Genomic DNA, 49,529 nt, shown 5'->3' with positions numbered 1-49,529 from the left:
ACTTCGCTTCGCTCCGTTCAGGATGACAATTCCAGGTTTTTGCCTATTCTGCAACAGCCTGCTATCAAGCGTAAGTTTGTGAATTATCCAGGTTAACTGAGATTTGGAACGTTTATTGCCTTTTGATTTCGGGAGATTAAACAAAAGCCAGGAGAAAAACAATGAAATCACAGTACCTTATATTCTTAGTGTTAGCAGCCATTTCGGGGTCATGCAATACGAATAAGACTCCACTTCAATTTGAAACTGACAACATGCAAGAAACTCCACTGCAATATGAAATAATTGGGTCAGATGGTTTCCATGTGGATAGCTCCGGGACTCAAATTTATAGAGATCAAGGAGAATGGACCCTACTTTGGGAAAAAAATTGGAGTATTTTCAATAGTTCGGGAGAAAAAACATCACCGCCATCAATAGATTTTTCCGAGAATATGGTGATAGCCATATTCTATGGGAAACAGTCCTCTGCCTGCCAGAATCTTGATGACATTATTAGATCAGTTAGCAAAAAGTCAGATCGATTAGAGGTTGAACTCGGTGTAGTTAATCTTGAAGGACCCTGTGATGCTATTTCCTGGCCGTCGATCATGCTGAAAGTGGAAAAATCGGATTTGCCTGTTATGTTTATAGGAGATGTTCCGGATTAATGAATGCCGGATTGAAGTGATTAACCTGAATAATTCATAGCCACAAAGCCACAAAGGCACAAAGTATTGAAAAAAAGAAGAAAATAAGTTTTATAAAATGAATCGTGTAGAAACTCAGTTTTTAATCGTAGTTCTTCTAAGTTATATAATCTTAGTGTCTTAGAGCCTTGGAGGCGGAATTTATGCTATTACGTTGTAAAACTTTGTTTGAACAAACTTATGAATAGCCGATTTTTCTTTTTTGACAGGATTAACAAGATATGCTGGATTTTTATCCTGATAATCCTGTTTATCCTGTCTAAAAATGAACATCTAAAATCAAGAGAATCATGGTTCAGACCACGCTCACTTCAAAAGAACCATCTTCTTCGTAGTCTTAAAATCACCCATTTGAATTTTGTAGAAGTAAAGTCCCGAAGCAAATCTATCGGCATCGAACACCACATCGTATTGGCCCGGATCATGATCCTCGTCCACAAGGATCAGAACTTCGCGGCCGGATAAATCATAGATACGGAGGGATCGGCATTGTTGATTCCAAATGTTTCGTTGCCGAAGATATTATTTCCGGAGATAACGGCATTGGAGCCTTCCTCTAAATGAATACCCACTCCTTTGTTACTGGGCGGGATTATCGGGAATCTTGTTACACAGGCCCACAGACCCCCGATAAACTTGTGCCCTTACGTTTTTAACGGGTAAGCACTTGGGCATGACATTTTTGGGTAGCACTCGGACACCCTGAAAGCATTCGGGAACTACACTCTGCAGCATCCTGCGCGACGGGATGACAAAATTGGAAGTTTTAAGCTTAAAAACCTGATCCATGAATTATCCAAGTTAAATAATAATTTTTACTTAAAAAAAATCTTGCATTTATTTAATATAATTAATAAAATGTGGTGTTCTGCGTAAGATATATCTTATATATACTAACCCTGGAGATTAGATTATATCAAATTTGTTACTAGAATCCATTAGATTATTCCAAAAAATATATCTCTCTACACTTCATTTTCTCATGATTATGCTATGCAAAATAGGTAATGAGAAAAATCTATGCCATTGCATGTGAGGCTTTGTCTACTCATGGATTAAATTAGAAATTTCAGCAATGCAAATCTATAAGAAACTAAATAAACTATTAAAACTAATCCTAGCAAAGGAGGTGAGGAAAGATTTAGTGTGCTACAATGTTAGTTAATTAAGTAACTGTTCATAATAATAAGGAGAATGGATAATGCGAATAAAAAACTATTTAGCATTTTTTCTTTGTCTGGTGCTTCTTCCGGGCGCAGTTTTGGCCCAAGGAGAGGCTGTAATCTCTGGTAAGATAACAGACGAAACCGGAGAAGCATTACCGGGCGCAAATATTTTCATCCAGTTAACCAACCTGGGTACAGCAGCCGATGTTAATGGTGAATACAGCTTTACGGTACCTGCTCGCGGAGTTCGAAGCCAGGAGGTGCGGTTAGAAGTCAGGTTCATAGGCTACCGAACTAAAGTAGAAAAGTTCACATTATCACCCGGAACCCACAATATTGACTTTTCACTGGTTATCGATGCACTGAATATGGATGCGATAATCGTCACCGGCCTGGTAGATGAAACTCCGAAAACAAAACTAGCCTTTTCGGTTGGACGAATCGACCGGGAGCTTCTGGAGCATGTTTCTGCCTCCTCTCCGGAACATGCACTTCGGGGAAAGATTGCCGGAGTAAAAGTTATTCAAGGCAGTGGTGAACCCGGAGTGGACGCGTCGGTTATGCTAAGAGCCCCAACCAGCATCAATTCCGAAGGCAGGTCTCAGGATCCTCTTTACATTATAGATGGTGTAATAATTGACCCTTCGATTTCCGGCAGCCCGCTTTCCGATATTAACGCAGATGACATTGCCAGTATCGAAGTGATCAAGGGCGCAGCCGGGGCTTCCCTTTACGGATCACGGGCAGCCAACGGCGTAGTCAACATTACCATGAACCGAGGCAAAAACCTGGCTTTAAATCAAACCAGAATTAGAATACGGAACGAGTTCGGCTTTAACTTTCTCCAGAAAGAATACCCTTTGAACAGGAGCCACTGGTTCCGCATCCATGAAGGAACAAATAACTATACTGACGCAAATGGCATCAAAGTTACTCCAGGTGACTTTATCGATAACGAGGGTGACTTTGTCGATCCCAGGAGAGGCGGCCTTCGTGTTGGAGATAGGTATGATGGTAACTACGATAAGGATAATCCGAGCGATGATAGAATAGGCCAGATATTTTTCTCTGACAATCCCTATAAGTGGGTTTCCACGGGAGATGTCGTCTTCAATGAAATGCTTAGTTCCGTACTGGATCCGGCAACAGGTCAGCCTGTGGGTCTGCAAAGGATAAGCGGTGGCGCCAACTTCGTCGATAACTTTAACCAGTTTTTCGAGCCCGGCACATTCGTCAGCAATTCAGTGTCCATTAGTCGCAACATGGGAGATACCAATTTCAGCATTTCTCTTGGCAATCTAGGGCAACAAGGCCTGATCGAAGGGCTGGACGGCTATAAACGTCAAACAGTGCGTCTCGGCGTGGATCACCGGTTTCGCAATAATCTGAACATCTCGATCAGTGCCTTCTTCGCCAATGTCGATCGAGACGACATTACAACCGGCCCCGGTTCCGCCTTCTTCGGCATAGCCTTTATCTCCGCAGATGCCGACCTGACGGCAAGGCATCTGGAAGTGGGGACGCTAACATCTGTATACAATGCACAAAATAATTTCCCAGATGGCATTCCGCTGGATGTGGCTGGTGAACTCTTCATTCAACCGGACCCCTATGCCGCCAGGGATAATCCTCTTTATGAGCCCGCGACAGCGAGTCGGAAAAATTCACAAACTCGTGTTATGGGCGGTGGGACCCTGACCTATGAACCATTTGATTGGCTTGAAATAGACGGCAATTTCAGTTATGATCGTTCCAACAGGGAGCGAAACCGTTTCTTCCGGATAGGTTACCAAGACGGTTTTGATTTGGATGTCGGCCAGGGCCGTTTTCAGAAGTTCCCGGCATTTGATGAGGCCCTTAACGGCAGCGCTACAGCCTTTATGCATTATTCTTTCCTCAATGACAATCTCCGGATCAGATCGAAAGTAACAGGGCTATTCGAGAGGACGGAATTCCAGGACACCTTTGTAGAGGGTAACGATTTTGTTGTCAGAGGTGTGATTGATCTGGCCGCGGCGGATCCACTGAAGTCCAATATCAATTCCCAGATACGGGAAGTTCGATCTCAAGGTTACTCCAATATCACTAGCTTTGACTATAAGGATCGCTATATCGGGGATTTTCTTGTTCGTCGTGACGGCAGTTCACTGTTCGGTCCGGATGAAAGATGGCATACATACTATCGTGCTAGTGGAGCTTATCGTCTATCTCAAGAAGGATGGTGGCCATTTTCCGGTATCCAGGAATTCAAAATACGTGGCTCCTATGGCACCGCCGGCGGACGGCCTAATTTCTTCGCAAGGTTTGAAACCTGGACAATAAGCGGAGGCAATGTCGTAAAAAACACCCTTGGCAATTCGAATCTGAAGCCGGAGTTTGCAAAAGAGCTGGAGCTTGGCGTGGATCTGGCATTTCTGGATAGGTTCTCCCTGGAGTTAACCCGCGCGGAAACCACCATCGAGAACCAGTTGTTAGATGTGCCGTTAGCCTCCTACGTGGGCTATACCACTCAATGGCAAAATGCCGGCACCCTGGAAACAAGCACTTGGGAAGTGAGCTTGCAAGGCGTGCTTATTCAGAAGAAAAACATGGGCTTAACTTTTGGCATTAACTTCGATCGCACGCGTCAAATAATTTCCAAACTGGATGTCGCCCCCTACATCTATAACCCGCCTTTTCAAAGCGTATCCGTATTTCGTATCGAAGAAGGAGAAGATTTTGGCGCGCTTTTCGGAGAAACTATGACTCGTAACGTACAGGATTTGCTTCCACGAGGCCTCAACGAATCTGAGCTCTCCCAGTTTGATGTCAATGACGAAGGCTATGCCGTCTGGGTGGGTGATGGCAACACCTTCAGGGACGGCATCAGTAAGACCCTGTGGGGTACCTCGACTACCCTTTCAGACGGTGACGTCTACGAGTGGGGTATGCCGGTTTTATTCGAAGATGCGGAGGGTACAAAGCAATTTCTTATGGGCAGCACCGTGCCAGACTTCAACTGGAGCTTTTACTCCAACTTTAAATGGAAAGGATTCTCCATTTATGGTCTGCTGGAATCACAAGTGGGCGGTGACGTCTGGAGTCTGACTGAACAGTGGGGCTATGGCATAGAACAAAGGTCGGCTAACGTCGATCAAACCGGCAAATCGGATGAGCTCAAAAAACCCACACGCTACTACGATTGGGTGCAAGATGCTGAAGACTCCTTTGTATTTGACGGCAGCTTCATTAAGCTGCGAGAGCTATCCGTTAAATACACCTTTAAACGAAATCAGTTGAGCGGTATTTTCGGCGGACTTTTGGATAAGCTCTCTATAGGCGTTGTGGGCCGCAACTTGTTCTCAATTGATAACTACGATAGGGGCACTGATCCAGAAGTTGGTGTCAGTTCAAGTAACGACCAAGGAGGCTCGGCCGTTGTAACAAGATACGATGCCTTTAATTATCCAAATTTTAGAACCTTAACCGGATTTATTGAGATTGTACTTTAAAGGAAGCGCGCTATCTTGTTCCCAAGTTAAACTTGGGAACAAGGTGGGCGAGGCGAAAAAATCTCGACTTTTTCGGTATCAACCCCATGGAGGAATTATGAAAAAGTTAATTTCAAGCAGTATGATCGCACTGCTTACTGTAACTGTACTACTTTCAAGCTGCCAGAGTCTTGATGTGGTAAACCAAAATAATCCTGACGAGGCAAGGGCTCTGGCCACACCAAGCGATATCGAATCGCTGATCGCGGGCTCGTTTCTATCCTGGTTCGACGCTATTCAAAGTTCAACGCCGAACATGTCACTGGCCATGCCTGCCGATGTTTATACTTGTGGTTGGGGGAACTTCGGTATGGGTGTGATGTCTGAGGAGCCGCGTATAGAGTTCAACAATACATCAACTTCGAGCACCAGGGGCGTTGTAGAACAACCCTGGTTCGATTTGTATGGCGCTATATCGGCCGCCAGTGACGGCATTCGCAATATTCAGGCTGGGAATGTAACTCTTGGCGCCGACAAAGACACACGCGCTATAGGGTTCGGGAAATTTGTACAGGGACTGGCGCACGGCTGGTTAGCCCTCATGTTCGACCAGGGATTCATTCTGGATGAAAATGTTGATCTCAATACTGACGAACTGGTGCTGCAACCTTACACTGAAGTCATGGCTGCAGCAATCGAACAGCTAGAGGCAGCCATTGTCATTTTTAGGGCAAACCCTGCTTTCACACTGCCGGATACCTGGATCAATAAGAAAGCGTGGACCTTCGCGGAATTAGCGCAAGTCGCGCATTCCTTTATTGCACGTTATATGGTTCTGGTGGCACGCGATAGAACCGAACGCTCAAACGTGGCCTGGAACACGGTTATGACGCACTTAGACATGGGAATAACCGAGGACTTCTCAATCCTTGGCGATGGTGCCGGTCGCAGTTCGACCTGGTATAGCGGCACGCATTGGTATTCCGGCCCTATCAATTGGGGCACCTGGCAACGCGTCGACTATAAACTCATCGGACCGTCGGATACGGGGACTGACTACGATGACTGGATTAACTTAAACATCAACGATCGAGATGAGTTTATCTTTCAAAGCTCCGACAAGCGCATTTGGGATGGTACCCTTTCTCCTGATGGTACACAAAATCCCGGTACACAGTTCGGGCAGACCGGTAATACCACATTCATTCGTGAACGTTATGGGTTTTCACGCTATGGACATACCCGTTTTGACCATATCAGCGCAAGTAACAATGCATCGGACATCGTTCTTTTCCGCCCGAGCGAGCTCGATTTTATACGAGCCGAGGCACTACTAAATACAGGAGGCAGTACGGCCGAGATAGCCGCACTTTTGGATAGGACGCATGTTATCGATGGCGGCTATGACTCTGCTGCATCCTTAGCAGCAGGCAGCATAAGTGATCCACTGCAGCCACAGCACGATAAGGGTGCGACGCTGTGGTCGGTCCTAAAATACGAAAAGCTGGTAGATTTATTAGGCACCTTTTCCGGCCGGGAATACTGGGAAAAAAGAGGCTGGGGCGAGCTGACACCCGGAAATCCGATCCAGTTTCCGGTTCCGGCCAAGGATTTGGAAACACTGCAGCTAATGCTTTACAGCTTCGGTGGTGTTGGACAGACCGGCGGGGCTCCGAAGATCGCCGTTCGTCCGGCTGGCGAAGACCCGAAAGAATGGAGGCTGAGGCGCTAAAAAAGTGCTTCAACAGTTCATAAGTGTAACAGAAAGGCCATCATATTCATGGTGGCCTTTCTTGTTTTCAACTTTACGTTTTCAGTATTTTTTGTTAAATTTGCTCAACCGTATAACTCATGGGATAAAACGATGAGTAAATCCATAATTTGTCGATGGTCTTTTTTATTTTTAATCGTGTTGTCTACCGGGTGTGCCGGTTCAGGTCCCGGAAAAAGCAGCTCGGGTACAAAGAGTTATTCCGCCCAAATAGGCATTTCGTATCGCGCCGAAATTTTTGGGGTCACCGAACATATTCTGCTTAATAAATATCGATACCAGGTGAGTCGCCAAGAAGAGAGTCCCCGGCAGATTTACTTCGAAACGGCATGGAAAGAACGGTCACTGTTTGCCGATGAAGTTGAGATGCGAATCATGGCGGCCCAAACGCGAATTATTCTGCGAGCCACCGCCCGCCATATCGGCCAGTACAAAATTCACCTTTATGCAGAAAATGAGTTTCAATATGAAGAAAGTGAGGGATGGCGTCCTGGCCTTATGAGTAAAGAGCTAAAGCAATATTTTGACCGGATTGCCGGCGACCTAAGGCATGAGTTCAGATTACTGTACTGACGGACCTCGCACTGCTCCCACATCCGTCACAAAAGCCACCGACCTCCAGACAAAACAGATTATGAAGAAGTTCTCAGTTGTTGCGATTTTGGTATTGGCAGTGCTGGTTGTCATTTATTTTTGGCCCACGCAAAAAATCACATGGCATGAAGAAGACGGATTCCGATGGGCTGAGCTTTCTATTCCATGGTTTGGCCGAGACGGCTTCAAGCAGCTAACACCCTCAGAAACAGGAATCAACTTTGCCAACAATCTGACCAAGGAACAAATCACTGATAACCAGCATCTCCTGAATGGCTCCGGAGTTGCGGTTGGAGACGTGGATGGTGATGGTTTGGCAGATATTTACCTATGCCGACTCAACGGTCCCAACGCCTTATATAAGAATCTCGGAAACTGGAAGTTTGAAGATATCGCAATAGTATCCGGTGTTGCGTGTCCAGGGCAGTTTTCAACCGGCACGGCGCTTGCCGACATTGACGGTGACGGAGATCTTGATCTCCTGGTAACGACTTTGGGCGGACCGAACAGCTGCTTTTTAAACGATGGTCAAGGCAATTTTACAGACGTTACCAAGACGGCCGGACTGATAGGCAATTCCGGCGCTACCACACTTGCACTTGCCGACATAGATGGCGACAACGATCTTGATCTGTACATCACCAACTACAAGAAAAGCACGATTACCGATGAGTACCTTCCCCAAGACCTCCAATTCGATCGAATTGTAAAAAAGGTAGGCAACGATTATGAAATCGTGCCGGAATTTCGGGAGCACTATGCTCTCAGTTTTTTGAATAATAATATTCTTACTCGTTTCGAAACCGGCGAGCCCGATAGACTTTATCTCAATGATGGGAGCGGGAATTTTAGCGCCGTTTCCTTCACAGATGGAAGGTTCTTGAATGAAAAAGGTAAACCAATATCGGAGCCGAAAGATTGGGGCTTAACGGTTCGTTTCCAAGACATTGACGAAGACGGCGACCCGGACATTTATGTTTGCAATGATTTTAAGAGTCCGGACCGAATCTGGATGAATGACGGAAGCGGAAATTTTCAAGCCATTGCTAGGCTAGCGATTCGAAACACTAGTTGGTCAACCATGGGTGTTGACTTTGCTGATGGTGACCGCGATGGCGATCTGGATTTCTTGCTTTTGGATATGCTTAGCCGGGATCATCAACGACGTCAAACACAGATGGTCAACAGAGAGCCCATACCGCATCCCATCGGTTCAATAGACAATCGTCCCCAGTACTCACGTAACACCCTGTTTATGAATAGAGGAGATGGTACGTATGCGGAAATAGCCCAGTTCAGCGGCATTGAGGCTTCGGAGTGGTCTTGGTCGCCACTATTCCTCGACGTTGATCTTGATGGCTACGAAGACGTCCTCATTACAACCGGCCATTATTATGACGCCCTTGACGGTGACACCCTAGATCGAATAAGATTAACAAGATATCTCAGCTTAGATACGTGGCGCAGAAAAATCTTCACGTTCCCCAGTCTTAAAGTTCCAAATGTAGCCTTTCGCAATCGTGGAGATCTAACCTTCGAAGAGGTTGGTGAGAAATGGGGATTTTCTTCTATAGATATCAGCCATGGAATGGCGACCGGAGATTTTGACAACGACGGTGATCTGGATGTTGTTATCAACAGATTGGATGCCCCGGCGGGTGTGTACCGCAATGAATCTGTTGCGCCACGCCTGGCAGTACGTTTGCGCGGTCTTCCCCCAAATACACAGGGTATCGGCGCCAAGATCAGGGTTTTAGGTGGACCGGTTCCCCAGAGCAAAGAAGTCATCTGTGCTGGTAGATATCTTTCAAGCTCCGATCCTTTATCCATGTTTGCAACTGGTGGAACTGAAAATAGCTTGTCTATTGAGGTGAAATGGCGCAGTGGTAAACTCAGTGTGATAGACCATGTTAAAGCTAACCGAATCTATGAAATATTCGAATACAGCACCCATCTAACTGACAGTACAAAGGCGACTCTAGTGCCTTCAAAACCATTCTTTGAAGATGTAAGTCATTTGATCGATCACGTGCACCATGAGGACGAGTATGATGATTTTCGTCAACAACCATTGTTGCCGAATAAATTAAGCCGGTTAGGGCCCGGAGTTACATGGTTTGACTTCGACCAAGATGGTGATGATGATTTATTGATAGGTACTGGCAAAGGGGGCAATATGGCCTATTTCCGGAATAATGGGAAAGGCGGATTTGATAGAATAGAAGACCCGTCTTTACGCGGGAAAAGTCAAGATGATCAAAGCACTTTGCTGGTTTGGTCCGGTGCAGATGGTAAGAATCACCTGTTTGTGGGTCATTCAAATTTGGAACAACTCAGGGTGAGTAACTCCTATGTTTCTCAGCATAATTCTATTAGCATGCGAATGGAGAATAGTAATCAATTAAAAGGGGATATTTCTAGTACGGGTCCAATGTCAATGGCAGATTATGATTTGGATGGTGACCTGGATCTATTTGTTGGCGGAAGAGTTATACCTGGACGTTATCCGGAACCGGCTTCATCAAGGTTATATCTAAATGAGAACGGTGAGTTTAAATTAGATACAACAAATAATTCACTATTCAAGGAACTTGGTTTGGTATCGGGAAGTATATTTAGTGATTTTGATGGAGATGGAGACGCGGACCTTATTTTAGCGGTTGAATGGGGTCCTGTGATGATTTTTCGTAATGAGAATGGGCTCTTCTCAGATGCAACAGAAGAGCTAGGATTAAGTGAATTGCTTGGGTGGTGGCATGGTGTAACCACCGGAGATCTTAATGAAGATGGCAAACTGGATATTATCGCGACGAATTGGGGCTTAAATAGTAGGTATCAAAATCGATATAATGATACCTACCCTTTGCAGATTTTCTACCGTGACTTTGAAAATAATGGAACACTGGATATCGTGGAAGCTTACTTTGCTCCAGACATGCAAAAACTGGTTCCTGAACGCAATTTATTTTGGATGCAAAGAACCATGCCAATAGCCCGCAGACGGAGGTTGAATCATGAGATGTACAGCCGCTTAAGTGTCAAGGAAATATTTGGTCCTAGACTTAAGCTAGCTGGCAACCTTAGCGCAAATACACTTGCTCACACTGTTTTTATGAATCGAGGCGATCGATTTGAAGCATTTGAAATGCCGAGAGAAGCTCAATTTTCGCCGGCGTTTTACGTTGGTGTATCAGATTTCGATGGTGACGGCCATGAGGATGTTTTCATAAGTCAGAATTTTTTTTCAACACATGTAGAGACTTCACGTTCTGATGCAGGCTTGGGACTCTGGTTGAAAGGTGATGGCAGTGGCGCGTTGGAACCAATTGCTGGTCAAGTTTCCGGAATTAAAATATATGGAGAACAACGCGGCGCCGGACTTTCTGATTATGATGGCGATGGCCGGGTTGATTTGGTGGTTTCGCAAAATGGCGCGCCCACGAAACTATATCATAATATTGGCGCTAAGCCAGGATTACGTGTTCGACTAGCTGGGCCAAAGGGGAATCGTAATGGCGTAGGCGCAACGATCCGATTAGTCTACGAGGATGGCTTCGGTCCTGCACGGGAGGTTCACCTAGGTTCCGGATACTGGTCGCAAGATTCGATGGTTCAAGTCATGGGACGATTTGATCAAGTTAAGGGAGTCTGGGTGCGCTGGCCTGGTGGAAAGATTACAATCCTTTCCATCAATAACAAAGTAAATGAAATAACAGTTGATTATCATGGTAAATTAAAAGTAAATTATTTAAAAGAATCTCAGAATAGTGTTGATGAAAAGGAGTAAGCTTCATGATTAAAATTAATAAATTGAAAAAACTTAAATGGCTATTGGTATTAGGACTCACACTCCTTTTGCTCACCACTTTCATTTCGTGTGGCGGTGATCTTGTTGACCCTAAACTCCGAGATAAGGAAAATCCCGACGAAAGACCTGAAGAAGTGGATCCAGTTGAAGGTAGTGGCTCTAACACTAGCCACATGATGATTAAGAGTGAGGTAGCAATCGTATAACTGCTAAGTCAAGTATAAGGTTGTATCGACCATCGGTCACATTCTTCTCTTATAGTAGAATAATTGTAATAAGGTTGCGGATTTCGGATTAATGGTAAATTTTCTCCCAATATCTAAAATCTTCTGGAAGCTCGCCATACAACACGTTACATAATATCCATTTATATAGCTTTTAAAGAGGCGTAATTAATAAATCTTGGATTGCGAGAATGTAACCATACTCCCCACTTAGAACCATGACGGAGGCAGAATGCTTAAGAAAATCTCTAGCACAGGTAGATTGTTAACACTATTGTTGGTGTTGACCCAGCATTGTACTATAGATAATACAATCATATGGAATGATGGAGAAGGGCATAGGTGGGCAAAACTCTCTGTGCCACGCTCTGGCAAGGTTGGATTTAAGCTGCTTTCAGAAGCTGATCATGGAATTACATTTAGCAATCGTTTGACAAAGGATCAGATTATTAACAATCGAATTTTGTTAAATGGATCTGGAGTAGCTATAGGAGATGTAAATGGGGATGGATTAGCCGACATTTATTTTTGTCGTCTCGATGGCCCCAATGCCCTGTTTAAAAACCTTGGAAATTGGAAATTCGAAGATATCACTGCTTATGCTGGAGTTGCCTGCCCCGGGCAATTTTCAGGCGGTACGGCGTTCGCTGATATTGATGGCGATAATGATCTCGATCTTTTGGTAATTTCAATAGAAGGCCCAAATGCTTGTTTTCTCAACGATGGGACAGGCAAGTTTACTGAGATTAAGGACGCCGCAGGGTTTTCTTCGGAAACAGGCGCCTCAACTATGGCGCTCGCCGATATTGACGGAGATGGTGATTTAGACTTATATATAGCGAATTATAAAAGGAAAAGCGCTAAAGATATCTGGGACCCAGGTGAATTGGTCTTTAATTTCGTCGTGGAAAAGATAGGAGATTCTCATCGAATCGCTTCAAAATACCAGGAACATTTTGTGCTGGAGGTTCGAGATCCATGGGTCTTTTATTTTGAGACCGGCGAGCCGGATATGTTATTCTTGAATGATGGCAAAGGCAATTTTGAAAAGACTTCCCTCTCAGATGGAAGATTTTTAGATGAAAATGGTAATCCCGTCAAACAATTAAAAGACTGGGGATTGATGGCACGATTTCAAGATATGGATAATGATGGAGACCCTGATATTTATATTTGTAACGATTTTGAAAGCCCCGACCGAATATGGATCAATGATGGCAAAGGATATTTCCAGGCGATACCTAAACTTGCCATTCGTAACACCAGCAATTCATCGATGTCAATTGATTTTTCAGATGTCGATAGAGATGGTGATTTAGATTTTATAGTCACCGATATGTTGAGCTTACGCCATAGGTGGCGTATGACCCAAAAGAACACCGAAGTACCGTTGCCTCACCCTATCGGGTTAATAGAGAACCGCCCGCAATATATGAAGAACACACTTTTTTTGAACAGGGGTGATAATACCTATGCAGAAATCGCTCAGTTCAGCGGTATTCAGGCATCTGAATGGTCGTGGTCAAATATCTTTCTCGATGTAGACCTCGATGGTTATGAAGATATGCTTGTTGCAACAGGCCATTATTATGATGCCCAGGATATGGATACGATAATGAAAGCCAGCTCTCGCATCAGGATGGGTTCAATGGCTGCAACAATAGCTTCGAAAACTGGCGAAAAGACACGAGAGAATGATAGACTAAACACCATTTTTATGTTTCCCGAACTAAAATTGCGAAATATTGCTTTTCGTAATCGCGGTGATTTAACGTTTGAAGAAGTCGGAAAGGAGTGGGGCTTCACCGACAAAGATATTAGCCATGGGATGGCGCTTGGTGATCTGGATAATGATGGTGATTTGGATATGGTCAATAACCGGTTAAACTTTCCGGCGGCCATTTATCGTAACGAGACAACCGCGCCTAGAATCGCCGTTCGCCTGAAAGGATCTCCTCCCAATACCCAGGGGATTGGAGCTAAGGTTCAGCTTATTGGCGGAAAAGTGCCTCAAAGCAAAGAAGTCATCTCTGGCGGCAGCTATCTCTCTAGCTCAGATCCGTTGGTAGTATTTGCGGCTAATGACGAAAACCTTACTATCAAAGTCAAATGGCGGAACGGTAAGATTAGTATAATCAATGATGTAAAACCCAACCGAATATATGAAATTTATGAATCAGAATCACATTCAAGCGATAACTTAGAGGTAAACTCTGGTTCTAATCTGCAACCTCTTTTTGAAGATGTGAGCCATTTAATCAATCACAAACATCATGAAGATCCATTTGACGACTTCCAACGACAACCTCTATTGCCCTATCGCCTTAGCAGTCTCGGTCCAGGTGTTGCCTGGTTTGATTTCGATGGCGATGGTGATGACGATCTAATCATTGGCAGTGGCAAAGGTGGACATTTAGCTACATTTCGTAATGATCAAAAAGATGGATTTCACCAAATGAAAAATTCGGTATTGCCAAAACAAAGTCAATTCGATCAGACCACTGTTCTGGGCTGGACGAAAGAAAATGGCTCAACCTCCTTTCTCGTGGGAAATTCCAACTATGAAAATACTGAACCTGGGAACTCATTTGTTTTACAATATGATTTCATAAATGGCCAGGTAGATTCAGGTAAAGAAATAATGAGCGATGAATCCAGTAACGGCCCCATGACCATGGCAGATTATGACAACGATGGCGACCTGGATCTCTTTGTTGGAGGAAGGAGCATACCTGCCCGCTATCCTGAGCCGGCTTCTTCAAGGTTATACCGAAATCAGGGCGATAAATTTGTACTTGATTCTTTAAATACCGCTCAGTTTAAGGAGCTCGGATTGGTGTCCGGAGCTGTTTTTAGTGATTTTGATGGGGATGGTGATCCAGATTTAATTTTAGCGATCGAATGGGGACCGGTTACCGTTTTTAGAAATGACAAAGGTCGCTTCAGTGATGCTACAGAAGAACTTGGATTGACTAAATACAATGGTTGGTGGCATGGTGTGACGACAGGCGACCTCAACGAAGACGGGAAACTTGACATTATCGCTACCAATTGGGGCTTGAATAACAAGTATCAGAATCGATTTGATGATGAACATCCTTTACAGCTTTTCTATTATGACTTTGACAACAATGGTACGCTAGATATTCTTGAAACGTATTTTGATAGTCCTACCCAAAGACTTTTTCCAGTACGTTCTCGTAACTGGGTAATCCCAGCCATACCCTACCTACGCATGCGGATGCCAAATAACAGAAAATATAGTTACTCCACGATCCAAGAAATTATCGGGCCTAAACTCAAACAAGCCGGAAAATTACAAGCCAACACTCTTTCTCATATGGTATTTCTTAACCAGGGGAATCGATTTAAAGCAATCGAATTACCTGTGGAAGCACAATATGCACCTGCTTTTCATGCCAGTGTCGCAGATTTTGACGGGGACGGTCATGAAGATATTTTCATCAGTCAGAACTTTTTTGCTTCTCCTGTTGAAACTGCTCGCTCCGATGCTGGACGTGGTCTTTGGTTGAAGGGAAATGGTAACGGTAGTGTGACGCCGGTCTCCGGTCAGGAGTCAGGCATCAAAGTATATGGAGAACAGCGTGGCGCCGCCCTGGGAGATTATGATCGCGATGGTCGTATAGACCTGGTTGTAACACAAAATGGAGCAGAAACGAAACTTTATCATAATGTAGGAGCAAAGCCTGGTCTACGAATAAAATTGGCTGGACCAAAAGGTAATCCATCTGCAGTTGGAGCTACAATTCGGCTGATTTACAAAGACGGTTACGGTCCTGCACGGGAGATTCATTCAGGTTCCGGCTACTGGTCGCAAGATTCGATGATTCAGGTTATGGGTTATCGTGATGTTGTGAAGGGAATCTGGGTACGTTGGCCAGGAGGTCATGTCACAGAATCAGAAATTTCTGATGGCGCTAGCGAAATCACTGTCAAGTTGGACGGTAAGATTTTAGTTGAATAAAGTCTTTTCCAATCTGACAAAATGGATGGTCTAAGAACAGGAAGGTGGTTAAATATTAAACTCATAAATTTAAATTCCATATCTAAAATTGCTATTATTGCTGGTTTGGTTGCTGCTCTTTGCCTAATAGTACTAATCTGGCCAGATAAATCCATAGAATGGCACGAAGGCGCTGGATATCGTTGGTCAGAACTTCCGAGCCTTGAGTCGGGCCAACCTGGGTTTGAATTATTACCATCATCCAAAACAGAAATCACTTTTTCAAACAAGCTAACTCCTGAACAAATTGCAGATAATCGGTTTCTCCTGGGTGGATCTGGTGTGGCCACTGGAGATGTCGATGGTGATGGTTTGATAGATGTGTATTTTAATTGTCTCGATTGTCCAAACGTTTTGTATAAAAATCTTGGTGATTGGAAGTTTAAAGATATTACAAAGCAAGCCGGAGTTGCTTGTCCAGATCGTTTTTCAACTGGTGTCGCACTTGTAGATATAGATGGAGACTTTGACCTCGATCTAATCGTCACATCACTTGGAGGGCCAAATGCCTGTTATGTAAATGATGGTTTTGGAAATTTCACCGAGGTAACCGATGCTGCAGGATTGAAATCGAGCGGTGGTAGTACTTCAATGGCTTATGCAGACATTGATGGTGATGGAGATATTGACCTTTATATGACCAACTTCAAAAAGAAATCTGTAGAAAATCTTTATTCACCCCAGGAAAGAACCCAAAACCTGGTTGCTAAAAAAGTGGGCGGTACATATGAGATCACACCAAAGTTTAAAGAGCATTATCGCGTCGAAACAAATGGGGACCGGCACATACTTATTGAGAACGCCGAGCCTGATTTCTTATATCTCAACGATGGTAAAGGCCACTTTGAAAAAGCTTCATTTACGGATGGACGATTTCTCGACGAATCTGGAAATCCCATATCTGAGCTGAAAGATTGGGGACTTTTGCCGAGATTCCAAGATATGGATAATGATGGAGATCCAGACATCTATGTCTGTAACGACTACTCCAGCCCTGACCGAATTTGGATTAATGATGGAACTGGACGTTTTCAAGCTATCGAAAAGCTAGCAATTCGCCACACCAGTAAATTTACCATGGCTATGAATTTTTCTGACATCGATAGGGATGGAGATTTAGATTTTATACTAATAGATATGTTAGCAAGGAATTATCAACGGCGAATGCAACAAACAAATACTACTAAAACACCTCCTACAGCAATTGGACAAATCAATAATAGACCGCAGATAAAGCGGAATACCTTGTTTGTAAATCGGGGGGATAATACTTATGCAGAAATTGGTCAGTTGAGCGGCGTTCAAGCTTCCGAGTGGACATGGTCTGTTATTTTTGTTGATGTCGACCTTGATGGGTATGAGGATATTATTACAACAAATGGTCAGTTGTATGACTTCGAAGATACAGACACAAATAATCGAGTTCAGGGACTTTCTGCATTCGGTTATGATTATCGCCAGATGACAGCATTATACCCAAGTTATCTAACTCCCAATGTTGCTTTTCGAAATAAAGGCGATTTAACCTTTGAAGATGTGAGCTCAAGTTGGGGTTTTACAAATCCTGATTTAACCTGGGGTATGGCCCTTGCTGATTTTGATAATGATGGAGATTTGGATTTAGCCACAAACAGACTAAATGAAGTCGCAGGTATTTATCGAAACAAGTCTGGTGCGCCGCGAATTGCTGTACGCCTGAGAGGCTTGAGCCCAAACACACAGGGCATCGGTGCAAAAATTCGAGTCTTGGGCGGTCCTGTTCCCCAGGCTAAAGAAGTTACCTGTGGTGGAATCTATCTCTCTAGTTCAGATCCAATGGTTACATTTGCTGCAGGTAGCGCTGAAAATTTGCTCACAATCGAGGTAGTCTGGCGGAGTGGTAAAGTAAGTGAGATTAAGAACGTCAAGCCAAACTGCATTTATGAAATCTTTGAGGCATATGCCAAAATAGATGATTCGTCAAGCCCGGATTCATCAATTGCACCTTCCTTTTATTTTGAAGACGTCAGCAATCTAATTAATCATAAGCATCACGAAGATACTTTTGATGACTTTTCCCGCCAACCATTACTTCCTAAAAGACTCAGCCAGGTCGGACCGGGTGTCGCCTGGTACGATATCGATGGAGATAAAGATGACGATTTAATCATCTCTAGTGGAAAAGGCGGTCAGCTTGCTTTTTATCGTAACGATGGTAAACAAGGATTTACTCGGATTCAAGATACTCGTTTGGTTCAAAAGACTCAATTTGATCAAACCTCCGTTCTCGGTTGGACAAAGGATAATAGTTCGACATTCGTGTTAGTTGGTTTCTCAAACTATGAGAGTTTACAGCCCGCCAACTCATTTATTATGTCGTACGATTTTGAGCGTAAAACATTTGCAAACTCAACAAAAGTAATAGGAAATGGTTCTAGCCTGGGCCCCATGGCCATGGCCGATTATGATGATGATGGAGATCTGGATTTATTTGTCGGAGGACGAACAGTACCAGGGCGCTATCCTGAACCAGCCTCCTCCATATTGTATAAAAATGACAATGGCCGCTTTACAATCGATGAAAAAAATTCAAAACAATTTAAGTTTTTAGGTATGGTTTCTGGCGCCGTTTTTAGTGATATTGATGGCAACGGCAGCTCAGATTTGATTTTGGCTGTTGAATGGGGGTCAGTTATGGTTTTTCGTAACCAAAATGGTCATTTCACGAACGCGACAAATGATTTAGGATTGGATCGATATAAGGGGTGGTGGAATGGTGTTACGACAGGTGATTTGGATGAGGATGGTTACCTGGATATTATCGCTACAAATTGGGGCTTAAACAATGAATATTCTGCTAGCTTTGAACATCCATTGCGAATTTACTATGACGATTTCGACGGCAATGGCACTCTTGATATCATCGAGGCGCATTTTGATCCAGTGATGAATCAGGTGATTCCCAGGCGAGACTTAACAACGCTTTCTCAAGCTATCCCTTATGTTCGTCCACGAACACCAAATTACAAGCGTTTTTCTGCAGCCAGTGTGGATGATATCATAGGTGAATCTTTAAAACAAGCACATCAACTAATCGCCAGTGAACTGCGACATATGGTCTTTTTAAATCGAAAAGATCACTTCGAAGCAGTGGCATTACCCATTGAGGCGCAGTTTACGCCAGCTTTTTATGTAGGGGTTGCAGATTTTAATGGAGACGGCCATGATGATGTTTTTATAAGCCAAAACTTCTTTCCAACGATATTAGAAAAAGACAGGGGCGATGCTGGGCGAGGACTGTGGCTAAAAGGCGATGGTACTGGAAAACTCGAAGTGGTTCCAGGCCAGGTTTCCGGCATTAAGGTTTATGGCGAACAAAGGGGCGCTGCATTAGGTGATTTTAATCACGATGGTCGTGTAGATCTGGTTATAACACAGAATGGCGCTGAAACAAAACTATACCGAAACATTGGAGCAAAACCGGGATTGCGAGTGAGGTTAAATGGTCCGAAAGGAAATCCCTATGGTATTGGGTCTATTATCCGAATGGAATATATTAATGGTTTTGGTCCTGCAAGAGAGATTCACGCAGGCTCGGGTTATCTTTCTCAAAATTCTGTTGTTCAGGTTATGGGCTTGCGTGATAATCCTAAAGGTGTGTGGGTACGCTGGCCGAATGGGAAAATAACACAAACTCCATTAATAGGAAATCCGACTGAGATTTTAATTAGTTATAAATTATAATAAAATTTAAATGGCTCGTAAAAAGAAGAAAAGACAATTTCTACCGTCTATATTGACGGTTAACTTAAAAAACACTCTGGTGATCAGCCTGGTTCTGGCAGGTTTTATTATAGCCAATACGTCCTACTTGCTTATCAACCGAATCGCCGATTCTCTCAATTGGCGTTTCTTTTCAGCAGGAAAAACCTCCCTTCCGCAATTATTCCAAATTATGGTATTGACTCACACTGGCGTAGGACTACTCTTGATTACCCTGATGGCGGGTTTCGCAATTGCCCATTTACGCAAAGTTTGGCGCCGACGCCATAATGCCAGCATTTTTTCCGGGATTTCTTTTGTTGCCACAGGTATAGTTCTGGCTGTGACCGGACTATTCATTCTGACTGAATCAGCCAGTCGGGATAACCAATGGGCATGGTGGGCTCACGTTGTTTGTGGTACACTTGCCATAGCCGGTTATATTACCCATCGATTTGTGAGTTATACACGACCGACTGGAATAAAATATAAGAGATTCTTCTTAACCGTAGTTGCTCTCGTTTTGGTTTTAGTAACCTGGCACGGGTTTACTAACCGTGGGATTATCAGAACCCAGGAAGCTCAAATTGCCCTTGATAAGGGATTGTATGATGGACCGGGTGCAAAAAACCGCGATGTGACCAAATTCTCCGAATCGCCGTTTGTTCCCACCGGATTTGTTCCTCCGGGTAGTCCTTTCTTCCCATCTGCAGCAACTACAACTTCGGGCGGTTATTTACCTTCGAGAATTATCACCCGGGACGATTTGGGGTCGATGACAATACATGAGGATGAAATAAAAGAATTCGGTTTTGTCAAAGACACCCGGATAGGAGCAGAAACATGCAACCGTTGTCATGCAGATATTGTAGACCAATGGGCTACATCTGCACATCGATTTGCATCTTTTAATAATCCTTTTTATGAAGCAACAATTGAAGATTTGCGAAGAAATGCGACTCAGCCAAATGTCTGGGTAGAAAAACATATCAAAAGTTTTCCCGAGACTAAAGACAGAGTCGGGATGGTTAAAAGTAAGTGGTGCAGCGGTTGCCATGATCCAGCCCTTATGCTGGCCGGAGCTATGGATAAACCGATCAACCGTAATTCACCGGAAGCTCAAGCAGGATTAACCTGTTTGGCTTGTCATGCTATCGATCAAATCCACAATCAAACGGGAAATGGCAATTATAACATCGCCGATGAGCAAGAGGACCCTTACCTATTTGCAAATGCCAAAGAAGGAAGTATGGGAGCTTTTATTCATGATGCTATTATCAAAGCCAAACCTACTGTCCATAAACGTCAGATGCTGAAACCGTTTTTTAAGAAAAGTGAATATTGTGCGACCTGTCATAAGGTCAGTTTGACTGAACCTGTCAATAATTACCGATGGCTCCGTGGGCAGGATGAATTCGACAATTGGCATGACAGTGGAGTTGCGCTTAATGCTTCCAGGACTTTTTACCTGCCTGCCCAAAAACGTCTGTGCCAGGATTGCCACATGCCACCGGAACCTGCGATTCTCGGTGATGTTGCCGCGAAAAACGGCTTTGTCCGTTCACATCGTTTCCTGGCAGTAAACACTGCTCTGCCATTTTTACGAGGTGACACAGAGACCATCAACAAGATAGAATCGTTCTTACAAGACGAAAAATTAAGCGTCGATATTTTTGCTTTAAAGACAGAAAGTATGAAAAAACCAGTAATGGCCATCAATCGGAAAAAACCGGTTTTGAGTGCAGGGGAGAATGTCACCTTTGATGTTGTCGTTCGCAATAAAGGTGTCGGCCACACTTTCCCAGGCGGCACCAACGATTCCAACGAGGCGTGGCTTGAGGTTAGTGTCTTAGATGAAAATGGCAATCTGTTGGCAAAAAGCGGAGAGTTAAATAAAGATGGCCATGTTGATCCAATGGCACACGTTTATAAAGCTTTGATCGTTGACAAAGACGGTAATCCAATTCACCGTCGTAATGCACAGGATATTCATGTTACGGTTTTTGCCAACGTTATTGGCCCTGGAACTGCGGATATTGCTCATTACGAATTTACGATGCCAAACGGATTAACCGGAGGTTCGATTAAAGTTAAAGCACGTTTATTGTGGCGAAAGTTTGATCGTAAGTATACTGAATTTGCTTTCTATGCAAATCGTGAAGGGTTTAAACAATATGACACTGTACCGGATTTACCCGTTACTGTAATTGCTTCTGATGAGATTAGCCTGGAAATTAGTAAAACACGGAAAGCTATTGTGACTAATATTTTAGCAGATGAAAAATCGGACTGGATGCGTTACAATGATTATGGTATCGGACTATTGCTGGAAGAAGATACCAGGGGAGCATCAATTGCTTTTCAACAAGTTGCAAAACTCAGACCCGATCTGTTACACGGATCACTGAATCTGGCGAAAGTAGCCGTAAGGGATGGGAACATCGATAAAGCTTATCAGTATCTCAAAAAATGTGAGAAGATTAAACCCGGTGATGCGCAAGTCGCATGGGTTTGGGGGGTTGTATTACAGGAGGATGGCCTTTATGAAAACGCTGCTGCTGCTTATCGAAGAGTACTGGAACAATTCCCCGAAGACAGGGCGACATGGCGCAATTTAGGACGAACGCTATACCTAAATCAACAATATGAAGAAGCTTTGCAGGCTTTCGAACAGGTGTTGACGATTGATCCTGAGGACGCAATTGCACACTATCACCGTATGCTATGCTTCCGGGCCATTGGAAAAGAAGAAATGGCAAAGATCGCTGAAGCAGCCTACAAATTCTACCAAATTGATGAATCAGCCAAAGAAATAACTCGAGCATACCGTCTAAAAGACGAAGGTGCAAACTTAATGGCGCAGAAGATTCGGATACATGTTTTGCGTCTACAGAATTAAAGTTGCCTCGTTTTATATGAACCTCCAACATAGCCGGATTTGTATTTGTTAAAGCAATCGATTTGATATATTTGGATGATCGAGATCGCGATTCTGCTTAAGTTTAGTTTGGATATTTCTATTCATGCGAAGATTTGTTTTTCTAATATCAATGATACTAAGCCTTATCTTTTTTGCCTGTAATTCTAAAAAATCCAAGAAAGAAACAGAAACTGGTAAATTTAGTTTTCATGAAGTCTCGAATCTGGTAAACCTTAACTTTTTGCACGAGCCCGGAGTGGACAGCAGCTATTATATGCCGGAAAGTATTGGCTCCGGATGTGCGTTTTTAAACTATGACAACGACGGAGATCTCGACATCTATATGGTAAATGGCAACCAACACAATGCAAAAAGCCCGACTGATACATTCACAACGAATCGTCTATTTCTCCAGAATGATTACGGAAAGTTTTCAGACGTTACTGAAACCTCAGGACTTGGCGATTCCGGTTACGGGATGGGCGTGGCAGTTGGCGACATAAATAACGACGGTTATGTTGATGTCTATATCACCAATTATGGATTCGATGCTCTATATCGTAACAATGGCGACGGAACCTTTAGAGATGGTGCTGAGGCCCTTCGCTTGGCTAAGTAAGCTTATGAACAGACTGACCATTCAGACATAGGAACTCTGGATGTCCTGGCCGCCGCATATGCTGAAAACAGGGAACTTAGCAAAACTGTGTCACTTGCCCGCTAAGCATATCAATTGGCGCTCTCAAACCAGCAGAAATAGCGAGTCAAATTCAAAGCCGACTCAATCTATACCTTGCTCGCAAACCATATTATAGACGAGAGTGGTGACTTCCCAAAACAATTGCTTTCAGTACTATTGTAAAAATAAATCTATTAGAGAATGCCCCTTAAAAAAAATCCATTACTGATTTCACTATTAAAGTGGAAAGAAGTTATGTTTGTTAGTAAACTTAAATTTATGGTTGTTTACCCATTACCAAATAATATTTCGTTATGGAGAAATTTGGCTAGACAAAAGAACAATAATGCACCATAATCCGGCTTCCTATCATCAAGTCGTGTTGCACGATACAGCCAGGGGGTGTTGGCTTCATTTTGAACATCCTCGAGAGATCATCGAGACAAGTCGAGTTGAAGATGTGTTGGATTCGCTCGGTTATGTAAAAAAAGCTATAGCAGAACGAGGATTGTACGCTGCTGGATTGGTTGCCTACGAGGCAGCACCTGCCTTTGACCCTGCTCTTACCGTGAAAAGAGATGAGGAATTTCCATTGGTCTGGTTTGGCCTATACGACAAGCCACGCGAGACAGAAATTCTAACATCGTGTACGAAACCATCTTCAATTCAAAAATTTCGATGGTTCCCTTCGGTAACCTCCCATGAGTATCGAGATGCCTTTAAGCGGATCAAGGAGTACATACTATGCGGAGATACATATCAAGTTAACTATACCCACCGTCTTAACGCATCGTTTTCATCGGATCCATGGGTACTCTTTCTTGAGTTGCTAAATGCACAAGATCCTGAATTCGGTGCATTTGTCAACACAGACAATTGGGTTGTATGCTGTGTATCACCTGAGCTTTTCTTTCAAATTGATGGTGATCGAATCACATCCCGTCCAATGAAAGGGACTGCAGAACGCGGGCTAACCTACGAAGAAGATATCAAACAAGGGAATCTATTGCATAAATCCGAGAAGGATCGAGCTGAGAATATAATGATCGTGGATATGGTGCGAAACGACATCGGACGAATTGCTGAAACTGGTAGCGTGAATGTCACTAATTTATGGGAAGTCGAAAGATACCCGACCTTGTGGCAAATGGTATCTACAGTTCGAGCAAAAACTGAAGCTGATTTTGTCAAAATCTTTCAAGCAATGTTCCCTCCTGCTTCGATCACTGGGGCTCCGAAGTCACGCACCATGGAGATTATCGCCGAACTTGAATCCAGTCCTCGCCGAGTATACACAGGGTCAATCGGATTTATCACCCCGAACCGGCGTGCACAGTTCAACGTCGCTATCCGTACAATAGTAATCAATAAAAACAATAGCAAAGCGGAATATGGGGTAGGCGGTGGTATTGTATGGGATTCGGATTTGTCACGGGAAATGTTAGAGTGCCGGACAAAAGCACAGGTACTTAAGGGATATCCACGTTCATTTTGTCTTCTGGAATCGTTGCTATGGACACCAAAAGAAGGTTATCGCCATCTTGATAGACATTTGAATCGTCTCGAGCAGTCTGCTTCATATTTTAGATATACCCTTGAAGTTGAACTCTTGAAATATGATTTGAAACATAATGCAAATCACCTACCTCCAAAAGCACATAAGGTTAGGATACTAATAGCGAAGGACGGCAATATCACGATAGAATCAGAAATATTGAAATCAACTGTAGCCGGTTTAAAAAAGAGAGTTGCAATAGCTCAATCGCCGGTGAATAGTTCTGATCCGTTTCTCTTCCACAAGACCACCAACAGGAAAGTTTACGAAAACGCCAAAAAAAGCCGCCCAGGATACCATGACGTCATTCTGTTTAACGAAAATGGCGAGGTTACAGAATCAACAATAGCGAACCTCGTCGTTGAGATCAATGGAGCTTTGTTTACACCACCGGTCCATTGTGGCCTTCTTCCAGGCACTTACCGTGCATGGATGCTGGAATGTGGGATGAGCGAAGAAAAATCGTTAACTATTGAGGAGGTTTTAATCAGTTCTAGGGTGTTCCTGATTAACTCAGTGCAGGGTATGTACGTAGTTTCAGTCGTCCACCCAGGGAAAACTGATAAGGATGGTTTATTATGGCAAAATAAATCTCTTAGAGAATGATCCCTGGTCTGCTTCTGTGGTGCTAACGAATGTACTTACAATGTGATTGGCCTTACGGAAGGTTACGGCTAAAACTTCTGCAGACATAATTATGCCTGGTCAGTGATCTCGGTAAAGTTCTCTTCACCTGCCCCAAAAATCCGAAATACTTATCCCTTTAAATAAGTCCCCGGTAAAATGAGTAAATGGACCTACCATAATATTGGCGCCAAACCCGGATTATGGATTCAACTAGTAGATTCCAATGGAAACATCGCCGGTATAGGTGCAACAATTCGAATTAAATTTGCTAACCATTATGGACCTGCCCGAGAAATTCATGCCGGTTCGGGCTATTGGTCACAAGATTCCATGATCCAGGTATTAGGATTGCAAGAGGAGGTAAAAGGTATTTGGATACGGTGGCCCGGTGGGATAATTACAGAGACTAAAATAGTTAAGATATCAAATGAAATAACCATCAACTCAGAAGGCAGGATTGTAAATTACCTATAATTAATGCCTGAAGGAAATTCTACAAGCAGTTTAATACCAATAATCTTTCCCGGCTAATAACATTCAAGGGCAAGTTTGAGCCGAAATCTCATCTTTCCTGGTTGGGGGATTTCCACGAAGTTTCGCCTGCATCAAAATCATAATACTTTTTAATTGCTTTTAATAAGCAAAAGAATAGAAAACTATTTGTCATTGCGTAAAGTGCTGTTTTTTAACAAGATTTTTCCAGAATTTTAAAGGTTTGGTTTTTGAGTAATGCCCCATTTATTCATCAGCTATCCCAGTTTTCAAACAGCCTCAAAGCATGGAGTGGAATAAGAACTATTATTTTATCCTTCTGTTTCAGATCTAAACAAAAAATATCTAATTTCAAAAAATTGATAACTATTATTTTGCCATACTCCGATAATTAAGATAAATCAGATAACAAAGGGAAGGATCGGTAGATGGGAAAGTGGACGATGTGTAAAGTTGGGGGTTTTGTTGTAGCAGTACTGATATTTGTGGGCTGTTCCTCACAGTTACGGAATACTAATATAGAATCAACTAGCTTTTCAGAAAAGATTGGCAATGCTACAAGCTATGATTTTACAAACAAATCATTTCAGCACTTAATCAAGTATCACTATGAATTAATTCGATTTGAGAGTAATCCTAGTCAACTTTATCTCGAAACATCTTGGAAATACCGGTTACCATTCAAAGATGAAGTACAGCTCGGTGTTGAAGAAGCAAAAACCAAGATAGTAATAAGTGCTAGGCCACGGAAGCGTGCCATTTTAAATGGTTCGAATTTAAATGTCGTAAGAATGTATGCTGAAAATTTGGTAAGGCTAATTGATAGTGACGAATGGATTCAAATTCCTATGACAAATATGCTAAAATCTTATTTGTATCGTGTCTCAGATGATCTGAAAACTGATCTCTTAACAGGTATACGTCAATTTTAATTCACTTTTTACCTGGTCATTCACACAATAGCATCATGATGAAGTCTACGTCCCTTTATTATCCAATAAATTATGCTAAAATAAATTTTTCAGATACTGTTTAAGTCCATTAGTGTACTTAAAGCGGTCCAATTCGTCCGATTTCAACCAAGAATAGTCATCTGCATCACTGGCGGGTACTATTTTATTTGATTTTGTATTACAAATATAATTTATAATAATGTAGTGATAATTCACTTTTCCTGATTTGTCATAAAGTATTCTATCATATACAGCATTGAATTTATGGTTTTCTACTCTAATTCCACATTCCTCGCTGATTTCTCTTTGTAAAGCTTCTACTAATGTTTCTCCAGTCTTTACGATACCACCGGGAATGCTCCACAAACCTTTTCCAGGCTCCTTTGCTCTTTTTATAATTAGAATTTCGTTTGAATTGTTAAAAATGGCTGCACTGACAGCAACAAAAGGCCGTTCAGGATAAGCTCGTGTATGAACCATAAATGATTTGATGATTGGTTTACATAGAGTGTTTAATTATCGAAATATACACCTAAAACTAAAGCGACCCTTTTTAGATAAATAAAGGATCGCTTTAGATTATTTCGAAAGATTTATTAGAACTAGTTTTCTAGCCAAGAAATTGGCGGAGCATTTTACCTTTGCTGGTTCTACGAAGCTTTTGCAAAGCCAATTCCTTGATCTGCCGGACTCGTTCGCGACTCAGGCTCAATCGATCTCCAATTTCACTTAGAGTTAGTGTTCTTTCTTCTGATATTCCGTAATACAACTTTAGAATTTCACCTTCACGAATCGGCAAAGAATCTAATACTTTCGAAACTTCAATCTTTAATGATTCATCCATCAAAGAATTATCCGGCTGCGGAGATTTATCGTCAGGAATAAAATCCAAAAGAGTGGAATCATAGTCATCACTGATCATTTCATCTAATGAGAGATCTTTACCAAAATTTTTCATTATACCGGATAGGTCAGTGATAGAGATTCCAAGTTCTTTGGTTACCTCTTCCATGCTCGGATCTCGTGCTAATTTCTTGCGAAGTTTATTATAAGTTTTTTCAACCTTAAAAACTTCCCATACTTTGTTGAAGGGTAATCTAACCATTTTAGACTGATTTACAATTGCTTCCATAATTGCTTGACGAATCCACCAAACAGCATAGGAAATAAATCGAAACCCCTTGGTTCGATCAAACTTGTGAGCTGCTTTGATCAAGCCAATATTCCCTTCGTTTATTAAATCTTCAAGAGGAAGACCTCTATTCTGATACTCTTTTGAAACAGAGACTACAAATCTTAAGTTGGCCTCAACAAGTTGATTTAATGCCTGTTCACTACCTTCTGATATCTCTTCAGCTAATTTTATTTCCTTCTCTTGCGTTATGAGAGGCGTCTTTTGAATATCCTGCAGATAGTTAGCAAGTGAAGCCTTATAGGTCATCAAGTTTTCATTTCTTTTTTGTGCCATACCCCAGTTATCCTATTGTTTAATGATGATTAATTATTTTATTTTATTACAAAGTTAACTGTATACGCTTAGGTCATAAATTTGTTCATTATTTGTACTTTATTATTTGGACTTGTCATGACACTTCCTTGTCGATTTTTAAAAGCTGTTTTGTCATAATTCCGATAATGGCATTTGTTGTAAAATTTTGTCAGAAATATCCAGAAATGCTTGAGATTGTGGTGACTCCGGTTTACCAATGACTATGGGCTTTCCAATATCTCCTGCAATTCTAACTTCAATATCAAGCGGAATTGAACCAAGAAAAGGAACATTTAACTTTTCACTTGTTTTTAAACCACCTCCATGGTCAAATATCTCTGTTCGTTCTTGACAATGAGGGCAAACAAAATAGCTCATGTTTTCAATAACTCCGATAATATCCACATCCACTTTTTGAAACATACGGACACCTCTAATCACATCAGCAAGTGCTACATCCTGTGGAGTCGTAACAATAATTGAACCATCCAACTTTATCAGACTGGATAAACTAATCTGGGCATCTCCTGTTCCTGGCGGCATGTCCACTATAAAATAGTCAACATCCTCCCATGAAACATCTTTCATAAATTGTTCAATCGCTTTACCCACCATTGGTCCACGCCACACCACGGGTGAATCATCTTCCAAAAAAAATCCAATTGACATAAGTTTGATCCCATAACGATCAATGGGCAATATCCGGTTTCCTCGTGCAGCCGGCTTTTTATTAATGCCCATCATTATTGGTATGTTTGGGCCATAAATATCAGCATCTAACAATCCAACCCGGGCGCCTCTTTGTGCAAGCCCAAGGGCTAAATTGGTAGCAACCGTTGATTTACCAACACCTCCTTTTCCACTGGCGACCGCTATTTTATACTTAATATCAGTTAATAGTTTTGGAGCTGTCTTGTCAGATGGAACATGCGAAGGTTTCGGTTGAGGTTTTACTTTAGCTGTGGGAGTTCCAATTTCCATAGAAATTTGTTTAATTCCATCGAGCCCTTTAATCTTCTCTCGAATTGTCTTTGAAATTTGTTTTCTTAACTGCTGATCTTTACTATCAATCTCCAAAACAAGCTTAGCTATTGAATCCTCTACAACGACATTTTTCACAGCGCCATATGTAACCAAACCTTGATCGGTATTTGGATAGTGGATCGTTTCCAGTTCTGTTTTTATTGTTTCTGCATCGATCATTTTGTTATTCATAATTCCTTTAGAATCGAATTTTAAATATTTCAATAAGAACACATCCAATCCTTATTGATTTCGAATAAATGGATATTGCCCGAATCCATTAAACATCAAAATGAAGTGGCAATATATCGATTATATTCAATAATAGCAAGTACTAAATTAATAAAAAACTCCCTTTCTGAAAAAAGGCGGTAAAAGTAAATTATAAAAATAAATTATTTTAAAAATTAAAGAAAATATTAAGTCGTTTTTTCTTCAATCCGTGCAGCTTTTCCTGTTAAATTTCTTAAATAATAAAGCTTAGCTCTTCGTACTTTTCCGCGACGGATCATATCAATTTTCGCAATATTGGGGGAATGAAGCGGAAATATCCTTTCAACACCTACACCATTTGATATCTTACGTACTGTAAAAGTTTTGTTGATACCTGCACCTCGTATTTTAATGACAACACCCTGGTAAATTTGGATTCGTTCCTTGTCACCCTCTCTTACTTTTACGTGTACGGCTATTGTATCACCGGGTGCAAACTCAGGCAAGTCATCTCTAAGTAAATCCATCCCAACACCTTCAAGCTTTCCCATCTTACTTCTCCTCAATTATTGTCATATTATTTAACATTTTTCCTTTATTAAATCTTTTCGTCTTGCCATTGTACGGTCCAGTGATTGTTCTTTCCGCCATTTCTGAATATTTTCATGGTGGCCAGATAGCAGCACCTCCGGCACCTTCATTCCACGATACTCTTCAGGCCTGGTATAATACGGGCAATCAAGATACTCTTGTTGAAAAGAATCCGTGGTAGCTGATTCAATATCACTAATTGCACCTGGGATCAGCCTAATTATGGCATCCATTATCACAAGCGCCGGTAATTCGCCACCAGTTAACACATAATCGCCCAAAGATATTTCATCAGTCACCAATGCTTCAATTATTCTTTCATCAATTCCTTTATAATGCCCACACAAAAATACAAGGTGCGATTCCTTAGCCAATTCGTTCGCTATCTGTTGGTTGAAGACTCTTCCCTGAGGGCTCAAATAAATTATTTTACTATTACATTCAGAATCTAAGGATTTAAAGATATGATCGACACATCTAAAAAAAGGCTCAGGCTTTATAACCATACCCGGCCCACCCCCATAAGGATAGTCATCAACCTTATGGTGTTTATCAGAGGTGAATTCCCTCAGATCATGAATATTGATATCAACCAATTTCTTATGCCGGGCTCGTTTAATAATACTTTCTTCAATGGGGCTTTCGGCTAAATAAGGAAAAGCTGTGACAAGATCTATTCTCATTTATTGTCCCGTTTCCAAATCAAGTAGTCCTGGCAAATCTTGTATTTTGATTCGCTTTTGATCTATTGAAATATCTGTAACTATTTCTGCTACAAATGGAATCATTACTTTTTTATTATTCTTTTTCTTAACAACCAATAAATCCTGTCCTGGAGATGACAACACATCAGCAATCGTACCAACATACTCTCCTACCGGGGATAAAACTTTCAAGCCGATTAGATCGAAAGCAAAATAAGTATCGGAAGGTAATTCAATACATTCTTCCCGATTTATACATATTTCGTAACCAATTACTGTTTCAGCTTCATTAACAGAGTTAATACAATCTAATTTTATAAGAACTTTGTTTTGATGTAATCTTACACTTTCAATTTTGGCAGAAAAGCTATTATCCCCGTCAACCGGAATCATGAATATTTCAGACAGACTATGAAACCGATTAGGGCTATCCGTTAACGGCTTAACTTTTAACTCTCCACGGATTCCATGGGGTTTGATAATTATGCCGACTCGTACCAGGTCAGCATTGTCTGACATTGCTGACAGAAGCCTATTCTAAAATTTCTAAAACAGCTCGCCTGCCAGTTTTTGCAGACGCCGCAGCTAGCAATGTACGAATGGATTTGGCTGTTTGGCCTCTTTTTCCAATTACTTTGCCAAGATCACCATCTCCAACACGAAGCTCATATACGACTGTGCGCTCGCCATCAATCTCACTAACACGCACCTCATCCGGCTTATCGACCAGATGCTTTGCAATGAACTCGACAAATTCCTTCATTTCCGACCCTCCTTGCTGGTTGTGGCCAATGTTACCTGCACCAGGCTCTGAGCTCTTTTGAAAGCGTTTCCAAAAATTCGCCATTATTCTTCAGATACTCAGTCCATGGTTAACAAAAAAAGATATCAATGAATTTTTCCTGCCTAGACATGGAGGTATTGTCCTTGTTGGTAAAGCTTATCGAACTTCCTCTGGAGATTCTGATTCATTTTCCGATTTTGGTTCCGGTGTCTGCGCTTTAACATCCTCGACAGCGGGTTTTTCTTCTACTACCGCTTCAACCTCATCATTCACGTCTTCAGGTACTACCTTCTCTTCAACAGTCTTTTCTGCAACCTCAGCATCGACTTGGGCATCTACAGCAGCTACAGTTTCTTTTGCTTCTGCTTTTTTCTCTTCCTTTTTTTCTTGTTCCTCGATTTTAGCTTTTTGTTCTTCAGATTTTTTCGTTGCTTGTGATTTTTTCTCTTCCAGTTTAGCCTGGAGTTTTTTCTGTCTTTCTAATTTGATCACATCCCAAAGCTTCATTTTTTCATCCAACTCTTCTTCAGAAAGTTTTTTCCTGATCAAATCCCATTTATAAAGAATCCCTTCCCTCCGCAGCAAAGATTTAACCGTATCAGATGGAATTGCACCCACGCCCAACCAATAAAGTGCCCTTTCCTCATTGATCGAAACTTCCAAAGGCTCAGTCAAGGGATTATATGTTCCTAGTTTTTCGAGATATTTGCCATCCCGTGGAGATCTGGAGTCTATAGCTATAACTCTATAAAAAGGTCTCTTTTTCCTTCCCATTCTCATTAATCTCAACTTAACTGCCAAATCAATTCTCCTTCTTCTATTGCTTATTCATTTATGATAAGTTCAGAGGAAATGCTCCCTTGGGCAATCCTCTTTTCCCTAGTTTACTCATGCGTTTAAACATTTTCTGCATTTGTGTAAATTGATTAAGTAATCTATTTACCTCTTGCACGCTGGTTCCGCTTCCTCTCGCAATTCTTTTTCTTCTACTTCCATTTATAATTTGTGGCTTATACCTTTCCTGTCTCGTCATTGATTGAATAATAGCTTCAGTCTGGATTAAAGCAGAATCATCAATTTGATCAACCATTTTTGACATATTTAAACCCGGGATCATTTCCATAACTTGTTGCAAAGGTCCCATTTTCTTTACTTGCTGCATCTGATCAAGAAAATCTTCAAGCGTAAAATCAAAATGTTTTAACTTCTTCTCAAATTTTTTAGCTTTTTCATGATCAACTACATCTTGAGCTCTTTCTACTAAGGTTAATATATCACCCATGCCAAGAATACGCGACGCCATTCTATCAGGATGAAATCTTTCTAAAGCATCCAATTTTTCGCCGGAACTGATAAATTTTATAGGTTTACCTGTTACTGCCTTTATCGAAAGAGCCGCTCCACCCCGGGCATCACCATCCATTTTAGTAAGAACAACCCCATTATAATCAAGTTGGTTTTGGAATTCCAATGCCGAATTCACTGCATCCTGGCCTGTCATGCTATCTGCAACAAATAAAATTTCGTTTGGAGTAACCGTCTCTTTAATTTTTACCAATTCATCCATCATCTTTTGATCGATATGAAGTCGTCCCGCAGTATCTATAATGATAACATCCTTGTTGTTTTTACGAGCGAAAGGAACCGACTGCTTACATAATTCAATTGGGGTTCTACCCGCTTCAGAATATACAGGCACATTAATTTGATTGCCTAATGTTTGTAACTGTTGTACTGCTGCCGGACGGTAAATATCTGCTGCAACCATGAGTGGGAAATGGCCGTGTGAAGAATAATATTTAGCTAATTTTCCAACGAAGGTAGTTTTTCCAGACCCTTGCAACCCCACCACCATAAAAATCGTTGGTGGTATATTCGAAAAATGCAAATCTTCAAATGTTTGTCCCATTAAATGAGTCAATTCATCATTGACTATTTTAACAATCTGCTGTCCTGGTGTTACACTTTTTACAACTTCCTGACCAATGGCTTTTTCCTGAACCTTTTCAATGAATTTTTTGGCGACTTTAAAGTTTACATCAGCTTCCAACAACACTCTTCTAATATCACGAAGAGCATCTTTGATGTTCGTTTCCGAAAGCTTCCCTTGGCCTTTTATTTTGCGGAAAACATTGTTAAGTTTATTTGAAATCTCTTCAAACATACTACTTCCATGAAAACCTAGTAATAGCTATAAATCCCTTGAGAACAATTAGTTAAAACCTTTTTTATTTATCTATAAGCTCTCTAATGTAATAAAATCATAATTGCTTTGCAATGATTTCTAATATTTAAGGAATAGCCAATTTTATTTATTAGCTTTACTTTTTAATATCCACTCTACCAGCAATCTTATGCCAAACCCTGTCGATCCCTTTGGAGAAATAGGCAAATCTTTTGTGGACCAGGCAACGCCGGCAATATCTAAATGAACCCATTTGTACTTTTGTGTAAATTCCGCCAAAAAAGCAGCGGCAACCGAAGAACCGGCACCAGATTGGCCGATATTTTTTATGTCTGATACGTCACTTTTTATTTGATCTTTATAATCGTCATAGAGCGGCAATGGCCACACTTTTTCACCGGAAATTTTACCAGCTTCCTGAATCTCTTCAATAAGAGATTGATCATTTCCCATAAGGCCTGCAGCGGTAGGACCCAAAGCAACAACCACAGCGCCGGTTAAGGTGGCTAGATCTACAACTGCTGAGGGTTTGTAGCGCTCGGCATAGGTAAGAGCATCCGCAAGTATGAGTCTTCCTTCGGCATCTGTATTAAGTACTTCGATGGTTGTACCGGACATTGAAGTAAGAATATCACCCGGTTTAGTAGCGCTTCCACCTAGCAGATTTTCAACTGCAGGTATAATTCCAATAACATTTAACGGGATTTTCAGATCAGCGACTGCTCGCATGATCCCCAAAACATTGCCTCCACCAGACATGTCAAATTTCATTTCATCCATGCTTTTGCCTGGTTTTATGGAAATTCCCCCGCTGTCAAACGTGACCCCTTTACCGACAAATAATATGGGAGATTGTTTCTTTTTACCCTTTTGGTGTTCCAAAATGATCATTTTTGCCGGTTGGTTACTTCCTTTAGACACTCCTAATAAAGCACCCATTTTGAGGCGTTCCATCTCTTTTTCGGATAGAATGGTACATTTCAAATCAAATTCCTCAGCGAGAGATTCCGCTGTTTCCGCCAGCATTGTAGGTGTAACCACATTTCCAGGATGATTTCCTAAATCACGGGCAAAATTTACAGCTTTAGATATTGACATCCCTTTTTTAAAGCCATTTAAAACTTGATCTTTGACATTATTCGGAATTGAAATCAAATCGATATTTTTTAATTTGAGTTTTGACTCCTTATCTTTCGATTTTTTTTTGTATGCATCGAAACTATAGGCTCCCAACTCAATCCCCTCGACCACAGTTTGAGTAAAACGAGCCCAATCCTTATTCACTACACATTTTTCTCTTGTCCATATTGTTGCATGCTGAATTGGATAATTCTTTAATGTTTTAACAAGTTTTCCGAAAGCATCTCGAAGGATATCACAAGTATAATTTTCCTTTTCTCCTAATCCAAGGAGAATAATACGAGAGAGATTCTCTACTTGGCCTCTAGTTGAGACATTATAAATTTCATGTTTTTCCCCTTTGAAATCGCTCAACCCACCTGTTAGCATTTCGATTGAATCACTCATCTTTTTAGGTAAACCAAATGAAGTGATTTTTTCATTTTGTAAAACGGGTAAAATTAGAATATCAGTTTGAAGTTTATTAAATTTCGCTTCGGATATTTTGTAATTCATAACTAAATAATAAATACTTCCTAATTTTATTAACCTGCATTATTCATAAATTCTGCCGCCAAGACTCTAAGATACTAAAATTATCTAACTTAGAAGAACTACGATTAAAAACTGAGTTTCTTTCGATTTATATTATAAAACTTATTTCCTTCTTTTTTTTCAACTAACTTTTGGATTATGCCTCGAGCCTTTTTGGCAATGAATTGTTCAGGTTAATTAATTCATGCAAGAGAAAAACACTTATCCCCTTTTTTGAAATATATTGTCAAAAAATTATGGTAATACCAAAATTGATTCTTGAAAAAATTCAAATAATCCTGAAGGCATTATCCCCATTTGCAGCACAGCCAGCATTGCCAAAAGTATTGCAAACGAAAGGCCTAAACTCGCTTTAGGTACCTTAATTTCACGTTCAGCATCTCGCATATATAAATTAATAACCACTCGCAAATAATAATAGACAGAGATCACGGAATTCAAAACTCCGATTATAACCAGCCAAACATAGCCTGATTGAATGGCAGCGCTAAAGATATAAAATTTACCGACGAAACCACCCGTTGGCGGAATACCTGCCAAACTAAACATAAATATGGCCATTGCTAACGCGGCAAAAGGATGTCGGTATCCTAAGCCTCTGTAATCTTCAACATTTAGATTCTCTTGTTTATTGGAATAACCCATGTAGGAAATCACACCAAAAGCGCCTAAGTTCATGAATGTATAAACAAGGAGATAAAAAAGTACGCTTGATTGACCCGAATCGCTTCCTGCAATTACACCGATAAGCAAATATCCTGCATGAGCGATACTGGAATATGCTAACATTCTTTTGATATTATTTTGAGAAATGGCAACGATATTACCGACCGACATCGTTAGAACTGCCACGACCCATAAAATACTAATCCACTCCGAATCCGATAGTGGCAACCCGGCAATGATAATCCGTATCAAGGGTGCGATCGCAGCTCCTTTGGCCCCTGATGACATAAATGCAGTAACCGGTGTGGGCGCACCTTGGTAAACATCCGGAGTCCACATGTGAAAAGGTACAAACGCAGCTTTAAAGGAAAATCCGATCATTAACAGAATTACACCGGAAACCAAAAGAATACCGTTAAAGCCTTGAGTCTGAATATATGCTCCGATCTCAACCATATCCAAAGTGCCGGTAGCACCATAAACCAGCGCGATCCCATACAAAAAGAAACCTGTAGAAAATGCACCCAATAAAAAATATTTAAGGGAAGCTTCGACAGAATCCATTCGCATTTTGCGGATTCCTGTGAGAATATAAAGAGCGATAGACAATATTTCCAAACCCAAAAATACAACCAGCAAATTAGATGTGGAAACCATCATAATCATTCCGACGGTTGACAGCAGTAATAATCCGTAAAAATCTCCGTAATTCAAGTATTCATTTTCTACTTTATTCAGGGATAGAAGAATAGAAAGCAAGGCCCCAACGAGAAATACAATGGTAAATGCAAGTGAAAAATTATCTGCTATAACTGTTCCGTTAAAACCGGAAACATTTTTATCCCATAAATTGATAACTGCCCAAAGAGCTATGATGATTCCGGCTATTGCAATTATTGCCAGGGTTTCTCTTTTGATTTTGTTCAAAAACAGGGGAACTAACAAGAGGATACAGGCAAAAACCGTTAGCACAATTTGCGGATAAATAGAACTCATTTCAATATTTGGTGATGTGAATTCCATCTATTTTTCTCCGGGATCAGAAGAGGTTAATTCTATCAATTCTTTGGTAGCATTTATTTCAAGACTGGTGATTTTTTCTTTTCTTACCCGGGCTTCAGTAAGAACCTTATTAACTGTGGCCTCCGTTTTTTTGAGGAATGGCGAAGAGTAAATGCCGATCCAAAAACAAAGTATAGTAATCGGCACTAAAATAGTTATTTCACGCCAGTTTAGGTCTTTGAGCTTTTTATTTTCAGGGTTATCCAGCTTGCCAAAATTAACTCTTTGAAACATCCAAAGCATATAAACCGCAGCTAATATTACCCCACTTGTGGCAATAATTGCGAGAACCTTATTGACTTTAAATGTTCCAAGCAATATTAGAAATTCTCCAACAAAGCCATTTAGTCCGGGTAAACCAATCGAAGACATGGTAAAAATCATAAAAAAAGTGACAAATATTGGCATCTGTTTAGCCAGTCCGCCAAAATCGGAAATTAACCTTGTATGACGGCGTTCGTAAATCATTCCTACCAGCAAAAATAGGGCGCCGGTAGACAAACCATGATTGACCATTTGAATTATGCTTCCTTGCATTGCTTCGGTATTCATAGCAAAGACGCCAAGCATCACAAATCCAAGGTGGCTGACAGACGAATACGCAACCAGCTTTTTGATATCCGGCTGTACCATTGCGACAAGAGCGCCATATATAATACCGATAACGGCTAAAATTGAAAACAATCCAATGAATGATTCACTGGCATTGGGGAAAAAAGGCAGGCAAAAACGTAAAAATCCATAGGTTCCCATTTTAAGTAGTACTCCCGCAAGGATTACACTTCCTCCTGTTGGAGCCTCAACATGTGCATCAGGCAACCATGTATGAAAAGGAAACATCGGAACTTTAATCGCAAATGCCGTTGCAAAAGCCAGGAAGAACCATACCTGACTTTTGCTTGAAATAATAACTTCTTTTAAGTCCATATAGTCAAAACTATAGAATCCGAACTGTTTGGTGTGTAGAAAATAAAGAACTAGAATGGCAACCAGCATGAGAACTCCACCGAACATAGTAAAGATAAAGAATTTTATGGTTGCATAAATTCGCCTGCTACCACCCCAAACACCGATGATGAAATACATCGGGATTAACATTCCTTCCCAGAAAATATAAAACAGGAAAAGGTCAAGAGCACAAAAAGCGCCCAACATCCCTGTTTCCAACATGAGGAACATGATCATGTATTCTTTAACTCGTTTTTGAATAGATGTCCAGGAAGATAGAATTACAAGCGGAGTTAAGAAGGTTGTTAACAGTACCAAGAGAATACTGATTCCATCAATTCCCAAATGATAGGAAATACCAAGAGATTCAATCCAAACTGTCTTTTCCTCAAATTGAAAATTAGGGTTGGATGCATCAAAATTAATAAACAATGGAAGAGATATTAAAAATACAAGTGAGGTAAGTCCAAGAGTAAAATTTCGTATGAAATCGACCTTTTCCCGATCAATAAACAATAAAACAAAACCTCCTAACAGGGGCAGAAAAGTTACTATTGAAAGCAAATGATTGTTCAAGAATTCCATATTCAGAAATCAAAAAATGATGAAAAATAATATTACAACAACACCAAGAACAAATACCAAAGCATAATTCTGTACGAAGCCGGTTTGAATATTGCGTAAATATTTACTGGTTGTCCTAACTAAAAATCCGGTTCCATTAACAGCCCCATCCACTATTTTCACATCTACTACTTTCCATAATACTAAATCAGACAGTTTATGGATTGGCCGAACAATAAGAAAATCATATAGCTCATCCACATAGTATTTATTGAATACTGCCTTATAAATAAGACCCAATCTATTGGCAATGCTATCCGGGATATCCGTTTTTTTGACATATAAAAGATATGCAAAGCCAATACTTACAAAACTGATCAACAAAACGATGCCCATTAGTGTTTTTTCCATTTCATGGTTAGTTTCTGAAGCCGAATGGCTAAAAAATGCCTCTCTAATGTTGCTGCTTTGCTCGAAAACAGGATGCAGGAAATGCTCAAAATGATTACTTCCTCCAAGTAAAGCCGGTATCCCCACGTAACCACCAATAACCGCAAGTACCGCTAACAGAATTAAAGGAATCGTCATCACTTTTGGCGATTCATGAACGTGATGGGCTATTTCCTTATCTGCCCGGAGATTACCGAAAAATGTCATAAAGATCAATCTAAACATATAGAAAGTGGTAATGCCGGCAGCAATAGCACCGATTAGCCATAACCAATAACCTCCGTAGGGGCTTGAAAAAGCTTGCCACAAGATTTCGTCTTTACTAAAAAAACCGGAAAAGCCGGGAATCCCGGCTATTGCAAGGGTTGCAAGAAACATTGTCCAGAAAGTTATGGGCATATGTTTTTTTAATCCACCCATCATGCGCATGTCGGTATTATTGGACATGGCATGCATAACACTTCCAGCGCCAAGAAATAGAAGGGCTTTGAAAAATGCATGTGTCATGAGATGGAATATGCCAGCTGAAAACGCTCCAACTCCGACACCAAGTATCATATATCCCAATTGGCTTACGGTTGAATAAGCCAACACCCGCTTAATATCAAATTGAGTGATTCCTATGGTTGCGGCAAAAATAGCTGTTAATGCTCCAACAACCGCGACAACACCCATGGCTATAGGTGATAGTGTATAAATCACATTGGTACGGGCTATCATATATACGCCGGCTGTTACCATTGTAGCTGCATGGATCAAAGCGCTAACCGGTGTCGGACCAGCCATGGCATCGGGTAACCAGACATAAAGTGGAATTTGTGCAGATTTGCCAACCGCACCGACAAAAAGTAAAAGAGCAATTGCAGTCATAGTATCATTGCCAACCGAAAAATTACTGGCAGCCTGAGAAAATACTTCTGTAAAATCCAGTGTACCGAACGTTACAAATATTAGAAATACAGCCAACAAGAAACCGAAATCGCCAATTCTATTTACGACAAAAGCCTTGCGACCGGCATATGCATAATCTTTATTTTCATACCAGAATCCAATTAACAAATAAGAACAGAGACCTACTCCTTCCCAACCGACAAACATTAACAGAAAATTATTTGCCATAATCAGTAGAAGCATGGAAAAGACAAATAGATTCAGGTAGGTAAAGTATCGTGCGATTCCTTTATCGCCATGCATATAGCCTATTGAATAAACATGAATGATCGTGGAGACACCCGTAACCACTAAAAGCATGACCATAGACAAAGGATCGATCTGAAATCCGACTTTTACGGAAAAAGAGCCGGCGGCGATCCAGGTAAACAAATCATATTCAAAAATGCGTGATTGTTCAGGAAGATCCAACAAACCTGAAAAAAGTGATAACGAGACTAAAAAGGAAAGTCCAATAGCTGAGCTTCCGACGATGCCAACTGTTTTCTCATTAAATTTTGTACCAAAAAAACCATTAATAATAACGCCAATTAGAGGGAATAGAGGAACTAACCATACATATTCAAGCATCAAATCTCCTGACGAACGCAATCATTATCTTTTATCCACGCAAAAGATTAATTTCATCAACATTAATCGTGCCTTTAAGCCGGAATAACGAAATAATTATAGCAAGCCCAACGGCAACCTCTGCTGCTGCGACAGTCATAATAAAAAATACAAAGATTTGACCATCTACGGAGTTAAGTTGACGCGCCAATGCTACAAATGTTAAATTTACCGCATTTAACATTAATTCAATACTCATAAAAATGACGAGAGCATTTCTTCGCATAAGTACACCTAGTACACCAATGGCGAAAAGCACAGCTGCTACAATTAGAAAATACTCGACAGGTATCATTGATTTAATATTCCTTTCACTTATTCTTCTTTTGGAAGGTGTTTGCTGCCTAATACAATTGCACCAACTATTCCTATCAGTAAAAGTATGGACGCTGCTTCAAAAGGAAATAAATAATCCGTAAAAAGTTTACCACCTAAAACTTCCACACTTCCCAACTCGTTAATTTTCTCCGGTGGAAAATTGCCAATTTTACCCGTAACGGATCCTTTATAGATAATCAAAAAGATTTGGGACAAGAATAAAACAGATAATACTGAACCAAACAAAACCTGGAATGGTTTGCCAATGGGCATTCGGGCTTCCTGGCGTAAATTCAGCAACATAATCACGAAAAGAAAAAGCACCATAATTGCTCCGGCATAAACAATAATATGAACAATGGCCAGGAATTGAGCTTCTAACAGAAAATAAAATCCTGCAATGCCAAAAAAAGTGATGATCAAAAATAAGGCACTGTAAACCGGATTCTTATGCAAAATCATAACAATGGCCGATGCTATTACAATCACAGAAAAAAAGAAAAAGAAAAACGATATCATTGCTTATTAAAATCCTGTTTCTTCTTTAGAACGATCAAAATATTTTCCATCTGCTGTTAAGTCATAATTCTTAAGCAATCTCTCTTTATCCCAGATCAGTTCCTCACGCGTGTAGGCGGAGAAATCATAAATTTCGGTGAGTTGAATGGCATCCTCCGGACAGGCTTCTTCACACATTCCGCACAGGATACATCGAAGCATATCAATTTCAAATCGAACCGGATATTTTTCCCTGTCATCCCATGGCGCAACACCAGCTGTCATCGAAATACATTTTGCAGGACATGCTGTTGAACACATTTCGCAACTGACACATTTGACTCTACCCTGCTCATCCCTGTTAAGACGAATGGCGCCCCGATGACCAGGTGCTGGAATCCATTTTTCTTCAGGATATTGAATGGTATACTTTTTCTTGAACATATGTCTCAACGTAATGAACATACCTTTCACAATTGCAGGAAAATAAAATTTATCCGTCCATTTTGGTTTGTAAGCTACTTTGATAATTGCCATAAAACCTCTTAATACAATAAACTGATAATGATGCCTGTTACAACAACATTCGCCAGGGCAATCGGAAGAAGTACCTTCCACCCTAAGCGCATTAATTGATCGAATCTGAATCGGGGAATAGTCCAGCGAATCCAAATAAAAAAGAAGAGGAAAAAACCGGTTTTTGCTGCAAAAGCTACCAACGAAAGCACTACTCCCCATAATCCCATTTGGCTTTCATCCACATAAGGAAAATCCCAACCGCCAAAATACAGTGTACTGATCAAAGCAGAAGCCGTAATCATTGCAATATATTCTCCCATGAAAAACATGGAAAATTTCATACTGCTATATTCTGTATGATAACCCGCGACCAATTCGGGTTCTGCTTCTGACAAATCGAAAGGCAAACGATTGGTCTCCGCAAAAATTGAAATCAAGAATATGATAAATCCAACAGGCTGTAAAAAAATATTCCAATTAGGCAGTATACCAAACAATAATTGTGATTGCTGCTTAACCATTTCATCCAAACGTAATGTTCCGGCTATCATCAGGACTCCGATTAAGGCGAGTCCCATGGAAAGCTCATAGCTGATCACCTGGGCAGAAGAACGAATAGCACCGAATAAAGGGTATTTGCTATTGGATGCCCAGCCACCGAGAATTAAACCATACACACTCAACGAGACCAACGCAAAAATATAAAGCAATCCTACATTTAGATTTGCTATTTGCAAATTGACTTCTCTGCCAAACGCAGAAAAACTGTGACCAAACGGGATTACTGCAAATGTCAGAATCGATGGGATCAAAACCATCATTGGGGCAATAACGTAAATCACTTTTTCTACGTGGTTTGGGATTATATCTTCCTTGAAAATAAACTTAATCCCATCTGCAACCGGTTGCAGTAAACCGCCTGGTCCAACCCGGTTTGGACCAATCCTGTCTTGCATATAGGCGCTAATTTTTCGTTCGGCCAGGATTAAAACCAAAACCAGATTAACGTTGATGAACACAACAAGCACAATTTTGGCGATCATAATAACTAAATCGATCAAGGCAAGACCCGTTTCTGTCATGCAGTCGCCTTTTCCAGTTTCATCCCATAATCACCCAATTTAAAGAAGGAAACATCTTTTAAAGCCTCTACCTCTTGCACCATATCATTGATGACATCGCCAATGGTTACCATGGTACTATTCTCATTAAACATTTTATAGAGGTCTAATAAAACTTGCCAACCTTGGTGAGTATCACCGGACGGCTTAATAGCAGCCTGGATTTTTTGCATCTGTCCCTTGGCATTTATGTAAGAACCGGATTGCTCTGCAAAATAGGTTGAAGGAAGCACAACATCCGCTGCCATTGTTAAATCACTAACAGCTACATCCTGTATAACCAGAAAATCCAACTTTTTAAGCAAATCTTTCTGCTTATCGGATAGCTTCAAATCTATATCACCATTAAGAAAATAGAGAACTTCGATTTTGCCGTTTTTAATTTCATTCCAAAAATCAGACTTTTCGCCTAATATCAACTTTGCTCCGCGGTAATTCGGACTTTTATCCGCATAAATGGTAAACCCTGATTTATAAATGATGTCTTCGCCCTGTGGTTGACTATTATATACAAAGAAATTTTTGCATCCTAATTCTTCATGAAAAACTTTGCGAAGCAGGTAGTTCTCTTCATTGGTGGCAAATGCCGATCCAACAATGGCGATCTTAGAAGTTTCCTTTGATCTCTTAAGTAGTACTAAACGGTCATGAATAATCGATAATGCTTCTTCCCAACTCGTATTATTTAATTTATTTCTGGCTTTCTTCATCGGATAGGAGATGCGATCCAGGTCTTCGAATCGATGATAAATATAACGGCCGTCATCACAAATCCAATGTTCGTTTACTTCCATGTTCTGTCTCGATTGTATGCGATAGATCTTTTCTTCTTTATGCTGAATATCTATGTTACAACCGGCGCTGCAACCCGGGCATACACTTTTTGTCGATGTTAAATTCCATACTCTTGAGTTGAATAGAAAGTCTTTATCAATCAAACAGCCCACAGGACAAATCTCAACGATATTCCCTGTCATTTTATGAGTTAAACCTCTTCCTGGAAAAATCGAGATATCCGTTTCATAGCCTCTGTGTTCAATGGTTAGATATGGGTCTCCCACTATATCCTCGAAGAATCTAACACAACGAGTACACATCACACACCTGTTGCGATATAAAAGAATATTTCCACCTAAATCCTTTGTAGGCCGAACCCGTTTTTCTTCAACCATACGGCTATGCGAAGAGCCATATTTAAAGGTGTAATCCTGCAGATCGCACTCACCGGCTTTATCGCAAATAGGGCAGTCAAGCGGATGGTTGATTAAGAAAAACTCCAGCATGCTCTCAATCGCTTCTTTTACCGTATCTGTGTCGGTTTTTACATCCATGCCATCCTGGACTGTAGTTGCACAAGAAGGGATTAATTTGGGCGCATTGTTCAGTTCAACAAGACACAGCCGACAGCTTCCCACTACTGTTAATGATTGATGGTAGCAATAATGGGGTATTTCTATTCCATTTTCAAGCGCGGCCTGAAGAATATTTTTCCCAGGCTCAGTTGTAATTTCTTTATCGTTTAATTTAAATGTGGGCATCTACAACCTTTATACTTTTGTCTTTTTTAACCGGACACTTACCTCGTCGTACGTGTTCTTCAAATTCCCCCCGGAACTTATTGATAAAGCTGTTTGCAGGCATAGCAGCGGCGTCACCCAAGGGACATATTGTACGAAAATTGATTTTGTCTGCAATGTCATCCAACAGATCCATATCTTCCATTCGACCTTCACCTCTCTCGATCCGCTGTAAGATTTTTACCAACCAGGTTGTACCTTCACGGCAAGGAGTACATTGGCCGCAGGATTCATGTGCATAAAATCTTTCAATATTGAGTAAAGCATCTACCATACAGGTAGTTTCATCCATTACAATGACTCCAGTAGAGCCCAGCATGGACCCTATCTCAGCCATAGAATCAAAGTCCATACTAACATCAATTTCATCGGCTGTTATCACCGGAACCGAAGATCCCCCCGGAATAACTGCTTTTAATTTGTGCCCATTTCGCATACCGCCACAATCTTCATAAATTAATTCCTTGAGGTTCTTCCCCATGGGAAACTCATACAACCCGGGTTTTTTCACATGGCCGGACACACAATATAATTTAGGTCCGGAATTTTTTTCATTAGGACCTATGCTTGAAAACCACTCTATACCATGGTTGAATATCAAAGGTAGGTTTACCAATGTTTCAACATTATTAACAATAGTAGGACATTTAAAAGCGCCTTCAATAGCAGGGAACGGCGGTTTCAATCTTGGCCATCCGCGCTTGCCTTCTAGTGATTCTAATAAGCCTGTTTCTTCACCGCATATATAGGCGCCTGCGCCACGATGATTAACAATTTTTAAATCGTAACCACTGCCAAAAATATTGGTACCTAAAATTCCCTTTTCTTCAGCTTCTTTTACAGCTTGCTCAAAAACATTTGAACCATAAACAAATTCACCCCGGATGTAATTGTATGCAATATTCGATTGAATAGCATATGCAGCGATAGCTATTCCTTCGATGAGCATATGAGGTTCTTTTTCAATGAGATAACGATCCTTAAAGGTACCGGGCTCAGATTCATCAGCGTTACAGACAAGATATTTAGGCTTGTCAGAATCTTTTGGCACAAAGCTCCATTTTACTCCTGTCGGAAAACCAGCGCCGCCCCGGCCACGTAAACCTGATTTCTTAACGAACTCGATGACCTCATCAGGCGATTTTTCCTTAACAATAGACTCGAAAGCCTTGTAGCCGCCATTGCTTAAATAAAAGTCAATCTTAATTGAATCAGGTTCATCTTTGTTTTGAAGAAAATAATGTTCAGCCATTCGTATACTATTTGATTCCTATTTCAAACTATCAAGAATTTCATCAATTCTTTCAATGGTCAGGTTCTCGTAATAATCATCGTTAATTTGCATCATCGGGGCAGTGTCGCAAGAACCCAGACATTCAACTTTCTTAAGAGTAAAACGCTTATCCTTTGTTGTTTCACTCACTTTGATTTTCAATTTTTTTGCAATGTGATCCACAACCGATGTGGCACCCATTATTTCACAGGATAATGTTGCGCAAACTTGAATCACATGCCGCCCTTCTTCTTCCCGCGGGTAAAGTGTATAAAAAGAAACTACGGTTGCAACATTTATTGGGCTCACATCCAGCAAGCTTGCAACATATTCCATCACTTCCGGTGTGATTGTTTTAAATTCTTTTTTTGCCAGATGCAGGACGGGAAGCATTGCGGCTTCCTTATTGGGATAATTGCCGAGGATTCTTTCTACTTCAACTTTACCTTCTTGAGAAAATTGTATCTTATCCGTTGCCGTTTCAACACTCATTCTAAATCCAGGGAAAATAAAAGATAAATCATCGATCTAACTCACCGGCAATGAGGTTCAAACTACTCAAAACCGCCACCAAATCCGACAACATATATCCTTCCACCAAACTGGGAAGAATCTGGTAATGATAAAAAGAGGGTGGGCGAACACGGAATCTGTAAGGTCCGCGGCCTTTGTTGCTGATCACGAAAAATCCCAGCTCACCGTTGGGTGATTCGGTGGCAACATACGATTCACCAACCGGGGCTAGTGCTCCTCTATTTTCCATTATAATTTCAAATTGATGGATCAAACCTTCAATAGAGCCATACACTTCATCTTTAGAAGGAAGGGTAACTTTGCTGTTGGAATCAACGTTCATTTCTCCCTCTGGTAAGTTTTCTACCGCTTGCTGGATAATTCGAACAGCTTGTTTCATCTCTTCCATTCGAACAAGATAGCGATCATAAACATCTCCGCTTTCTCCTACCGGTATGTCAAAATCAAAATCTTCATAAGAAGAATAGGGTTGCGTTATTCGAATGTCGAGCGGGATGCCGCTAGCCCTGAGACATGGACCCGTGATCGCATATTTTATAGCGTCTTCTTTGGTAATGACGCCAACATCTTTGGTTCGATTCAACCAGATTTGATTATGCGAAAGCAGATTATCTACATCTTCCAGGGTGTTTGGCAAACCTGTAAGGAATTTTTGCAGATTAGTAAAGAATTCTTCCGGAATATCCCGATCAACTGCAAATCCACCCAGTCTTACATAACTGATGGTCAATCGGGTCCCCGTAATCAATTCAAATAAATTGTAAATATTTTCCCGTTCCCTGAACAGGTAAAGCAGAGCTGTGAATGCACCCAAATCCATGGCCTGGGTCGCAATGTTCAACAGATGGTCCATGATCCTTGAAAGCTCGGCAAGAATGACACGAAAATATTGTGCGCGTTTTGGAATTTCAAGTTCGAACAACTCTTCAATTGCTAAAATATAAGCAAAATTATTGTTCATCGGAGAAAGATAATTCATCCGATCCGTAATCGTTACAACCTGGTTGTAAGATCTATATTCACCCAATTTTTCAAAACCGTGATGAAGAAAGCCAAGGTCAGGTGTACATTTGACAACAATTTCTCCTTCTAATTCAAGTATTAAACGCAGGGTGCCATGGGTCGCCGGATGTGAGGGCCCAAAGTTAAGAAGCATTCGGCTGTCTTTCGCGTCATAAAGGAAGTCATCGACAACCGGTTCAGCCTGATGAATTTGTTCTTCGATTTCTTTCGTTTCTGCCATTGGTTTTTATTTAATCCAAACCAGTCATTCGTTCAACTTTTTTAAAGTTTTCACGGAATCCAATTCCTTCACAAGGGAACTCTTTACGTAGAGGAAACCCTTCAAAATCATCAGGATTTAAAATTCTTCTCATATCCGGATGATTATTAAACTTAATTCCATACATATCATAGACTTCACGTTCCGCCCACTCGGCTGAAAGCCACAATGGGCTAACCGTATCCACAGTCAAATCACTCTCAGAGATATATGTTTTAATTCGAAGGCGATGATTGTGTTGTGAGGAATACAATTGGTACACCACGCAAAAGCGTTCGATTCCGCCCATCTCCAAATAATCCACGCCGCAAACATCCATAAGGTAATCAAATTGGGTCACGGGATCGTCTCGTAGGCATTCCAGGATTTCCAATAAATGTTCTTTGCGCACAGAAACAGAAGCCTGGTTGAACTGGTTACTAGTTTCTAAAACGGAGGAGCTAAATTTGGATTTTACAAAATCTATCAGTTCTTGATTGCCGGCCACTACTATTCTCTGGTTCACTTATATTTTTTTGAGGATTCTTTTTCAATCATTGCTTGAATTTTCATCACGGCATCAATCACTGTCTCGGGACGAGGTGGACATCCGGGAACGTAAACATCTACAGGAATAAAATTATCCACTCCCTGTATGGTTGAATAGGTATCGAACACGCCACCGGTCGATGCACAAGCACCCATGGAAATGACCCATTTCGGCTCCGGCATTTGTTGGAAAATTCTCTGTAATACGGGCATCATTTTAATGCTAATTCTGCCGGCAACGATCATCAAATCAGATTGTCTCGGGGAAAAGCGAATCGCTTCCGCGCCAAACCGGGCTAAATCATATTTCGGACCCAGGACGGCCATTAACTCAATTCCACAACATGCGGTTCCAAATGGCATTGGCCATAAAGAATTTTTACGCCCCCAATTGATAAATTTATCAAGCTGGGTGGTGAAAATGTTATCGCCCAATTTGCTTTCTAGTCCCATTCGAACGCTCCCTTCTTCCATGCATAAACATATCCTACCAGCAACAATGCTACAAAAACCAACATCTCGAATAAAATAAAATTCCCAAGAGAAAGGAAATCTTTATATACTATCGCCCAGGGATAGAAAAAAATGATTTCGATGTCGAAAATAACAAACAACATGGCAATGATATAAAACCGAATTGAAAACCGTTGATGCGCCTCACCAAATGGTTCCATGCCTGATTCATAGGGGCTAAGTTTAACTGCTTCCGGACGCCGGGGACCTAAAAGAGAGCTTAAAATTAAGATAACAGCTGCAAGTCCTACAGCAACTATGATCATAAAAACAATGGGTAATAACTCGCTTACCATAACTTAGCGTTCCATAATTATCAATGGGTAATCCATTCAATAAAAAACAGAAATGAATGTAATAGCAGCCCCTGTTTAATGCCATTTATTTCATCAATTCTAAAAGACCAATTAAATTTATTTTCTGTGACATTTTCTTAATAATATTTTTTTGAAGGTCTTTACAAAACTACAAGATAATGTCCCGTCAGGGACAATATATTTATAGCAAATGAATTTGATCTATGCAGGATATGAAAAACACAGCCAAAGTTTAGAGCTATTTTTGTTTTTCTCCAAACTGGTTAGTTTTAGAACCAAGTATTCATATGCACATATATTATTTAAACCTGGACAATTCATAGCCACCAAGTTATTCGGTTAAAAGTCAATTTTTTATCGATTGAATTTTATTAGAAAAAAATGACAATGTTCTTTGAAAAAAACAAGAAGATGTGCGATATT

38 protein-coding genes are annotated in these 49,529 nt (G+C 41.0%); 13 read left to right on the top strand and 25 right to left on the bottom strand.

The window, feature by feature from the left end; genetic code table 11:
* Window positions 1–161 precede the first annotated feature (161 nt).
* Entirely contained in the window at window positions 162–650 is a 489-nt protein-coding gene (locus IIC38_04900; protein ID MCH8125282.1) for a hypothetical protein, read from the top strand.
* Window positions 651–995: 345 nt separating this feature from the next.
* Here the strand turns inward: IIC38_04900 and IIC38_04895 are convergent, their stop codons facing one another.
* Window positions 996–1,193: a T9SS type A sorting domain-containing protein gene (locus tag IIC38_04895; protein MCH8125281.1), complete on the bottom strand. Its 198-nt coding sequence runs from the start codon at window positions 1,191–1,193 to the stop codon at window positions 996–998.
* A 697-nt stretch (window positions 1,194–1,890) separates the two neighbouring features.
* On the opposite strand from IIC38_04895, the gene IIC38_04890 reads away from it, so the two are divergent.
* From IIC38_04890 to IIC38_04835, 12 genes are all read left to right on the top strand, one after another.
* On the top strand, window positions 1,891–5,346 hold the full coding sequence (locus tag IIC38_04890; protein MCH8125280.1) for a SusC/RagA family TonB-linked outer membrane protein: 3,456 nt from the start codon (window positions 1,891–1,893) through the stop codon (window positions 5,344–5,346).
* 97 nt (window positions 5,347–5,443) lie between these two features.
* Window positions 5,444–7,057 carry a hypothetical protein gene (locus IIC38_04885; protein ID MCH8125279.1) on the top strand — a complete coding sequence of 538 codons (1,614 nt, stop codon included), beginning with the start codon at window positions 5,444–5,446 and terminating at the stop codon, window positions 7,055–7,057.
* A gap of 132 nt (window positions 7,058–7,189) precedes the next feature.
* A complete protein-coding gene (locus IIC38_04880; protein MCH8125278.1) occupies window positions 7,190–7,669 on the top strand; it encodes a hypothetical protein in 480 nt (159 codons plus the stop codon).
* Entirely contained in the window at window positions 7,647–11,477 is a 3,831-nt protein-coding gene (locus IIC38_04875; GenBank protein MCH8125277.1) for a VCBS repeat-containing protein, read from the top strand. The genes IIC38_04880 and IIC38_04875 overlap by 23 nt, the downstream gene beginning before the upstream one ends.
* Window positions 11,478–11,482: 5 nt before the next feature.
* On the top strand, window positions 11,483–11,704 hold the full coding sequence (locus IIC38_04870; protein ID MCH8125276.1) for a hypothetical protein: 222 nt from the start codon (window positions 11,483–11,485) through the stop codon (window positions 11,702–11,704).
* Window positions 11,705–11,954: 250 nt separating this feature from the next.
* Window positions 11,955–15,707 carry a VCBS repeat-containing protein gene (locus IIC38_04865; protein ID MCH8125275.1) on the top strand — a complete coding sequence of 1,251 codons (3,753 nt, stop codon included), beginning with the start codon at window positions 11,955–11,957 and terminating at the stop codon, window positions 15,705–15,707.
* Window positions 15,708–15,728: 21 nt separating this feature from the next.
* Window positions 15,729–19,469, top strand: a complete 3,741-nt coding sequence (locus tag IIC38_04860; GenBank protein MCH8125274.1) for a VCBS repeat-containing protein — start codon at window positions 15,729–15,731, stop codon at window positions 19,467–19,469.
* A 10-nt stretch (window positions 19,470–19,479) separates the two neighbouring features.
* Window positions 19,480–22,386, top strand: a complete 2,907-nt coding sequence (locus tag IIC38_04855; protein MCH8125273.1) for a tetratricopeptide repeat protein — start codon at window positions 19,480–19,482, stop codon at window positions 22,384–22,386.
* Between the two features lie 151 nt (window positions 22,387–22,537).
* Window positions 22,538–23,026: a VCBS repeat-containing protein gene (locus tag IIC38_04850; protein MCH8125272.1), complete on the top strand. Its 489-nt coding sequence runs from the start codon at window positions 22,538–22,540 to the stop codon at window positions 23,024–23,026.
* A gap of 406 nt (window positions 23,027–23,432) precedes the next feature.
* The gene (pabB, locus tag IIC38_04845; protein ID MCH8125271.1) at window positions 23,433–25,247 is read left to right on the top strand and encodes an aminodeoxychorismate synthase component I; all 1,815 of its coding nucleotides are present in this window, start codon (window positions 23,433–23,435) and stop codon (window positions 25,245–25,247) included.
* A gap of 177 nt (window positions 25,248–25,424) precedes the next feature.
* Window positions 25,425–25,742: an ASPIC/UnbV domain-containing protein gene (locus IIC38_04840; GenBank protein MCH8125270.1), complete on the top strand. Its 318-nt coding sequence runs from the start codon at window positions 25,425–25,427 to the stop codon at window positions 25,740–25,742.
* A 446-nt stretch (window positions 25,743–26,188) separates the two neighbouring features.
* Window positions 26,189–26,692, top strand: a complete 504-nt coding sequence (locus IIC38_04835; GenBank protein ID MCH8125269.1) for a hypothetical protein — start codon at window positions 26,189–26,191, stop codon at window positions 26,690–26,692.
* Window positions 26,693–26,767: 75 nt separating this feature from the next.
* Here IIC38_04835 and IIC38_04830 read toward each other — a convergent pair whose 3' ends face one another.
* From IIC38_04830 to ndhC, 24 genes are all read right to left on the bottom strand, one after another.
* The gene (locus tag IIC38_04830) at window positions 26,768–27,193 is read right to left on the bottom strand and encodes an NUDIX hydrolase (GenBank protein MCH8125268.1); all 426 of its coding nucleotides are present in this window, start codon (window positions 27,191–27,193) and stop codon (window positions 26,768–26,770) included.
* 130 nt (window positions 27,194–27,323) lie between these two features.
* A complete protein-coding gene (locus tag IIC38_04825; protein MCH8125267.1) occupies window positions 27,324–28,181 on the bottom strand; it encodes an RNA polymerase sigma factor RpoD/SigA in 858 nt (285 codons plus the stop codon).
* 153 nt (window positions 28,182–28,334) lie between these two features.
* Window positions 28,335–29,405: an Mrp/NBP35 family ATP-binding protein gene (locus IIC38_04820; GenBank protein MCH8125266.1), complete on the bottom strand. Its 1,071-nt coding sequence runs from the start codon at window positions 29,403–29,405 to the stop codon at window positions 28,335–28,337.
* 239 nt (window positions 29,406–29,644) lie between these two features.
* Window positions 29,645–29,989, bottom strand: coding sequence for a 50S ribosomal protein L19 (gene rplS / locus IIC38_04815; protein MCH8125265.1), 345 nt, complete (start codon window positions 29,987–29,989; stop codon window positions 29,645–29,647).
* 30 nt (window positions 29,990–30,019) lie between these two features.
* A complete protein-coding gene (trmD, locus tag IIC38_04810) occupies window positions 30,020–30,712 on the bottom strand; it encodes a tRNA (guanosine(37)-N1)-methyltransferase TrmD (GenBank protein MCH8125264.1) in 693 nt (230 codons plus the stop codon).
* Complete coding sequence (gene rimM, locus IIC38_04805) at window positions 30,713–31,252, bottom strand: 16S rRNA processing protein RimM (GenBank protein ID MCH8125263.1); 540 nt, start codon at window positions 31,250–31,252, stop codon at window positions 30,713–30,715. It lies immediately after the preceding gene.
* A 13-nt stretch (window positions 31,253–31,265) separates the two neighbouring features.
* Window positions 31,266–31,496, bottom strand: a complete 231-nt coding sequence (locus IIC38_04800) for a KH domain-containing protein (protein ID MCH8125262.1) — start codon at window positions 31,494–31,496, stop codon at window positions 31,266–31,268.
* Between the two features lie 177 nt (window positions 31,497–31,673).
* Window positions 31,674–32,318, bottom strand: coding sequence for a 30S ribosomal protein S16 (rpsP, locus tag IIC38_04795; GenBank protein MCH8125261.1), 645 nt, complete (start codon window positions 32,316–32,318; stop codon window positions 31,674–31,676).
* A gap of 31 nt (window positions 32,319–32,349) precedes the next feature.
* Window positions 32,350–33,681, bottom strand: coding sequence for a signal recognition particle protein (gene ffh, locus IIC38_04790; protein ID MCH8125260.1), 1,332 nt, complete (start codon window positions 33,679–33,681; stop codon window positions 32,350–32,352).
* Window positions 33,682–33,825: 144 nt separating this feature from the next.
* Window positions 33,826–35,337 (bottom strand): leucyl aminopeptidase, encoded by a 1,512-nt coding sequence (locus tag IIC38_04785; protein ID MCH8125259.1) that lies wholly within the window; start codon window positions 35,335–35,337, stop codon window positions 33,826–33,828.
* 273 nt (window positions 35,338–35,610) lie between these two features.
* Window positions 35,611–37,065 (bottom strand): NADH-quinone oxidoreductase subunit N, encoded by a 1,455-nt coding sequence (locus IIC38_04780; GenBank protein ID MCH8125258.1) that lies wholly within the window; start codon window positions 37,063–37,065, stop codon window positions 35,611–35,613.
* On the bottom strand, window positions 37,066–38,637 hold the full coding sequence (locus tag IIC38_04775) for an NADH-quinone oxidoreductase subunit M (GenBank protein MCH8125257.1): 1,572 nt from the start codon (window positions 38,635–38,637) through the stop codon (window positions 37,066–37,068).
* Window positions 38,638–38,646: 9 nt separating this feature from the next.
* The gene (gene nuoL, locus IIC38_04770; GenBank protein ID MCH8125256.1) at window positions 38,647–40,587 is read right to left on the bottom strand and encodes an NADH-quinone oxidoreductase subunit L; all 1,941 of its coding nucleotides are present in this window, start codon (window positions 40,585–40,587) and stop codon (window positions 38,647–38,649) included.
* A 31-nt stretch (window positions 40,588–40,618) separates the two neighbouring features.
* Window positions 40,619–40,921 carry an NADH-quinone oxidoreductase subunit NuoK gene (gene nuoK, locus IIC38_04765; protein MCH8125255.1) on the bottom strand — a complete coding sequence of 101 codons (303 nt, stop codon included), beginning with the start codon at window positions 40,919–40,921 and terminating at the stop codon, window positions 40,619–40,621.
* A gap of 20 nt (window positions 40,922–40,941) precedes the next feature.
* On the bottom strand, window positions 40,942–41,463 hold the full coding sequence (locus IIC38_04760; GenBank protein ID MCH8125254.1) for an NADH-quinone oxidoreductase subunit J: 522 nt from the start codon (window positions 41,461–41,463) through the stop codon (window positions 40,942–40,944).
* Window positions 41,464–41,469: 6 nt separating this feature from the next.
* On the bottom strand, window positions 41,470–41,979 hold the full coding sequence (locus IIC38_04755) for an NADH-quinone oxidoreductase subunit I (protein MCH8125253.1): 510 nt from the start codon (window positions 41,977–41,979) through the stop codon (window positions 41,470–41,472).
* Between the two features lie 8 nt (window positions 41,980–41,987).
* On the bottom strand, window positions 41,988–43,043 hold the full coding sequence (gene nuoH / locus IIC38_04750; GenBank protein MCH8125252.1) for an NADH-quinone oxidoreductase subunit NuoH: 1,056 nt from the start codon (window positions 43,041–43,043) through the stop codon (window positions 41,988–41,990).
* Window positions 43,040–44,620 (bottom strand): molybdopterin-dependent oxidoreductase, encoded by a 1,581-nt coding sequence (locus IIC38_04745; protein MCH8125251.1) that lies wholly within the window; start codon window positions 44,618–44,620, stop codon window positions 43,040–43,042. The genes nuoH and IIC38_04745 overlap by 4 nt, the downstream gene beginning before the upstream one ends.
* Window positions 44,607–45,911 carry an NADH-quinone oxidoreductase subunit NuoF gene (nuoF, locus tag IIC38_04740; protein MCH8125250.1) on the bottom strand — a complete coding sequence of 435 codons (1,305 nt, stop codon included), beginning with the start codon at window positions 45,909–45,911 and terminating at the stop codon, window positions 44,607–44,609. The genes IIC38_04745 and nuoF overlap by 14 nt, the downstream gene beginning before the upstream one ends.
* Window positions 45,912–45,929: 18 nt before the next feature.
* A complete protein-coding gene (locus IIC38_04735; protein MCH8125249.1) occupies window positions 45,930–46,424 on the bottom strand; it encodes an NAD(P)H-dependent oxidoreductase subunit E in 495 nt (164 codons plus the stop codon).
* A gap of 28 nt (window positions 46,425–46,452) precedes the next feature.
* Window positions 46,453–47,709, bottom strand: coding sequence for an NADH dehydrogenase (quinone) subunit D (nuoD, locus tag IIC38_04730; protein ID MCH8125248.1), 1,257 nt, complete (start codon window positions 47,707–47,709; stop codon window positions 46,453–46,455).
* 10 nt (window positions 47,710–47,719) lie between these two features.
* Complete coding sequence (locus IIC38_04725) at window positions 47,720–48,235, bottom strand: NADH-quinone oxidoreductase subunit C (GenBank protein ID MCH8125247.1); 516 nt, start codon at window positions 48,233–48,235, stop codon at window positions 47,720–47,722.
* Between the two features lie 14 nt (window positions 48,236–48,249).
* Window positions 48,250–48,729: an NADH-quinone oxidoreductase subunit B gene (locus tag IIC38_04720; protein MCH8125246.1), complete on the bottom strand. Its 480-nt coding sequence runs from the start codon at window positions 48,727–48,729 to the stop codon at window positions 48,250–48,252.
* Window positions 48,720–49,085, bottom strand: coding sequence for an NADH-quinone oxidoreductase subunit A (ndhC, locus tag IIC38_04715; protein ID MCH8125245.1), 366 nt, complete (start codon window positions 49,083–49,085; stop codon window positions 48,720–48,722). The genes IIC38_04720 and ndhC overlap by 10 nt, the downstream gene beginning before the upstream one ends.
* Between the last annotated feature and the right edge of the window lie 444 nt (window positions 49,086–49,529).

The sequence above is a fragment of the candidate division KSB1 bacterium genome (assembly GCA_022566355.1).
GTDB lineage: Bacteria > Zhuqueibacterota > JdFR-76 > JdFR-76 > DREG01 > JADFJB01.
Note: the sequence above shows the minus strand (reverse complement) of the source record. Positions and strands in the feature narration are given on the sequence as shown.

What these genes read in the sequence shown, in the direction of transcription:
- IIC38_04900 (MCH8125282.1), top strand. Translation starts at nt 162, where the DNA reads ATGAAATCACAGTACCTTATATTCTTAGTGTTAGCAGCCATTTCGGGG.
- IIC38_04890 (MCH8125280.1), top strand. Translation starts at nt 1,891, where the DNA reads ATGCGAATAAAAAACTATTTAGCATTTTTTCTTTGTCTGGTGCTTCTT.
- IIC38_04885 (MCH8125279.1), top strand. Translation starts at nt 5,444, where the DNA reads ATGAAAAAGTTAATTTCAAGCAGTATGATCGCACTGCTTACTGTAACT.
- IIC38_04880 (MCH8125278.1), top strand. Translation starts at nt 7,190, where the DNA reads ATGAGTAAATCCATAATTTGTCGATGGTCTTTTTTATTTTTAATCGTG.
- IIC38_04875 (MCH8125277.1), top strand. Translation starts at nt 7,647, where the DNA reads ATGAGTTCAGATTACTGTACTGACGGACCTCGCACTGCTCCCACATCC.
- IIC38_04870 (MCH8125276.1), top strand. Translation starts at nt 11,483, where the DNA reads ATGATTAAAATTAATAAATTGAAAAAACTTAAATGGCTATTGGTATTA.
- IIC38_04865 (MCH8125275.1), top strand. Translation starts at nt 11,955, where the DNA reads ATGCTTAAGAAAATCTCTAGCACAGGTAGATTGTTAACACTATTGTTG.
- IIC38_04860 (MCH8125274.1), top strand. Translation starts at nt 15,729, where the DNA reads ATGGATGGTCTAAGAACAGGAAGGTGGTTAAATATTAAACTCATAAAT.
- IIC38_04855 (MCH8125273.1), top strand. Translation starts at nt 19,480, where the DNA reads ATGGCTCGTAAAAAGAAGAAAAGACAATTTCTACCGTCTATATTGACG.
- IIC38_04850 (MCH8125272.1), top strand. Translation starts at nt 22,538, where the DNA reads ATGATACTAAGCCTTATCTTTTTTGCCTGTAATTCTAAAAAATCCAAG.
- pabB (MCH8125271.1), top strand. Translation starts at nt 23,433, where the DNA reads ATGCACCATAATCCGGCTTCCTATCATCAAGTCGTGTTGCACGATACA.
- IIC38_04840 (MCH8125270.1), top strand. Translation starts at nt 25,425, where the DNA reads ATGAGTAAATGGACCTACCATAATATTGGCGCCAAACCCGGATTATGG.
- IIC38_04835 (MCH8125269.1), top strand. Translation starts at nt 26,189, where the DNA reads ATGGGAAAGTGGACGATGTGTAAAGTTGGGGGTTTTGTTGTAGCAGTA.
- IIC38_04830 (MCH8125268.1), bottom strand. Translation starts at nt 27,193, where the DNA reads ATGGTTCATACACGAGCTTATCCTGAACGGCCTTTTGTTGCTGTCAGT.
- IIC38_04825 (MCH8125267.1), bottom strand. Translation starts at nt 28,181, where the DNA reads ATGGCACAAAAAAGAAATGAAAACTTGATGACCTATAAGGCTTCACTT.
- IIC38_04820 (MCH8125266.1), bottom strand. Translation starts at nt 29,405, where the DNA reads ATGATCGATGCAGAAACAATAAAAACAGAACTGGAAACGATCCACTAT.
- rplS (MCH8125265.1), bottom strand. Translation starts at nt 29,989, where the DNA reads ATGGGAAAGCTTGAAGGTGTTGGGATGGATTTACTTAGAGATGACTTG.
- trmD (MCH8125264.1), bottom strand. Translation starts at nt 30,712, where the DNA reads ATGAGAATAGATCTTGTCACAGCTTTTCCTTATTTAGCCGAAAGCCCC.
- rimM (MCH8125263.1), bottom strand. Translation starts at nt 31,252, where the DNA reads ATGTCAGACAATGCTGACCTGGTACGAGTCGGCATAATTATCAAACCC.
- IIC38_04800 (MCH8125262.1), bottom strand. Translation starts at nt 31,496, where the DNA reads ATGAAGGAATTTGTCGAGTTCATTGCAAAGCATCTGGTCGATAAGCCG.
- ffh (MCH8125260.1), bottom strand. Translation starts at nt 33,681, where the DNA reads ATGTTTGAAGAGATTTCAAATAAACTTAACAATGTTTTCCGCAAAATA.
- IIC38_04785 (MCH8125259.1), bottom strand. Translation starts at nt 35,337, where the DNA reads ATGAATTACAAAATATCCGAAGCGAAATTTAATAAACTTCAAACTGAT.
- IIC38_04780 (MCH8125258.1), bottom strand. Translation starts at nt 37,065, where the DNA reads ATGGAATTCACATCACCAAATATTGAAATGAGTTCTATTTATCCGCAA.
- IIC38_04775 (MCH8125257.1), bottom strand. Translation starts at nt 38,637, where the DNA reads ATGGAATTCTTGAACAATCATTTGCTTTCAATAGTAACTTTTCTGCCC.
- nuoL (MCH8125256.1), bottom strand. Translation starts at nt 40,587, where the DNA reads ATGCTTGAATATGTATGGTTAGTTCCTCTATTCCCTCTAATTGGCGTT.
- nuoK (MCH8125255.1), bottom strand. Translation starts at nt 40,921, where the DNA reads ATGATACCTGTCGAGTATTTTCTAATTGTAGCAGCTGTGCTTTTCGCC.
- IIC38_04760 (MCH8125254.1), bottom strand. Translation starts at nt 41,463, where the DNA reads ATGATATCGTTTTTCTTTTTCTTTTTTTCTGTGATTGTAATAGCATCG.
- IIC38_04755 (MCH8125253.1), bottom strand. Translation starts at nt 41,979, where the DNA reads ATGGCAATTATCAAAGTAGCTTACAAACCAAAATGGACGGATAAATTT.
- nuoH (MCH8125252.1), bottom strand. Translation starts at nt 43,043, where the DNA reads ATGACAGAAACGGGTCTTGCCTTGATCGATTTAGTTATTATGATCGCC.
- IIC38_04745 (MCH8125251.1), bottom strand. Translation starts at nt 44,620, where the DNA reads ATGCCCACATTTAAATTAAACGATAAAGAAATTACAACTGAGCCTGGG.
- nuoF (MCH8125250.1), bottom strand. Translation starts at nt 45,911, where the DNA reads ATGGCTGAACATTATTTTCTTCAAAACAAAGATGAACCTGATTCAATT.
- IIC38_04735 (MCH8125249.1), bottom strand. Translation starts at nt 46,424, where the DNA reads ATGAGTGTTGAAACGGCAACGGATAAGATACAATTTTCTCAAGAAGGT.
- nuoD (MCH8125248.1), bottom strand. Translation starts at nt 47,709, where the DNA reads ATGGCAGAAACGAAAGAAATCGAAGAACAAATTCATCAGGCTGAACCG.
- IIC38_04720 (MCH8125246.1), bottom strand. Translation starts at nt 48,729, where the DNA reads ATGGGACTAGAAAGCAAATTGGGCGATAACATTTTCACCACCCAGCTT.
- ndhC (MCH8125245.1), bottom strand. Translation starts at nt 49,085, where the DNA reads ATGGTAAGCGAGTTATTACCCATTGTTTTTATGATCATAGTTGCTGTA.